This window comes from Arthrobacter sp. 9V, assembly GCF_902506065.1.
Taxonomy (GTDB): Bacteria; Actinomycetota; Actinomycetes; order Actinomycetales; family Micrococcaceae; genus Arthrobacter.
In genome coordinates this window covers 606,003-661,135 of sequence record NZ_LR732912.1, presented here as the reverse complement: position 1 = coordinate 661,135, position 55,133 = coordinate 606,003, and the positions used below count along the sequence as shown (strand labels likewise).

Sequence of the window (55,133 nt, the reverse complement as noted above, 5' to 3'; positions counted from 1 at the left end):
CTTCAAGGAAGCCGGCCCCAGCCAGACGTCCTTGCACCTGTCACTGGAATACGAACCCCACGGCGTCCTCGAGTTCCTGGGAGACAAGTTGCACATTGTTGAAAGGCAGGCTGAGTCAGACTTGAAGAAGTTCAAGGAATACATCGAAAAGCAGGCACCGGAGACTGGCGACGAGACCACGGAGCGGACCGGGGCCGGGAGCACAGGCTCCTCCACGCCTTCGGGCACAGCCGCAACCGCCGCCACCTCTGATTCGCCCCCGATCATCGACCCCGTGACTCATGCGTTCGATCAAACCAACGGGCTGGCGGACATGGATGGTGAGTCCGATGAGACCGCTGAAAGCGACACCCGCAGTGCCGCCGAACGGAACGACGACGGCGACACCGGACCAGGCTTCATCCCACCACAAAGCGGCATGCTGCCGGGACACTAATCCCTGCACTCGCGTGGCTTCCTGACCTTCTTTGCCGACTCAGGCCCTGAAAGTTAACCCCAAAGGGTTGAAATAGCCGCTTCGGAAATCCAAAGAGGGTCAGGAAGCCACGCCGCATCAGCACGGGTTACACGGAGTAATCAGCAACGTGTAATCGGTCACACTTAGCCGGATTCACTTGTCAACCGTGGTGGGCAGCATGAACCATGAATGAGGGAATTCGTTCCCGTACAAGCTGAATCAGCAATCCTCACCGACGAGGATGCGGCCCCTGCGAAGAAGCTTGGGGCTGTTAACGGCCTGAGTGAAAGTACTGACAATGACGACACATACTGACTCCATCACGCTGAAAATCTGGGACAAGTCGGCAATCGACCACACCATCGATGCCGCCATTGAATCCCTCTCACACCGCGCTGCCGCCGAAAACTGCGGAATCGCGGTAACCCTTAGCGGTCCCAAGACCTTCACGGTCAGCCTGAACCGCTAAGCAGCTCAAGCACTACTCAAGAGGACGACGCCGGGACGCCCCCGACGTCGTCTTCTTGCGTTTAAACGCCTCCCGCAGTTGTCCGCCTCCCCCGGGCTTGTACGCCTCGTAATACGAACAAGGCCAGGTTTTGCGGAGAATTTCGACATAAGTGGTCTCCGGTCCCCGTTCGTGACGCCGTTCAGAAAGTCCTGCGCAAACCTTGAGACTTCCTTGATGGTTTCCCTCCCCTGATCTTGCGTTCGCGTTGGAACTCTAAGTGAGTCAACGCTTCAACGCACGAACGGAGGGATCACAATGCTTACGGAAACCATGGCCACCACAGCTGTACCGGGCCCGGCAAACACACCGGATACGGCTTTCAGGCGCCGGCGGCGGCGATCCCACCGTGCGGCAGGCGGGGTAGTCACCGTCCTGGTTCCGGCACACAATGAGTCCGCCGGGATTACTGAGACGCTTCACTCCTTGAACAACCAGACCCATCGCCCGGACCGCATCATTGTGGTGGCAGATAACTGCACGGACAATACTGAAGAGCTTGCCTTGGCCCAAGGCGCCGAAGTCATCCGGACAGTAGGCAACAAAGACAAAAAAGCCGGAGCACTGAACTTCGCCCTCAGTGAGCTCCTGCCGGAAGCGGACCCCCAGGACCTCGTCCTGGTTCAGGACGCCGATTCGCAGCTCGCCCTCGATTTCATTGAGAACGCCACCAAGAACCTGCTGGCCGATAAGATGCTCGGTGCCGTTGGCGGTGTGTTCAGCGGCGGCCCTGGTGGCGGCTTTGTAGGCCACCTGCAGCGCAACGAATACGCCCGCTACGCACGGGATGTGAAGCGACTCCATGGCAAGTGCCTGGTAGTGACCGGCACTGCGGCCCTATTCCGGGTCAAGACACTGCGCGACGTCGTTGCCGCCCGGTTGAAGGGCACGCTCCCTCCCGGCAACGGCAAGGGCGGCGTTTACGACACCTCGGTCCTGACCGAAGACAACGAACTCTCCTTTGCCCTGTTGACCCTGGGCTACCGCATCGCCTCACCATCAAACTGCACGCTGGTCACGGAGGTCATGCCCACGTGGCGTGAACTCTGGTCCCAGCGGCTCCGGTGGAAGCGCGGCGCGGTGGAGAACTGCGTGCAATACGGATGGACCAAAGTGACCAGGCCTTATTGGGGACGCCAGTTTCTTTCCATGATCGGCGTCATCGTGACGCTGGCCTACTTCGGTTCCATCCTGTTCGCGTTGATATCCGGGATGGGCCTGAACCTTCAGCCCTTCTGGATCACCGTCACCGGCATCTTCATCCTGGAACGCATAGTTACTGTGCGTTTCCGGGGCTGGAGGTACATGCTCCTGGCCGCAACCATGTACGAAACCGTCATTGATATCTTCCTCCAGGCTGTTCACGCCAAGGCGTACCTGGATGCAGCACTTAACAGAAAGAAAGTTTGGTAACCGATTCATGTACAACAACCCAGTAGCCCCCGTGACAGGGGCAGCAGCAGCCGGAATGGGCTCCGGAACGCTCGCAATGACCGGAGCCGGGGACCTCTTCTGGTACGCACTGGCAGCTTTCGCCATGTTGGCACTCGGCCTCGCCATCAAGAGGATCGTGCCGGTCCGGGCGCAGAAGGGCTAGGAACTTTAGCTAAGCCCTGAAAGTCGGGTCAATCACCGGACCCGCAGTTGTGTCGCTACCTCCAGCACGACACAACTGCGGGTTTGGTGCATCCGGGCCGCCGGCTTACGGAATCACAGCAGTGCTGGCCGAGGACTTCGTCACCGTGGTGTAGCCGGCCTTGGTACCGGTAACCCTCACGCTCATGGTGTCAGCTTGGTCCGCACTCACCAGCTTGTATGTTCTGGCCGTTGCCCCTGCGATCGCCACACCGGACCGGTACCACTGGTACGTCAAGGTGGTCCCGGAGGTCCATGTTCCGGGGTTAGCTGTCAGGGTTGAACCCACTGCGAGTGTTCCAGTGATGGTGGGGGCTGGGGCTACCAACGTCCCTGCCACCACCGCTGCCGTGGGAGCTAATTCCTTGATAGCTGTGGCATAGCCGGCTTTGTTACCCGTCACCCGGACAGTCAAAGTGGCGCCCTGGTCCGCAGCGGCAAGGACCCTGGTGGCACCGGTTGCGCCGGCAATTGCCGTGCCATTTCGGTACCACTGATAGCCGAGGGCGGTTCCTGCGGTCCAGTTCCCCGGGACTGCGGTCAACGTTGAACCAACAGCGGCCGTCCCTGAGATGGTGGGAGTTGGTGCTGTGAGCTGACCTTGATTCGCCGGAACAAAGGAAAAGTCCCGGATGGTCACGGTTTCAGGAGCAACATGGGCAGCATCCCCGCCGCCACCACCTGTCACCCAGAGGTTGAAGTGAATTTGCTCCTTCGCCGGAAGCGGCACAGTAGAGCCTTCCAGGACAGTTCGCTTCAGGAGGGTTCCGTTGTAGCCCTCACCCGCGAACGTCTCAAAAGTCAGCTTGCCCGGTTCCCACACCATCCTGTGCGTAAGGATCGGAGCATTGGTGACGTCAAAGGTGACAGTGTTGTTTCCCTGCCCCGGCGGCAAGGTGGAGTCAAACCAATATCCATGCCCTTGGGTCACCGGCCAATTTTCACCGTAAGCAGCGCCCCCGCCCCAGGCCGAGGCTTCGCAAAGGTCAATCTCCGTATAACCCGGCTCCGCATTTGGGTCGTACGTGAACAGGCAACCCCACACCACTTCTTTCTGAAGGGCGCTGACATCCTTCTCCACAGTGGTGCTGTACGTGCCATATCCGAAACCTTCACGCGTGGACTGGAATTCCGCCCCCTTAGGGGCAGAGCCCGTGGGATTGCTGATGGACAGCTTGACGTAACCGTCCGCGTCCGGATTGCTCACATTGTTGGCGTCCCAAGTGGCGTTATACATGGGCGCCCCACCCCAAAAACGCTTCTGCCAGTTGAAACCTTTCCAGGCGAAGCTGCCCACCGGGCCGGGATCCTCAGCCATGGGCGTGGTGTCCGCCGCATGTGATGGACCAATTCCGGTGAACATTGATAAACCGACCGCTGCGATGACGGCCAACCCCATTGCTTGTCTTCCCCCACGTGGAAGGAGCCTCACTGAAAATGCCATAGCTGTTTCCTCCTGCTGATGCGCCCAGACCCGTCAACGGCTGATGCCGCGGACCGCAACGACGTTCCACCCCCGAAAAACGCCTGTCCTCGATTATCAAGTAGCCAAGGTCCCGCCGGAAGAGAAATGGACAGGCAAAATGGTCAACTCAACATCAATTGGATAACGGTGCCAACTCAACGAGTAGCCTTGGCATATCCATCCAATGAGAGCGCAACGCCTGAACCCGGGAGGGCACATCACCATTCGCAGCGCCGGCATCCTCCTTCACCGGCGAAACACGGCCGGTCAATTGGAGCTATGGATAGCCCATATGGGCGGACCCTTTTGGGCTCGCAAAGATGAACACGCATGGTCAATTCCCAAGGGAGAATTCCCTGAGGACGAAGACGCATTGGTTGCCGCTCAACGGGAATTCACTGAAGAAATAGGTACACCACCCCCGGCGGCGCACTATGAACTATTGGGTGTTTTCCGGCAGCCATCCGGTAAATTGATCACCGCGTTCACTGCAGAAGCCACAGACTTTCAGCCTCAGCAGATTGTCAGCAACACCTTTCCCATGGAGTGGCCAAAAGGCTCGGGTGCCATCAAGGAGTTCCCGGAGATCGACGACGCACGATGGTTCGAGGAAACCGCGGCCCGGACCAAGCTCGTCAAAGGGCAACTTCCCATAGTCGATGCACTGGTCCGGCACCTGGGCGAGAGATCCCTATAGAGCCGACCAGCCGCCGTCGGACGCAAGAATGGCACCGTTGATGTTGGTGCCATCATCACTGAGCAGGAAGGTAATGGATGCTGCCAATTGCGCAGCGGTTGCCGGAGTGGGAACCGTTGCCTGCATGAGCGGTCCTAGGCGTTCGGCTGCGAGCTGTGATCCCCAGTTAGCCACAATGTTGGTAATGGTGGGACCTGGAGCCACGGCGTTGAACCGCAGGCCCTTCGGACCGTACATCACGGCTGAATTCTTGGTAAGGCCAACCACGGCATGCTTTGACGCTGTATAGGCAGCACCTGCAGCCGAACCACGCAGTCCGGCCTCGGAAGCAACGTTGACCACCGAGCCGGATCCGGCGTCCAACATCAGCGGCACCACTGCACGGGTCAGGCGCATCAGGGACGTGACATTGATGCGGAAAACGCGGTCCCAGAGCTCGTCATCAACCTCGTGAATGGGCGCAAAGTTATCCATGATGCCGGCAACATTGGCCAGCGCATCCACGTGTCCGCCCGCGGCGTCCAGCACAGCGGCCACCGTCTCTTCGGTGGAAATGTCGCCAGCAACCGGAATCAGATCCAGGCCTGTGTTCTCCTCCACAAGAGCGTCCAACCGCTCCTTGCTGATGTCCGCCGCTATGACCCTGCCGCCCTCCTTCGCAATCCTCAAAGCGGTGGCTTGGCCGATGCCCGAGGCCGCGCCCGTGACGATGATGGTCTTGCCGGCAAAGCGGCCGGAGGTAGTGGCCTCCTGCCATGAAGCGTCGCTGCCCATGATGTCCTTCCAATGATTGCCCGGTTGTCCCCTCACCTTATGACACTCTGTGTCATTATGGAAGAGTGAATACTGGAGGAATGAATTCGGAAGAAGGCAAGCCTCAGCGTGTCAGCGGCCGGCCCGCAACAATCGACCCCGATGCCGTGGCCGGACTGGCCTTGGGACTCTTCGCCGAGCACGGCTACGAGAACACCTCCATGGAGGACATCGCACGGGCCGCCGGAATCGGCCGCAAGAGCCTCTACCGCTACTTCGCCAGCAAAGCCGATCTTGTATGGGGCGGAAGCGAACCTGTGGTGGAGGCATCTACACTCGCGTTCGGCTCCTTCCACCGACCCAGGCCCGACGGCGGCGTTCTGGCCGGGTTGCGCGAGGCAGCGATCGCCGGGGTTTCCGCCATCCCGGACCTGTCAGTCACCCGCGGCAGGCTCCGTCTGATCTCCGAGCACCCCGAGTTGACCAGCCGGAGCTACGAATCACTGGCACCACAGCGCCAGAGGGCCCTGGCCTTTCTTAGGGAGAGCGGCCTTTCCGACTCGGCAGCCCGCTTCCTGAGCGCCGCCTACCTCGCTGCCACTTTTGAAGCATGGATGCAGTGGGCGGCCAGCTCCGAACCAGATCCGCGGCCATACCTCCTGGCCGCACTCGAAGTGTTGAACGTTCCCGCGCTTTAGCGGCTCTTCCGGTCGATGAATTGCCGGATCCATTCCACTGTCTCGGGATGGTCCAAGTGCAGCCCGTGGCCCGCTCGAGGCACACGAACCAGCACTGAGCCACGGATGTGCTCCCTTAACTGGAGTGCATTGGGCAAAGGCGCCAGAGCATCTTCAGTGCCGTGGAGTATCAGCGTAGGGGCTTGAATTGAGCCGAGGTCATTCCAAGCGTCGTGCTCACGGCTGGCCTTGAAGTGCCGCGCCTTGGCCCACGCGGAAGCTGGCGAGTTGAAGAAGGTGTGCGTTGCTTGGGGGTTGTTCCGCGCCCATTCTGCGCCAAAGAAGAGCGGTTCAAGCCGGGCCATGTCGCCGCTGACCAAAGCCTCCAAGGCGGCACTGTCAGGCTGCGTTCCGAGTCCAGGCCGCTTCCCCCCGCTCGTGGCTGCGAGGATGAGGGTGCGGACTTTCTGCGGGGCATCGATGGCCAACCACTGGCCAATCCGCCCGCCCATCGAGTGACCGTACACGTGTGCTAAATCCACTCCGGCGGCATCAAGGACGGCAACAGCATCTTGGGCGAACAACCTCGTGGTGTAACGCTCGGCGTCACCCTTCCCACTCCGCCCAATCCCCCGGTGATCGAAGCGGATGACGCGGTAATAGCGGGACTGGAGCGCCGCCGTCGGGCCCCAGCCATCCATGGCCGTGGCCTGTCCGGCGATCAGCAGCATGGGCTCGCCTTCGCCTTGGGACGTCCATGCGAGTTCGGTGCCGTCGGCAGCCTCAGCAAAGTTCACCGTGCCACAGTATCCGGACGGTCCATAAAGCGCTGCGGCGTGGGACACAAGGCGTTATTCCGGGATGAAGATGTCCTCAATGGCACAGTCAAAGGTTTGCGAAATAAGGAAGGCCAACGGCAGGGACGGATCAAACTTTCCGCGCTCAATGGAGATGACCGTCTGCCGGGAAACCCCCAGCGCCGCCGCCAGGTCCGCCTGTGTCCAACGGCGTTCAGCACGACGCTCGGCGAGGTTGTTCTTCACGTCAACGGCACCTTCACTTCAGTGCGCGGTGGCGAATGGCCACGTATCGCAACCCGACGTCAACAGCGCTCAACGCCACAAGGCCCAGAAGGATCGGAAGCGCCTCCACATCCAACCGCCCGATCGCCAGTACCAGTGATGCCACCACAATGACCACGAGGATATCCAAAAAGGCCCCCGCCCCCGCTTGGCGCATCCACTGCAACTCCACGCTCTGCTCGCCATGCGCATCACGGGTGACGGTGTGATGGGAGACGAAGATCTTGCCGCTCAGCGACATTGCCGGATAGGCGGTGCAGAGGGCACCGATCGCTGCAGCAGGCCAGAAGTCGTTGGGATTTGATGCTCCCACCAGTCCGGCAACCGCAACCGTCAGCATGGCACCCAGCAGGATGGCCAGGACGTAGTGGTGGGCCGGCGCCCGCCTCGATGTAAAGGAAGCTTTACTCACGCTCAAAGTAAAGCACCCTTTACTTTGAGGGGCAATGCTTCATGCGTAGTTTCCACGCTGGGGCTAGCGTTAAGGGATGATCGCTGAGTACAGGTACGACGTCGAGGTACTGCACCTTTTGGTGTCACCGTCCCACGCCTACTTTGGCCGCGCACGTGAAGGTGCGGCAGACGTCCCCACCACCGATGCGGAACAGGCTGAAGTGGTGGCGGGCAAAGGCATTGTTGGCGACAGGTTCTTTGGCAAGGCCGCACACATGGATGCCGCCGTGACCTTATTCGCCGTGGAGGCCCTGGAATCCATCGCCGCCGAACTCGACGCCGGGCCCTTCGACCCGCTGCTGACCCGGCGGAACGTAGTCCTTCGGGGAGTAGAGCTGGCTCCCTTGCTGGGCAATGAGTTCGCCATTGAGTCCGGGGAAGATGAGGTGCGCCTCAAAGCAGGGCGGCCCGCACACCCTTGCGCTTGGATGGACGAAATGCTGGCTCCGGGTGCCCACAAAGCCATGCGCGGGCGTGGAGGCGTCCGGTGCCAGGTTATTGCCGGGGGCCTGCTGCACCGCGGGCCTGCAGTCCTGGTAAGTCCGGTTCCGCTCGACCCCGGCAAGGCCGGGGATGCCAACGTGCTGCGGCCATCCCGGCTGCCATGAGCTTCATCCGTAATTGATAAGGCATCTGTCTTTCGGTGGGCAGTCCGCATAGGGTAATTCCGTGAAGAGATTGAGCAACAACGTCCAGGCCTTTGCGGGGTCTGTTTTCGCTGCGGTGTTCCGGGCCATCAAAGTGGTTCGCCCCAACAGGCCCAACCACCCAAAAGGGGTTCACCTTGTAGGAACTCTTGAAAGGGACGGGCTTGCCCACCGGGCATCGGGAATCCCCTGGCTGGACACGGCCGGGACCAATCCTGTAGACGCTCGGCTCTCGCGCTCCCTCGGTTTGCCGGGCTCTTTCCCGGACATCATCGGCCTGGCAGTGCGCCTAACGGAGCAGGGCAACATGTGTGACATGCTCCTCGCGACCACCGGCGCCACAGGTTTAGGACGCTTCATTTTGCGGTTCAGGCGGGACGCGGCATCGGCAGTGTTCTCCACGATGATGCCCTATAAGTCTGAGACGGGTCCCGTGCTCATCGCGGCAAGGACAGTCGGAGGAGCGGCCAAATTGCCAGCCGAGCCACGCGCCTTTAGCTCATATCTCGGACAACAGACGTGGACACTGGAGCTGCATCATGCCAGTCCTTTGGGCCCGTGGACCAGATTCGGAACGTTAACGCTCACCCTTGCCGATACTCAAGGTAGCGAAACCGCCGAACGATTTGATCCTGTCCTCAACCCGCTTCCAACTGCTGGGACATACGACTGGACGAGGCGACTGCGGGAACCGTCCTACGCTGTGGCCCGGCGTCGGGTCTAGTGCTGTGGCTTCTGGCCCATCTTTGAATCTCCAGCAGCCCGAAATCAACCTACTGCAGTTGCAAACCGGCCCACCGGCGTCGAAAGCTGGGCCAGAAGCGCCAGCCCTCACACTTCAGCCGCGGGCGCCGCGAACTGGGCCTCGTACAGCCGGGAGTATGCCCCACCGGAGGCCAACAGTTCCGAGTGCGTCCCTTGCTCCACGATCTGCCCGGCCTCCATGACCAGGATGAGATCGGCGTCCCGAATGGTGGAGAGCCGGTGCGCAATCACAAAGCTGGTCCGGTCCGAGCGCAGAGCATTCATGGCTTTCTGGACCAACACCTCGGTCCGGGTATCCACGGAGCTGGTGGCTTCATCAAGGATCAGCACCGATGGACGGGACAGGAAGGCCCTGGCAATGGTGAGCAGCTGCTTCTCACCGGCGGATACATTGCCGCCTTCATCATCCAGCAAGGTGTCGTACCCTTCGGGCAAGGACTTCACGAACCGGTCCACATATGTTGCCTGCGCCGCCTCCATGATCTCGGCCTCGGAAGCCGTGGGTCGGCCGTAAGCAATGTTGTCCCGGATAGTGCCGCCGAACAGCCACGTGTCCTGGAGGACCATGCCCATCCGGGAACGAAGTTCCTGCCGCGAGAGCGAGGCAATGTCCACGCCGTCAAGAGTGATCCGTCCCGAATCAAGCTCATAGAACCGCATCATGAGGTTCACCAAGGTGGTCTTGCCAGCCCCGGTTGGCCCAACAATGGCGATGCTCTGACCAGGTTCGGCCACCAAACTGAGGTCCGTGATCAGCGGCTTGTCCGGCGAGTACCGGAAGGACACGTTCTCGAACACCAGTCGTCCGCGCGCAGGACCGGACCGCGAAACAGGAGCAGGCTCAACGGATTCTTCTTCCTCATCCAGCAAGTCAAAAACCCGCTCGGCCGAGGCAACGCCGGACTGCAGCATGTTGGCCATGGATCCCAGCTGCGCCAAGGGCATGGTGAACTGCCGTGAGTACTGGATGAACGCCTGAACATCGCCCAATTGCATGGATCCGGAGGCCACCTGCAAGCCACCCACCACGGCGATTCCCACATACACAAGGTTGCCAATGAAGGTCATGGCGGGCATGATCAGGCCGCTCACGAACTGCGCCCCGAAGCTCGCCTGGTACAGCTCGCCATTCTTTGCCCGGAACTTCTCCTGAACCTCATTCTGCCGCCCAAAAACCTTCACCAACGCGTGCCCGGTGTAGGTTTCCTCAATCTGGCCGTTGAGCTCGCCCGTGTTCTTCCACTGCGCCACGAACAGCTTCTGGGAGCGCTTGGCGATCAGCAGGGTGGTTCCCAGCGTCAACGGAATGGTCACCAAAGCAATCAGAGCCAGCAACGGTGAGAGCAGGAACATCATCACCAGAACACCCAGCACGGTCAGCAGGGAGGACACCACCTGGCTGATGGATTGCTGCAGGCTTTGGGAGATGTTGTCCACATCATTGGTCACCCGGCTCAGCAGCTCGCCGCGCTGGATGGAGTCGAAATAGCGCAGGGGCAGGCGGTGGATTTTCGCTTCGATCCGCTCGCGGAGGCGGTACACGGTCCGCTGCACGACGCCGTTGAGCACGTACGCCTGCATCCAACCGAATGCTGAGGCCAGGACATACAGGGCCAGCGCCCACAGCAGCACGGAGGCCAGTGCAGGGAAGTCGATTCCGATGCCGGGAGTGAGGTTCATGGCGCCCAGCATGTCGGCTTTGCTGTTCTCACCGGAGGCGCGCAGACCCGCGATCACGTCTGCTTTGGATACGCCTGCGGGCAGTTGTTTGGACACGACGCCGGCGAAGATCAGGTTGGTCCCTTCGCCCAGCAAGCGGGGTCCGATCACAGATAGGACCACGCTGGCCCCGGCAAACACCAAAACAAGCGTCAACCAGAACCGCTCCGGCCGCAGGGTTCCCAACAACCGTTTGGCCGAGCCGGAGAAGTTGGAAGCTTTTTCGGCCGGAATGTTCATCCCGGCAAAAGGACCGCCACGGCCAGGTCCCATGGCGGGACGCTGGGGACCGCGCGGGCCTGCTGATACTGCGCTCATGCTGCCTCCTCCGCTGCGAGTTGGGAGGACACGATTTCCCTGTACGTTTCTGAGGTCTCCAACAATTCCTCGTGCGTTCCGCGCCCGACGATCCTGCCGTCGTCGAGCACCAGGATCTGGTCCGCGTCCGCGATGCTGGAAACGCGCTGGGCCACGATCACCAGCGTGGCACCGTTGGTGTGGCGTTTGAGGGCCTGCCGGAGCCGGGCATCGGTGGCGGTGTCCAGGGAGGAGAAGGAGTCGTCGAAGATGTAGAGCTCCGGCTGTTTCACCAGCGCCCGGGCAATCGCGAGCCGCTGCCTCTGCCCACCGGAAACGTTGGTGCCGCCTTGGGAAATGACCGCGTCCAGGCCGCCTTCCATTTCCTCAACGAAGTCACGGGCTTGGGCCACTGAAAGCGCCTGCCACAGCTCGTCCTCAGTGGCATCGGGCTTGCCGTAGTGAAGGTTGCTGCGGACGGTCCCGGAGAAAAGATAGGGCCGCTGCGGTACCAGGCCGATGTGTCCCCAGAGCAGGTCCGGGTGCAGTTCGCGAACGTCCACGCCGTCCATTCGCACGGAACCGGAGGTGGCATCGAACAGCCTCGGCATGAGGTTCACAAGCGTAGTTTTCCCTGCACCCGTGCTGCCGATGATCGCGGTGGTCTCCCCCGCACGCGCGGTGAAAGAGAGCCCGCTCAGCACCGGCTGTTCGGCACCCGGGTAGGCGAATCCGACGTCGCGCATTTCCAGTTCGCCGCGACGGATACCGCCGTTGACAGGGTTCGACGGCGGCTGGACACTTGATGCGGTGTCCAGCACCTCGCCGATCCGGTCCGCGGAAACGGACGCGCGCGGGATCATCACGGCCATGAACGTGGCCATCATGACGGACATAAGGATCTGCATGAGGTAGCTCAGGAACGCGATCAGAGTGCCCACCTGCATGGAGCCGTCCTCGATCCTGAAGGAGCCGAACCAGATCACCGCTACGGACGACACGTTCATCACCAACATGACCGCAGGGAACATGAGCGCCATCAAACGGCCGGCCCGCAGCGCAACATCAGTGACGTCGTCGTTCGCTTTGGCGAAACGGGCTGTCTCCATGTCCTCCCGGACGAACGCCCGCACAACCCGGATACCAGTAAGTTGCTCGCGCAGGACCCTGTTGACGGCGTCGATCCGGACCTGCATCTTACGGAACAGCGGCACCATGCGGGTCACAATCAGCCCGACCGCCACCAGCAAAATCGGCACGCACACCGCGATCAGCCAGGAGAGCTGCGCGTCCTGGCGCACTGCCATGATCACACCGCCGATGCTCAGCATGGGCGCTGCCACCATGAGTGTGCAGGACATGAGCACCAACTGCTGCACTTGCTGAACGTCATTGGTGGACCGGGTGATCAGTGATGGCGCCCCGAACCTGGTGACTTCCTGCTCGGAGAACTCCCCTACCCTGCTGAAGATGGCGTAGCGGAGGTCGCGGCCCATCCCCATGGCAGCCTTCGCGCCGAAATACACGGCCACCACGGCACACGCGATCTGCAACAAGGTGATGAGCAGCATGAGTCCGCCCATGCGCATGATGTAGTCCGTGTCGCCGGCTGCCACGCCGTTGTCAATGATGTCGGCGTTCAGCGTCGGAAGGTACAGGGACGCGATGGACTGCGCCAACTGGAAGACGACGACGGCGATCAGCAGCCGCTGATGCGGCCGCAGGAAACGGACAAGTACCTTCCAAAGCATGGGGACTCCGAGCTAAAGCGTTATGAACCGAAGGCCAGTTTACGTCTGGTTGCTGTGGGCAACTAGAGAAAAGTGAGGGGTAATGTCAGGGACTCCCATGCCCGGCCGCTGCCCCATAACGTCGAAGTAGCTGTCCGCACCAAATGCATAGGAGACCAACCATGGAAAAGCGCACACTTGGCACCAGCGGCCTGGAAGTTTCAGCCATAGGCATGGGCTGCATGAGCATGACCGGCGGCTACAGCGAAAGGCCGGTCCGTGAGGAAATGATCTCCCTCATCCGTACCGGAGTGGAGCGCGGCGTGACGTTCTTCGATACCGCCGAGATCTATGGGCCTTACGCAAATGAAGAACTCGTGGGCGAAGCGTTGGCCCCCTTCAAGGACCAGGTGGTCATTGCCACCAAGTTCGGCTGGGACATTGACTCCGCAACTCGGAAGCCCAGCGGGAAGGTCACCAGCCGGCCCGAGGTCATCAAGGAAGTCGTGGAAGGATCGCTGCGCCGGCTGGGAGTCGATTCTCTGGACCTCTACTACCAGCACCGGGTTGACCCGGACGTCCCCATTGAGGACGTGGCAGGCGCGGTCAAGGACCTCGTCGATGCCGGTAAGGTGAAGCATTTCGGCATGTCCGAGGCGGCCGCGAGCACCATCCGGCGGGCCCACGCAGTCCTCCCTGTGGCTGCGGTTCAGAGCGAGTACTCGCTGTGGTGGCGCCGTCCGGAGGAAGAAGTCCTGGATGTTTGCGAAGAACTTGGGATCGGTTTTGTTCCCTTCAGCCCACTGGGCAAAGGATTCCTGACCGGCACCATCAACGCTTCCACCAGCTTCGAATCCGGCAACGACATCCGCAGCACCATCCCCCGGTTCACCCCGGAGGCCATGCAGAACAACCAGGCCGTGGTGGATCTCCTCGCCGGCATCGCCAAACGAAAAGGTGCGACGCCGGGCCAGATCGCCTTGGCATGGTTGCTGGCACAAAAGCCGTGGATCGTGCCGATTCCCGGCACCCGGAAACTGCACCGCCTCGAAGAAAACCTGGCCGCGGCCGACGTCGAACTTTCGCCTGCGGAACTGTCCGAAATCGAGGCCGCCGCGGCAAAAATCACCGTGGAGGGTGGCCGCTACAACGAGGCAGGCGAGCGGATGACCAACCTGTAGGACCGAGCGGGTGTCTGCCCCGGACACTAGGCTGGAAACGTTCGTGTTGATCCGCATCGAAGGGACTTGAGTTTTGGCTTACATCACCGTCGGAAACGAAAACAGCACTGAGATTGAGCTTTACTACGAGGATCATGGGACCGGCCAGGCAGTGGTCCTGATTCACGGCTACCCCTTGGATGGGTCCTCGTGGGAGAAGCAGACGGCCGCACTCCTGGACGCCGGTTACCGCGTGATCACCTACGATCGCCGCGGGTTCGGCAGGTCCAGCCAGCCCACCCAGGGATACGATTACGACACCTTCGCCGCTGACTTGAAGACCGTGCTGGACACGCTGGACGTGAACGACGCCGTGTTGGTGGGCTTCTCCATGGGAACCGGCGAGGTTGCGCGTTACCTCGGCACGTACGGCTCGGCCCGCGTTGCCAAGGCCGTATTCCTCGGTTCCTTGGAGCCGTTCTTGCTGAAGACCGAGGACAATCCCGACGGCGTTCCGCAGGACGTCTTCGATGGTCTCGCCCAAGCCGTCACAGCGGACCGGTACGCGTTCTTCACCGAATTCTTCAAGAATTTCTACAACACCGATACCTTCCTTGGTACCGAACGCCTCAGCAAGGAAGCCGTGGACGCCAGCTGGAACCTGGCCAGCAAGTCCGGCGCGTTCGCGTCGGTTGCCGCCCAACCCACGTGGCTTACCGACTTCCGCGCCGACATCCCCAAGATTGACGTCCCTGCCCTGATTGTTCACGGCACTGCGGACAACATCCTGCCGATCGACGCCACAGGAAGGCGCTTCAAGGATGCTCTGCCCAGCGCCGAGTACCAGGAAATCGAGGGCGCCCCGCACGGCCTGCTCTGGACGCACGCCGCTGAGATCAACCAGGCCCTGCTGGCCTTCCTCAGCAAGTAAGGCCCCGGAGTTTTTGTACAGCAGATGACCTTTAGAAGGCGTTTTAAGGGCGTTTGCTGTACAAAAACTCCCTACTTTTTGAGGCGTAGTTTCAACGCCTTCTTGCCCTTCCGCAGGTACTCCTGCTGCGCGGCATCAGCGGCGGTGCGTTCCATCGCATGGAGCACTCCATACGTGAAAGCACCGTTGCTGATGCCTGGCGCGGAGCCCAGCTTCAGCAGTTCCGCTCGGGCCATGACGTTGTCCTGGTGGTCGCCCAGAATCGACTGAACGCGGTGAGCCGCATTCTCCAGCTTCACCGCACGTTTGCCATGGATGTTCTCAACGGCCGCCGCGGCGAAGCGTAGCTTCTTGGCAGCCTTCCGCACTTCGTGGAAAGCTTTGTCGCGTTCAGGCCCGACGGCGGCACTCACCGCTGCGCCGTGCCGTTTACGGAGCCTTTTGCCGGCCTTGTTGACGAGCTTTGCCGTGGTTTCCTTCGCCGGGGCTGAACCCTTCGATGTCAGCGGTGGGTGCTCAAGGAACGCTTCCAGGTTGTCCAGCAATGTGAAGTAGCGGGGGCTGTTCAACCTGTTCCTCACACCTGACATCGCATTATTGGCCCTCAGGGTCATGCGTTCTTCCAGCTCATCCGCGAGTTGTCCCAGGACGAGCTTCCCCGGAAGTTCTTCAAGGCGCGCCTTCAGGTGTCCGTGCAGGACCTCCACGTCGCGGTACCGGCCAAGGGTCTTGGCGAGCGACTTCAGTTCCCGTTCCAGATCCTTCACAGCGTCAGGTTCGAAAAGCGCACTAAATCCGTGCAGCACTGCCCGGATCCGGCGAATTTGGGACCTCATTTGATGAACCGAATCGTCACGGGCAAGGCGTACATGGGAGTCCTGGAGAAGCATCGCGGCCACTTGTTCGTCCAGGTAATTGAGCACGGGAACCATTGCCGGGCCGTCGCCGCCGGACTCTTCGCGTTCCGTCCGGTTCGAGGCGGGCCATGCCTCGCCCAATGCGGTTGCCAGCTTGGAAGTCCGCTCGCTCGGCTTGGCTCCGGCATCTGCGAGTTGCCGCGTCAAAGTGCTCAGCAAGGACTCCGCGTCATCAGCGTCCACGGATGCAGCCAGCTCCAGCTCCCACTCCCGCCATTCCATCTCGCGTGGTTCATCAAGCATCGACTTGGCGCGGACGTGATCATCCACGAAATCGGCCACGCGCCGTCCGTCGTTGCCGTAGAGCGCGTAGCTTGTACGTTCTGTGTTGAGCGTTGCCACGGCAGCCACTGCATGACCCCTGGTATAGGCGAGCACCCGGTCCATGAGTTCTGCGGGGACGGTATCCGCGTTTCCAAGTGGAGTCTGGATCTCTGCCCTCTTACCGGCACTGTGCGGGAGCTTCAGGTGCCATCCGGCATCCGGTCCACCAGTGCGGCGGCGCAGCGTGATTCCCCGGGCGGCGAGGGCCAAGTGCCGGGTGTCAAAGTAGATCGCTTCCAGGCTATGGCTCGCGGGTTCACCCACTTTTTCGATGCCCTCCAGCTGGTCCAGGGCCGGCAGCGGAGTGGACGCATGGGCGTCGAATTTCTGTTCAACTTCCACAGTGCCGGAGGTTGCCATGGCCGCGGAACTCCTATCTTCAAAGGGTGCCGCGAGGGCCGGCCAGTTGTAGTGGCCGGCCCTCGTTGGAGCTATTCCATTTCTTCTGCCTCCAGTGTGAGTCAGTTCAGGGCCTCACACCAGAGAACCTCACCTAGAGTCCTGGTGAGCGGGGCTGCGGCGGTTCTGCCGGCCCTTCATTTGGAGCGGGCGCAGAGACGTCCGCGGCGGGTGCTGAGAGGTCCGGATCCACCGGTGGAACTCGGCTGTTGCTGCTCCACTGCCAAAAGTCTCGCCCGTGTCATCAACATCTCCCCCGGACACCGTGCCTCGCCAGGCACCGGTTTCGTGGCCCTGGGCTTCGATGAACTTCTTGAACTTGTCCAGGTCTGCGCCAACCCGCAGGCTGTCCGCACCAAGTGCTGAACCAGCCTTTTCAGCGAGGCCTTCGGGCTCCCACACAATTTCAACGTTCACCCGCGTCCGGCCTGCGTCCAGGGGCTCGAAGCTCACGGTGCCGCCGTTGCGCGGACCGTCAACGCTGGCCCAACTCACCAGGGAATCCGGGACCTGCTCGATGATTTGCGCGTTGTATTCGCGCTTCACTCCGCCCACGTTGGTTGAAAAGTGAAGGCCCGTTTCGTCGATTTGTTCCACGGCCTCCACTCCATTCATGAACTGGGGGAACGTCTCGAACTGTGTCCACTGGTTGTAGGCGACAGATACGGGGACATCTACTTCGATTGACTTATTGACCGTAGCCATAGGTTTGCTCCTTCGATCGCGTCTCGGGTGCTCATGCTGTACTGCTGGTGGCGCGCCAGCCAGCTGGCTGCTTAACCAGTGGCGCGCCTGTCTAAAGCGCGCCAGCCAAAGCTCTTAGCCGGCGTCGAAACTTTCATCGTCATCGTCGTTGGGAGACTCTTCCTGGGGAAGGTCGTTGCCGCTGCCGTCCGGCAAGCTGTCGTCGTTGCCGTCGGGCAGCGAGGATTGCTCCGCGTGGGACTGCTCTTCGGTTCCGCCGAATCGGCCGGCACCCGGCTCACCTGCGCTGTCTGAATCCTCGGGATTCAGGTGGCTGAGGTTCGGCGCGCCAGTGCCTTCGCCGAGGGCAGCCTCCTCGATGTCTTCTTCCACGCGGGGCTGTGCCTGGCCTCCGCCGGCCTCCTGCTCCGCGGTAGGAGTGCCGTAGCCTCCCACTTCCTCTTCCGGTGTGGCATTCTGCTTGTCCATGTGAACTGTCCTTTCCCTGAGCGGTGGAACGTGTTAATGGAACACTTCGAACCTATAAGGCCCCTTGGTGGCATGTCCATGCCTTTGACGATAATAGTCAGCAAACTTAGTAAAAGGCCATTCGAGGGCTTAGGATTCCAGCGTGGACTCGTAGGCCGTGAAGCCTGGACGCAGCGTAACTTCCCGCGGACCCATCACTGCGATGTCCTCCCACAACACCAGAAATGACCCCCTGTGCCGCCAACGAAGCAGCTGGGCCACCGGCCAAGGCTGCGTCAGTCCGCGCCGTTCATACCCCAGGAAAGACGCAGCGGTGCGGGGGCTTACAACCATTCCCACCACCCTTGCCTTGCTCAGGAGCTGGCCCGGTGCGGCATCCACGGCGAAGCGGACATCCGAAACTTCCCCCAGCCGCTGACCCTGGTCATCCACCACATCACTGCCCAGTAAGTCATTAAGGAGCATGACGGCCCCCCGGAATCCGCGCAATCACATGGTTCCGCAGCCACCGTTCCACCCACGAGGCATCAAGGGAGTCCGAGCGCACTCCCAACTTCACCACCGTGTCCACACTTGCCACCACACTCCAAGGAATGCGGATCAACCTGCTCGACGGCGGCCGGCCGCCAAAGATGCGTGTCCCCAGTACCGGCCCCGTCAGCAACGCCGTGATGTGTGGCGCTTCGGTGCCTTCGGGGATTGGTTCATCAGGTTCGGGGCCGCTCAGCTCAAGATCGTCCACCGTGGTGACGGGGACGCCGTCGACGTCCAATACCTGGCGGTCCAACAAGTGCAACTGGGCATCGAGCACCAGTCCCGCGGGACGCGGCGCAGGCCTGACGTTACGCGGGTGGATACGGACCGGTTTGCTCATGCTCCTGCTCCCGTCGCAATCATCAAGGGGATGGCAGCCAGCGAGGCCACCAGGATGATGACCAAGTACACCAGCCCAGCCACATTTACGGCACGGTTGTTCACGTGCTTTCCCATGTACTGGGGATCGTTCGCCACAATGAGGATGGGCAAATACGTCAGTGGCAGGGCAATGGCCGAGAAGACCACCGAGTACTCGGTCACCAGAATGGGATCCACTCCTGTTGCCAGGACAGCCACTCCGGCCAGCAAAACCACCATCATGGCCACATGGAAGCGGGAAGCAGCAGCGGGGCGGCGGAACTTGCCCCATGGCCATCCGAAAAACTGGGCCAGGGTGTAACCGCTGGAAAGCGTGGTTTCCAGCGCTGCCCCGAAGGTGGCCGCCACGATTCCCAAGAGCAGGACAGCCAACGCAAGCTGGCCTCCTGCCTGCGCCACGGGCAGCGCCACTTGCGAGAGTGTGGTCACGCTGATCCCGGCAGGCAGAAGAACGACGGCGGCGCAAGCAGCGATCGCGATGGACAGGAACCCTCCCAGCGGGAAGCCCAGGAGGACGTTGATCCGTGATTGGACCAGGTCCTTGACCTTCCAGCGTTCCTCAACGGCGCCCGAAGAGAAAAAGAACACCTCATAGGGCGTCATGGCAGCCCCGAAAAGGGCAATGGCGTAGTACCAGTATGTTCCGGCGCTCTCCTCGCCCGGAACAGCAGGAGCGAATGCCTGACCGGCCAACGCACCCCAGTCCGGCTTCAGCAGGAAAAGAGCCACAGCAAACACCACCAGGGACAAGCCCATGAGCCCCGTGACATTCTCCATAATGCTGAACTTCACCCGCCAGATCACCAGCCACACGGCCAGCAGCGCAAAAGGCACCCAGAGCATGTACGACACACCGCTGGCCAGCTGAAGAGCCAAGGCGATGCCGCCGATCTCAGCAGTGACTGTCATGAGGTTGATCAGGAAGGACGCACCCAGATTGGCCAGCCCTGCCCGTGGTCCCATTCGTTCCCTGATGACCTCAAACGTGGCCCGCCCTGAGACTGCTGCTACCCGGCCGGACATATTGGCGAAAAGGCAAATGCCTACGACGCCGATCAGCACCACCCATGCCAGGGACAACCCGAACCGTGAGCCCACCACGGCATTTGTCACTAGATCCCCGATGTCAACAAAGCCCCCGATCGCCGTCAGGATGCCAAGTGCAACACCGAGGAGCCGCTTCACTGAATGCCGGCCTTGGTCATGAGACTATCCAGCTGGTCCGTGGCAGTTCGGAGTTCTTCCTTCACGCTGGACAGCCGGGCCTGCCCATCGCTGGAGGCCACAGGCTCTCCCGCGGACGCTGTCAGGACGTCCCTGGCGTGAAGGAGCGCGCGGGAGATGGCGGAAAAGGACGCGAGCATGTCGTTGCGCAGAGTGCGTTCCTCTTGAGTGGGCGCGTCGAAGCCGTGGATTTTGTCCGTGGCGGACTCCACCTCGCCCAGCATGTCGTCCGCCGCGGTGGATGCCGCTGCCGCCGTCGTGCTGTCCGCCATCCTGAGGTCCACCGCCAGGCTGGCCGCGCGCACTGCGGAAGAAACCTCCTTGGCAGGTCCTTCCAAGGTGTCCGCTGATGGATGCGGGGAACATCCGCTGACCAACCCTGCGATCGCCGCCAGGAACGTCAGGAAAACGGCCAGGCTTCGCGCCGATTTACTCATGACGGCTGCGGAATCTCACAGCCACCTTGCGGATCCATGCCCGTGTAATTAAGCGGGCCGGCAACAATATTCAACGCGATGGTGGCTAACTGTGAACACTGCGCGGGGGGAGAAGTGAAATATCCCCGCTGACCGGCAGCAATGGCACCAATAATGAGCCACACCACCACGAACAGCCCGATGATTGAACCTATTCGCATTCATTTTCCAATCGCTAAAGACAGCTCCCAGCAATTAGAGGGCAAACCACATGCCGGGTTGCCAAGAGAGCGCGGCCGCGGACTGGATTTCTCCTGCTCGCGGCCGCGCTGGCGCCGATCAATCCGTGGGATTGGTTTCGGTAGTCAGACCACGCGAATCCGCGGTCTTCTCGTCCTTTTCCTCGGCTGGTCCTGGCGGACTGGCCGATTCGCTGGGACCGGCATCGACGGCGTCGTCCGGACTTTCCGACGATGCATCACCTACAGGCACCTGATTGCTCGAGCCGGGCATCCCAGGATCTCTGGGAATCGGGTGTCCGGGGGTGGTGGTCCCATCGCGAACCTGCGCAAAACCAGCAACTTCGCTTGGGTCTGTTGTCATACGCGCGACCGGCCTCGGCCCACTACCCAGCCAATCAGGGCCAGCACCAGCAGGATGATTCCAACCCACAGCAAGAAGCTGAGTGCCTGATTGAATCCGCCTACCAGGAGCAAGATGATCGCGATAACACCGGCGATTATTAAGAGTGTGTTCATTGAGCTACGCATCCCTTTCAATAACGGTTTGTCTATTCAGGAAGGCGTCCGCTGGTACTCCATTACTGAAGCGCCACCCATGCCAACGGGCACCGATCAGGGAATTACTTCCCTATATCGCTTACGTACCCCCACGGAATTAGTTCAAACGGACCCTGAGCCCGTAAGGGGTACGTACATAGCATCATGATAGGCGTGCACTACGCCGGAACGAAGTATTCGGACGGGAAACTTAGTAACCCTTTGTGGAGAACGCCCCCAAGGCGCGGCTGATCTCCAAAGCGGTACCCGCGGCTGCCTCGCCGTACTCCTGATACTTGGCCGGCACTATTCTGCTTGACGGTCCGGATATGGAGATTGAACCCGCCGCCACACCACCGGAGCCCAACAAAGGCACGCCGATTGACGTGATTCCGGTGCTGAGGCCTTGCTCGTTGATGGAATATCCCCGGGCTCTGGTGTCCGCGATCATCGCCCGAAGCCGCGCAGGGTCCACCACCGTCCGGGGAGTCAGGGCTTCCAGCGGTCCGGAAAGATATTCATCCACGAACGCCTCATCAGCTGCCGAAAGGTAGGCCATCCCCGTGGAAGAAGCGTGCATGGGAAGCCGCGAACCCAGGGGCAGGAACGCGCGGAGGACGTGTGGGGTGTCCAGGCGCTCAATGATCAGCATGTACCCGCGGTCCGGCACTGCCAGGTGAACGGTTTCGGTGGTGTCCAACTGCAGCGCGTTCAGTGGGCCCATGGCGGCGTCACGGATGACCGAACCGCTGCTTCCACGGCTTGCAACGGCAAAGGCATGGTTGGTCAGGACCCATTTTCCGGCCTGAGCCTCGGACTGCGCCACCCACCCCAATTCACCCAGCGTCCTGAGCATGCGCAGGACGGTTGCCTTGGGTACATCCACCTCGCGGCTTAGCTCAGACAAGCCCGCCGGCTGGTTGTCCGAGACCGCTTCCAACACACGAATTGCCGTGACCACGCTCTGCGTACTCATCCACACTCCCGCTTGACCGACTTCCCTCAGTGCCCTACATTACAGGCGACTTCCCAAATTGAACCAACGGTTCACACAGTGAACCAGCTGCTTGGAGGTCCCGCGGCTTAGGCCCCGGGTGCTCCAACCCTCCAACCGACGAAAGGTGCCCGCCATGCTCAAACCACTGCGCGGAATAACCGTGATCGATCTCAGCCGAGCACTTGCCGGCCCCTACTGCACCGCACTCCTGGCCGATATGGGTGCCAGGATCATCAAGGTGGAAAGCGTCAACGGGGGCGACACGGCCCGCCAGTGGCCCCCGTTCCAAAACGGTCACAGCCTCTACTTCGACTCCGTCAACCGCAACAAAGTGTCGGTGTGCATCGACTTCTACTCTGACGAAGGGCGCGACATCCTCTCCGATTTGATCGCCGGCGCAGAGGTCCTGGTGGAGAACTTCAAGCCCGGCACGTTGGAGAAAATGGGGTTTACTCCTGCACGACTGGACGAGTTAAACCCGGGGCTCGTGGTTGCGTCCGTGACAGGATTCGGCAACACCGGCCCCCTCAAAGACGACGCCGGCCTGGACCAGGTCATCCAGGGAATGTCCGGGCTGATGTCCGTCACCGGCCCTGGGCCAGGCTCGGCCTATCGCGTGGGGGTACCGATCGTGGACATCACCTCGGGGATGATTTGCGCATTCGGGATTGTCGCTTCACTCCTTGGAGCCCAAAACGGCGAGCGCCCGGGCCGGGTGTCCACCTCGCTTTTGGAGACCGCACTCAATCTCTCGGCGTTTCAAGGACAGAAGGCCCTGAGCCTCGGCGAAGCATCCACCCCGCAGGGCAACAACCACCCTGTAATCGCCCCGTATGGCATGTTCACCACAGCTACGGAGTCCATCAATATTGCCGTGGGAAGTGACAAGCAATGGCGGACGTTCTGCGGCCTGCTCGGTCTTCCCGGGGCCGTTGAGGATCCCCGGTTCATCACTGGAGCGGACCGATCGGCCAACAGGGACCAGCTGTCCGAGCTCATTGAAACTGCCCTTGCCGCCAAGTCCGCCGCCGATTGGGTTCCATTGATCAGCCAGGCCGGAATTCCTTGTGGCCCCATCTTTGACTACACGCAGGCCCTTGCGTCCGAACAGGTGGCCGCACTGGGCCTGGTGCAGCGGCTCGAGCGCGTGGATGGCTCCGAACTCCCGCTGCTCCGGGGGCCACTCAGCCTGGACGGTGAGGCCAGCGAAATTCTCTCTCCCCCGCCGCTGTTGGGCGAGCACACTGCGGATGTCCTGATGGAGTTTGGAATGACGCTCGACGACGTCACCCGGCTTGAGCGTGAGGGCCGCATCATGTGCGGACCGGCGAAGATCGGAGCTCAGCAATGAGCAGTGTTTCTGACGTAGTGCGCCCCCGAATTGCTCACGTTTCCCATGAGATTGCCGATGGCGTGGCCACTGTGGAGATCTCCAACGTTGCTCAGCGGAATGCCCTGACCCGTGCCATGTGCCTGGAGATCCAAGAGCTGATGCCACGCCTGGATGCTGATCCGGATGTTGCCGTGGTGGTGCTGCGAGGAGCCGGGGATACGTTCTGTGCCGGGGCTTCCATCAGCGAACTCGCTTCCGTGCTGGTGGATCCTCAGCCGGACGGTTCATCGGTGGACCACCTCAGCGCAGCTGATGCTGCTATCGCATCCCTCACCAAGCCGTCCGTGTCTTTAGTGGACGGTGCCTGCATGGGCGGCGGCTGGCAGATCGCCTCGGCTTGTGACTTCATCATCGCCAACCAGCGCGCCGTGATCGGACTGACTCCGGCCAAAATCGGGATCATCTACCCCCGCCCGGGCCTGGAACGCCTCGTCCGGCTCGTGGGAAGCGCCAATGCGAAATACATCCTCCTCACCGGACTGACATTTAGCGCAACCGAGGCCCGGGCACTGGGGCTGGTGGCCGACGTCGTGCCTTCAGAGTCTTTTGAGGAGAAGTGCGCGGCACTTGTCAGTACGCTGCGGAACAGGTCCCTGTTCTCAATGCATGCGATGAAGCGGCTGGTTGACCTGGCCGATGCCGACCCGCTAGAGCTGAACACAGAATGGGCGGACGCCTGGTCGGCCATGTCGGAGAGCCCGGATATGGGAATCGGCATCAACGCCTTCCTGAATCGCGAGCAGCCGCAGTTCGCTTGGCGGCCCTTGGACTGAACCGGGCCGGGTTGTGATCTGCGCCTCAACCGGCACAAGTGGCGTTCTCCCCGCGTTGTACATGGAACGAGTTGTACAGAAGACGAAGGGAGGGCTCATGCTCATTGTTCTGACGGGAATTGACGGCTCAGGAAAAACGACGGCGGCCCGCGCCTTGGTCGATTCCGCTCGCGCTGAAGGACGAAGTGCCCTGCTGCTCAGTAATCATGCTGCCCGCCGGAGGATGTCGCTGTTGTCCGAGAGGTTTGGATGGACAGCGGCTCCACGCGTAGTGGACTTCGTCGAAACCGGCGTTCGACTGTTCAACGTGCTGGTCAACCATGCACGGGCCCGGCAGTTTGATGGCCTGGTGGTGATGGACCGCCACCTCCACTGCCAACTGGCTCTGCGCCGGGCTACCGGGCTGGGCCGCGGCAAACTGCTTCCCTGGCTGCTGGAGAAGCTGCCCGCGGCTGACCTGCACGTGCACTTCGACACGGACCCCACCGTTGCCCACCAGCGGGTCATGGCGCGTGGCACGGACCAGGAGACGGTGGCGGATCTCCGGGCATTCCGGGAGGCGTACCGTTCACTTCCCGAGTTTGACCGGTTTGTAGTGGTGGACGCCAACGGAGAACCCGGCGACGTCCTGGCCCAACTGAACCGGGCCATCCATTCCACCAGCAACGCACCCGCTCACCTATCTCCGCCCCCACCCACTCACCCAACTAGGGGACAGATAACGTCCTATTGAGCGCTCAATGGAGCGTTTACTGTCCCCTGGTTGGGCAGCCCGTCACTCTCTGGCCGCGCGACCACTTGACTAGTTCCCCATCCCACGACCAGTAGGCTCGGCCCCATGCGTACACTTGGCAAACACTCCCGTGGAAGTCAGCAGTGATTTCAGAGGCCCGGATCAGTCGCGGCTCTCAGAAGGTCATCGCTAGTGTGGTGGGCCTGCTCTGCTTCTTCATCATTGCAACGGCCATTCCCAGCGGAGTTCTGGTGATGAGCGCAGCACTGGTTGCGGTCATTGCGCTCCTGACAGTTTGGGTACTCCGAATAAGCGTGACCATTGAGGCGACAGGCCAGAACCTGACGGTCAGATGCCGGCCCTTCTACTCCAAGACGATCCCGTTGCAGGACATCATTGATGCCTCCCCTGCGGCATCCAGTTCCATGATCGAAGGTTTCGGCGTGAGGTACTTGGGCCAGCGAACGTGGGGGTTGCTGGTCGGCGGTCCGGCCATCGTCCTGGAGACCCCCAGGCGCACGTGGCTCATCTCCACGCCGGACCCCGAGTACACAGCCGCTTCCATCCTGAACCATGCCGGCAAACCCCGGGGACAGATAACGGCCTACTGAGCCCCCAGTAGAGCGTTTACTGTCCCCCAGTTGGGTGCGCAGGGGCGTTATTCGCGGGGGCGCATCAGCGGGGGGTTCAGTACCGCCCGGGTGGGCTGGCCCGGCGTCGGGCGCGCCTCGGGGGCGAGCCTGAACAGGGCAGCCGGCCGCCCGGCGTCGCCTGTTGTCATTCGCCCTGTGTCTTCCAGGAAGCCGGGCGTTCCGGTGGCTTTTCTGTGGAAGTTCCGCGGGTCAAGGCGCGTCCCCCACACCGCCTCGTACACCGTGCGGAGTTGGGCAACCGTGAATTCCTCGCCACAGAAGGCCGCGCCCAAGGGTGAATATTCCAGCTTGGACTTTGCCCGCTCCAAGGCGTCGTCCAGGATCCGGGCGTGATCGAAAGCCAACTCAAGTGATCCGTCAAGGACGTCCTGCACCGGATACCAGGCAGCCTGCTCAGCGTCACTTCCTGCCGTCAACACCGGGAAGTCCGGCGCCAGCAGCAGATGCGCCACCGTGAGGACGTCTCCGCGGGGATCGCGCCCCTTGGGTCCATAACTTCCCAGCTGCTCCAGATGTCCCGGCAGATGTTCGACGCCGGTCTCTTCCGCAAGCTCGCGGCCCGCCGCCTCCAGCAGTTCCTCGCCCGCGAGGACAAAGCCACCCGGCAGCGCGAGTTTGCCGCGGAAGGGTTCGATGAGGCGGGTGATGAGAAGGACGTTCAGCTTGGCGTCGCGCACGGTCAGGGCGACGACGTCGACTGTCACCGGAAATCGCTGCGGCGCCGGATGGGATTCAGGCATGCCTCCATCGTAGATAGTTATCGTCATGTTGACAATAAAGGGTGAGCCGTTCTAGTGTTTGGTTATCGTCAAATTGACGACAACTAAATGAAAGAGGCGAGCATCATGGCAAACATCAAGCGCTACCCCTGGATCAGCCACTTCCTTGGCAGCCCCACCGGTTATGTAGTACACCTTCAGAAGGGCGCCGTGCGGCACCAAGGAGTGGGCCAGGCGTTCTGGTTCCGGCCGGCAAATTCCGTGCTCAGCGAGGTTCCCGTGGATGATCAGGAACTGCCCACGCTCTTCCACGCCATCACCCGCGACCACCAGGACGTCAGCGTGCAGGCCAACGTCACCTACCGCTTCATTGACCCCGTGGCCGTCTCCACCCGCCTCGACTTCGGTCTCCAGACAGCTGGGAAAGCTCCGGCAACAGGCCGCGAGCAGGTGTCCACCATCATCGGACAGTTGTGCCAGAGCCACGCGATAGACCAGATCGCCACCACCACGCTGGCCGAAGCCTTGGAACGCGGAGTGAGCCAACTCCGGCTGGTCCTCACCGAAGCCCTGCGCGCCGACGCCAGGCTGCAGTCCACCGGCATCGAAATTCTGGGCGTCCAGGTTCTGGCCGTGCGGCCCGAATCTGATGTTGAACGCGCACTGCAGACTCCGGTCCGCGAGCAACTCCAAGCCGAAGCAGACCGGGCTGTGTACGAAAGGCGGGCAGTCGCCGTCGAGCGTGAACGCACCATCTCCGAGAACGAGATGGCGAGCCAGATCGAACTGGCCGTCCGCCGCGAAAACCTGGTGGCCCAGGAAGGTGCCAACGCACGCCGCGCAGCTGAAGAGAAGGCAGCCGCGGGACTTATCGAGGCACAGGGTTCAGCTGAACGAAAGGGCATTGGCGCCGCGGCCGAAGCCAACCAGATCCGACTCGTCGGTGAAGCAGCCGCAGCCCGCGAAGCCGCCACCATGGAGGTCTACCGCGGCATGGAACAGGCCACGCTGTTGGCACTGGCCCTGAAGGACGCGGCCGGCAGCCTGCCGAACATCGGCAACCTCACCATCACCCCGGACCTGCTCAGCGGAGCACTCGCCGGACTGTTCAAGGAACCCGCCGCCACCGTTGAAGCCACCAAGTAAGGACCCGTCATGGCAACTCCGCGAATCGTCATAGTCCACCGGCGAACCGAACTCCAGGAACTACTGGACCGGCATGCCACCCGCGGCCAAGCCGAATTTTTCCTCCGCACCCGTGGCCGCAGCATCCAGGACGTGCAGGACCGGCATGACCGGCTCACTTCCGCCCTGGCAACCATCAGGGCTGCAGTACCGTCCGATTGGCGGCAGGCGGAAGTGGAACGCGCCGACTTGAGCCGCTTCCTGCTCACCGCCGAGGACATCATCGCCGTGGTGGGGCAGGACGGGCTGGTGGCGAACGTCGCCAAATACCTGAACGGGCAGCCCGTCATAGGCATCGATCCCGAGCCCGGCGCCAACCCCGGAGTGCTGGTTCGGCACACGCCGGCAGCGGCTGCCGCCCTTCTCGGCACCGCCGATACTGCCCACCTTCGCTGCCAAAACCTCACCACCGTAACGGCAACGCTCGACGACGGTCAGCAGCTTTCGGCGCTCAACGAAGTTTTCGTCGGGCACGCCTCCCACCAGTCAGCCAAGTACACCGTTACGGCCCCCAGTTTCACCCAGCCGGGCGGCCAAACTGAGCGGCAGTCGTCGTCGGGCCTTATCGTTTCCACCGGTACAGGGGCAACGGGCTGGTGCGCATCGATCGCCCTGGAACGCGGTGGACGCGCCCTTCCTGCCCCCACCGATCCGCGGCTGGCGTGGTTCGTCCGCGAAGCGTGGCCCTCCCCCGTCAGCGGAGCTTCATTGACGGAGGGCGTCCTGGAAGCCAGCGAAGTCCTGCGGGTCACCGTGGCCTCCGATCAGCTGGTGGTCTTCGGCGACGGCATGGAAGATGACCGACTGACGGCGTCGTGGGGGCAGGAAATCATCGTTCAGCTGGGGCAGAGGCCGCTGCGGTTGGTCGTGTGAGAGTGGGGCCGTGCGCCCACCACCTACTTTGAATTCGAAACCCAGCCGACACACCGCTTTCAAGCCGTGTCCTGGGTGTCGGGACTCTCAAAGTCAGTGGTAAAGGCCCGCCCTAACCCAGTCCGAGCTCAGCCTGACTACCGATTCCGTGTCAAGAATCAACCGTTGTTCCTCGCCAAACCGCGCGATAGGGTGACCGGACCGTCCACCCACATCATCGTCTGGAACAACTCTGGGAGACACCATGACACATGTGAGACGTCAATTTGCTGCGGTCACGGCAGCCTTGGCACTAACCGCGACGAGCGGCGCGATGGCCAGCCCGGCCTTCGCAGACCCCCGCGAAACAGACAAGACAGCCACAGCTACCGGTTACGGCGGTGCCGTGAGCACCGTAGATCCCGAGGCTTCCGCTGCCGCTATCGAAGTACTAAGAAAAGGTGGCAATGCTGCCGATGCCGCCGTCGCAGCAGCAGCAACCCTGGGAGTCACCGAGCCCTACAGCGCAGGCATTGGTGGCGGTGGCTACTTCGTGTTCTATGACGCGAAGACCAAACAGGTGGGAACCATCGACGGGCGGGAGACAGCTCCGGCAGCCATGCCCGCCGATGCCTTCATCAATCCGGCGGATCCTGACGGGAAGCCCTACAGGTTCACCCCCGAGCTGGTCACCAGCGGCGTGTCCGTGGGGGTACCCGGCTCACCCGCAACATGGGAGCGGGCGTTGGAGCGCTGGGGAACTTTGGACTTGGGCGAGGCGCTGAAGCCTGCCATCAAGGTGGCGAACCGAGGTTTTGTTGTGGACAAGACCTTCCGGCAGCAGACGCTGGACAACAAGCTCCGCTTCGACGCATTCACCTCCACACGGGACCTGTTCCTTCCAGGCGGTGACGCTCCCGCCGTCGGAAGTGTTTTCAAGAACCCCGATCTCGCGGCAACCTACCGGCAACTTGCCAAAGAAGGCACTGACGCTTTCTACGGCGGCCCACTCGCCGAGGAAATCGTCAAGACGGTGCAGGCTCCGCCCAAGACCGCCACAACCACGCTTCCTGTCCCGGTCGGTTTCATGACCACCCAGGACCTGGCCAATTACAAGGTGGTGGACCAGGCCCCCACCAAGGTGGACTACCGCGGCTACACGGTCTACGGCATGGCTCCTTCCAGCAGCGGCGGCACCACAGTGGGTGAGTCGCTGAACATCCTGGAAAATTATGACCTCAAGGGCATGATGCCCGTCGATTCCTTGCACCATTACATCGAGGCCAGCTCACTGGCATTCGCGGACCGCGGTGCGTACGTGGGCGATCCTGCTTTCGTGAAGGTGCCCACCAAGACGCTGCTGGACGATGTCTTTGCCAAGGAACGCTCCTGCGAAATTGATCCGACGGCGGCCACTACCAAGCCTGTAGCCCCCGGCAACATAGAGACGTACGACGGCGCGTGCCCGGCTGCCGTGGCACCCCTCGCCAATGACACGGATACAGAGAACATCTCCACCACCAACATGACGGTCGCCGACAAGTGGGGCAACGTGGTGGAATACACGCTGACGATCGAGCAGACAGGCGGTTCGGGAATGGTTGTTCCGGGCCGAGGCTTCCTGCTCAACAACGAGTTGACGGACTTCAGCACGGTCTATGACCCGAAGGATCCCAACCGGATTGAACCGAACAAGCGGCCCCGGTCCTCCATGTCGCCCACCATCATTCTGAAGGACCAGAAGCCGTTCCTGGCACTGGGTTCCCCGGGTGGTTCCACCATCATCACTACGGTGTTGCAGACCATCCTGAACCGCGTCGACTTGGGGATGACAGTCTCGGAGGCGCTTGCTGCTCCGCGCACTTCTCCTCGGAACGGTGCCACAGTCACTTCTGAGCCTGCCTTTATTGACGCTTACGGTCCTGCGCTAAAGGCGTTGGGGCATGATCTGGTTTCGGCCGGTGATGCCTTCACTTCCGCTGCCGAGATCGGGGCCGCAACCGCCATTGAGTTCAACCCGGACGGATCGTTGACGGCGGCAGCCGAGCCGGAGCGCCGTGGCGGAGGTTCGGCGATGGTGGTGAAATCGGGCAAACCTGGCAGGTAAGGCGCAGCGAACGTCTCAGGGTTGGCGGTTCTTCCTGACCTCCAGGATGAACCGCCACAGGGTCACCAGGGATGCCGCCGCGATGACGATTCCGGAAACGGTGGACCACCACATTTGATCTGAATCGGACACAAAAATGGACACGGCGTAGGCACCAAGCACCAGTGCTAAAAGGAGCCATACCAACGGACTGCGGTTCATTGCGAATTCCTTAAATTGAAGATGATGAAATGTCAGGCCAGATCCCGCTTCAGGAACACCCCGAACGCAACCGCTGTGATTACTACAAGCCAAATCGCGGCCCCCACAAAAGATCCTGACGCTGGTATGTGGACAGTCACCTGGTCAGCCCAGTCGGCTGCCAGGACAGGGAAGAGGAATGCTTCGGCATGCCCTAATGAACCGGCCAGGAGTTCTGGAAGTACCAAGCTCAGAGGCACCACGAAGAGGCTTACCAAGTGGCTGCGTATGAGGGATCCGACCGAAAAGCCCCACACGGATCCCATGATTGCCATGCCAGCGAAGGCCAGGACTGTTTGGGGAGTGAATCCCCATGCTCCGCCCAAAATTTTTCCCATCACCCCGAATAGCACGCCTACGGTTGCTCCAAGCAAGAGGGCCGTGAGTGCAGTGCTGGCTGCCCGAGCAAGGAACGCCGGTGCCCGCTGGAACAGCAGGACCCTTCGCGCGAGGCACCCCGCCCGATAATCCGAGGTGAAGGAGAAGGACCCCGTCACAGCAGCTGCCGTGAGAGTGAGGGACATTCCTGCTTGCAGGAGAACGCGGTCAATCCCCGGCGGTGTTTGAGGTTCAAGGCTTGCCATGCCTATGAGTACGCCCACGAGCCCCAGCACCAGCAGGGCGCAGATGGCTGATCCCAGCCACAGCCAGGGCCGCCTCACGTCCGAAAGAAAAGCGCGAACCACTAGAACTCCTTCCTTCTGAGAAGCCGCACTGCAACGAAACCTGCCCCGAGGATCCAGCCAAGCGATACAAGGAAGGCCGGCAACGGACCCAGAAGACCCTCAAATGGCAGGGATGCAATTCCCGCCAAAGCGCCCGAAGGTAGCCAACGCGCTATTTCGGGGGAACTTGCCATGAGGGGAACCTCAAGGGCCAGCGGGATCAGCAAGGTGAGAATGGTGGTGGCGTAGTAATGCCTGATGATCCAACCCAACGAGCAGCCCCACAAGGAACTCATGGTTGAGGCAAGCACGACGCCGGGCATCCGGGTCCAGGACTCGGCACCCAGCAGTTCATCCAGCACGCCAGGGGGCAGGGAAAACGCAATGCTGACGCCCCAAAGCACTATCCCTGTGATGACCGTGGCAAGACCAATGATTGCTGCGGCCAGATATTTGGCGATCAGAACCTGCTTCAGCCCTGACATCACCACGGTGCGCCGAAGGGTCCCGTAATAGGCCTCGCGGGTTACAAGATAGCTCCCCGCAAACGTCGCCACGGGTGCAATGCTGGCTGAAACGGCCCAGAATCTCTGGACGTTTTCGGCTGCTGATAGCCCTTCCGAGTTACCTGGCCAACCCAGGAAGTTTGCAACAAACCATGGGATCAGCGCGGTAAATGCCAGAATGCCGAGAACTGAATAACCGCTATTAAATCGCAGTAGCTCTGAGCGGAGCCCGCCAGCCAGGGAACTGACTCCTGTTCCATTCACCGGGAGCCCTCCAAAATTTTGAAATATGCGGACTCCAGGCTGCCTCCGCCGAGGGTCTTCGCCTCTTTGAGGGTGCCTCGAAACAGCGTCTTTTGCTTGAGAATCACCACTTCGTCCGCAACCTGTTCCAATTCCATGAGCTGGTGACTTGAAACGAGGGCGCTCCCTCCGGACGCAGCAAAATCCCGGAGGAATCTTCGCAGCCACTGTACGCCCTCAGGGTCCAGTCCGTTGGCGGGCTCATCCAGGACAAGCAGTTCCGGGCTGCCCACCAAAGCGGAGGCAATTCCAAGGCGTTGACGCATTCCCAGCGAGTAGTCCCGGACTCTTTTGTTTCCTTCCGATGCGAGATCCACCAATTCCAGGACGCGCTCTACATCCCCACGGTCAGCTCCGGCAGCCAGCCGGCAGATCTGCAGGTGCCTGCGTCCCGTCAATCCGGGTTCCACGTCCATGCCGTCCAGATTGACGCCGACTTTCGTGGCAGGTCTGGGCAGGGTTCGGTAGTCGCGGCCAAAAACAGTTGCGCTCCCGGAGGTTGCTTCCAGGAGGCCAGTCAGCCCTGCGAGCGCGGTGCTTTTTCCAGCGCCGTTGGGACCAATCAGGCCCACCACACGCCCGGCAGGTACGTCGAAGGTGAGGTCTTCCACAGCGAACCGGGAGCCTCTCTTCTTACTGAACGCCTCGAAGCTGGCATGGATTGTCATGAGCGCCCTCCCGTGGATGCGGTGGTTTGTCCGGGCTGGCCCGGCCATAGCGGCGAGTTCAGGGCGGTATCCCACAGCCACTTCCCCAAGCTGGTCTCCTCTTGGCTTGTCACTTCGGCCCGTCCTGAAGAAGAGAGGTTTATCCCCGATTCCAACTCGCCCGGATAGGCGGTTACCGGCAGGTTGTTTCCAGCCAAGGCAATGGGGGCGATGGTGTCCAGCGGAGCAATGGAGTTCGACGGCGGCGGGTCACCAATCGTCGCGCTGCCAAGGTTTTCGTGAATGATCATTCCCTGCGATTGCAGAGTGACGTGGTCGCCCGGAAGGAACGCCTTGCCGGAATCCTGAAGCGGGGCCACGATCCGCAATTCGCCACCTGCGTACGTGTAGCCCGCAACGGTTAAGGGTCGTACCGGAACGAGTATGAGGAATGCTGCGACGGCCACGGCTCCCAGACCCATAACCATGACCTGCCTCCACGCCGGGCTTCCATTCAGGGTTGCCATGCGGAAAAACCGGACCGCGCTCTTGGCGGCCATCACCAGCAGCAGGCAGAGGACAAGAAAGACAACAAGGTGCCCGACGTAGCCAAGCTGCAGGAAGATCGGCACGAGTCGCTGGTAGCCCACCACCATGAAGGCAATCCCTGACAAAAAGCTTGCTAGCCCGAACCATGGCAGAAGACTTTGGTTGGGAGAACCGCGCCGGGAGCCGAGAATGCGTGAGCTGACGACGTCGGCCAGTGCATCAATCGACTTCTTTCGGAGATGGGGAATGTCCACGGCGGACATCAACGCCACGTAGCCATCCAATTTGATGAAGGGAAACAAATTCAGCACGGCCACTGCGTAGCAAATGATTCCGTAGAGCACGGCGGCGTCCTTCACTGGCGACTCAGGAAGAAACACCTGGGCCGTCATGGCAATGCTTCCCAGGGCAACATGCACCAGAGGACCGGCAAGGGCGACGAGCACTCGCTGCTTTCCGGAACTCAATCTCCAACCATCCGTCACGTCGCAGAAGAAGGCAGGCGACAGGTAGAACAGCATGATGCCGATCCGCCGCGGTGTACCGCCGAAGTAGGTGAGCGCCATGCCATGGCCAAGTTCGTGCAGCAGCGTGGACACGAACATCGCCGCCACCACGTACAGATAGGCCTCCAAAGGAAGAGGAGTTGAGAGGACACGCCACATAATGGGCCCTGCCAACAGCGCACCGATCAGTCCGCCGAGCAGGAGCAGCAAGCCTGCAACGGCTCCCCCGGGCCGAAGGATCGCTGCCACTACCGGGCGGAATGTCTCCAACAGCGGTGCCGGTTTGAAAAGGGTGAATTGCACAGTGAAAGGCGGCCTGAACTGGATCCGTCGAGCCTCAGCCGGCCTGGCGCCGTCGTCGAAAATTCCCGTGTTGGCCAGCTGGCGCACAATCCCTTCCACATCCTCCGGCGTCCAGGTTGAACCCAGGAGTTGGGCGACCTCGGCAGCCTGCAGCTCGCCGTCCACTGCTTTCAAAACAAGGGCGACGTCGGACGAGACCCGCGCTTTCGGCACACCATTGATAGCGACTATCCACGGCCCGCCCTCCTGCAGCGGAACGTCGATGGAAGCAGCCGGCGCAAGCTGTACCGGCCACTCGACCTCATCCTGCGCGGCCCTCCCGGACCTGCTCATATCAGCGGGTGTGGGGTTGAAGGGCAGCCCGGCATGACGAACAGTTCCTTGGTTTCGTCCATGGTTAAAGGAACGGCCCCAGGGCAGATGGCCTTGCCGGCCACCCAACCCAGTTCTTGGATCCCCGCCGGAAGCCTGTGTGTGAGGTTGACCCAATGAGCGCGAATTTTCCGTCCTGCCAAATACTTCACCAAATCATCCACAGCAGGTGCGGGTCGGTTTCCAGGAAAGCAGGACAGCTTAAAGGATCCAACCCACCGCCGCAACTCAGCGATCGCCGGTGCAGTTGTCCAGAAGTCAGCACGGGAATCGTCGTCCGTCACTGGTAAGTCCGGTACCGTCTTTGCTGGCCCGGCAGACTGTGCCCGGGTGAGAAACAGCTCGCGGATTTGCAGCCCTTCCTGAAGTGCTCCCCTCAAAGCAATGAGGGGGTCAGCGGCAGTCTTGAGTCCCACGGCGCCAAATCTGGCCGGTTCCTTGTCCTCAGTAATGATGCAAACGGCGGTCAGCAGCGGACTGTTATCGCTGGGGATGAAGGCAAGGGTGGGCTGCACACCGGCTGCCCGGGCAGCAACAAGGAGCAAACTAAGTCCCCTGGCCTCCGGTGCCTGACGCACTGCTACGGGCATGCTTTCGGCGTCGAACCTTTGCAGTGGAATCCTGTGGCGCCATGCTGTGAGGAAGGCGTCCCGTTCCATGATCTCCGCGATGCCGGAGCACTGTGCGAAGGCTTTCGAAGGTCCGGACGCCGCACCGTTGGGCGAGGGATCGAAATGGCCGTCCCAAGGGTTCAGCGGTCCGTGCCCAGGGGCATAGTCCACAACAGGTGCAGGCACCAGCGCGGGCTGTCCAGTGAGTAGATCCGTGGCACGGTACCAAGGGACATGGCCGGTGTGGGCCGACGCGCGGCCCAGGCCCGCGCCCACAAAATCAATCTTCGTGTCCAGGATTCCTTTCCGGGCAAGCAAATGCTCAGAATCTGCCGGCACGGGAACCAACGCGAACCGTTCAACCGCTTCGCCTGCCCCTCTGGTCAGCGACGCCCTCTTGGTGACGTCAAAGGCACCTACGGCAGAAGCGAGCCGAACACCCGGTGCGCCGTTGGCCAATTGGCCCACGGTTCGCCACAGCCCCACCTCGTTGGGCACGTAGATGGACGCTTCGGAAACCAGCCCCAGGGAAGGGTGGAGTGTTCGTACGGCATCTACGCTCATTTGCCGCAAACCCATAACTCCACATCATTCAAACCAGGACTTGGCGACGCTATCCGTACCGGCCGGCGTTCAAGGATGGTTAGTCCTTCGGCCACGATCTCTTCCTCAAGGATGCTGTTGCTCAGAAAAGCGACGTCGCTCGCGTATGCGGATGATCTGTATGTCCCGTCTACACCGAAGCTGACATCAATCATGGTGACGTGACGCGCACCGTTGGCAGGGTCCCAGCCCTCCGCAGTGATAAGGAATGAATTTTCACCAAGTGCTGAAACCGTACAGCGGCCGTCGTTGCTCACGGGGGCTTGGTGGTTGTCCGCATTAAGAACCGTCAGCAGGAATTGTCCGTCCGCTGCCAAGCATTGGCGCACTCGGCGAAACAGCTCCCAGCGGCCGGCCGGATCAAGCAGTGTAATGGAACTGGCACCCAGAACTACGCAACCGTAAACGCCGTCGACGTCAAAGCGGGACATGTCCGCCTCTACCAATTCAACCTGTACATCGCGCGGGTTGAAGGTTTTGGTGGCAACCTTCTCCTTCAGCATTGCCAGCATTTCCGGTGACGAATCCACCGCGGTCAGTGGACGCCCCAAGGAAAGGAGAGGCCTGGTGATCCTTCCGGAGCCTGATGCGAGTTCCAGGATCGGTCCGGAGGTTTTCCGGGCCGCGGCAAGGATCTCAGGAAGCTCAGTGAGATCGTTGGCAGTGATCTGGTCATAGAGTCGCGATCCCGAAGCACTGTACAGATCCTCAGGCGGATCGACGTGTCCAAGGATCCGCAAAATAGCGTCGGCGGTCTCATCTGGTGCGGTGTTCATCAGCTCGTCTTCTCCGGAGTTGGGGTTGTGGTGTGGGGTCACGCGGGTGGCGGCGAACATGGCACCACCCGCGTGCACTGCTTAGGTAGCGGCGAGGCCGACGACGACTCCGGCGATGATAATGACGTCACCAACGCGGATGTACCACGGTGTATCGTCCGGGGTGTCAAGGTTCTCCAGCTCTTCGATGGTCAGCTGAAGGTTCGAGGTTGCAATCATTGGCTCCTCCTTTCTTGGGTCTCTGGATCTCTCTAGGTCACTGGATATACGCGGAGGGTTACGTGATGCTGACGGCGATCACGCCGATAGCTACTCCCTGGGTCACACCGATGAACCAGTTGTTGAAGTCCGGAGTGTCCATTGATTCGATCTCCTGGATGGAGATGTTGAGCTGATTTTGCATTCGTTTTCACCTCCCCTCGGTGAGTGTTTGCCTTGGTGGTGGTTTGCTTTGGTGGGCCGGGCGATCAGGTGATGGCCACCGCGATGCCCACCAATGCCAGTCCTGCCGTGATGCCCTTGATCCGTTCGTCCCAGTCGTCCGGAACGTCCATGGCCTCCAGCTCTTGGATGTTGAGATCCAGACCCTTGAGTGCTGTGCTGTTCATGTACTCACCTCCTCCCTCTTGCCCGCTCGTAGATCGCCCGTGGGGCCTAGCAAGACGTGGTGTCCTCTCCCCGCTGAGGTGAGAATGTGGTGAATCTGCACGGCGTCAACGCCACGAAGCATGGGGAGCGCTCCGCCCCAGTTCCGGAGGGCAGCTTCTGTGGTTCTGAACAGCGTTTTCTCGCTGATCGTCTGGAGGCCGAAGATGCCCCACCGCCGCATCAGATCGTTGATCCCAGGACCCGGTTTCGAGTCAAGGTCAGGCACTGCTTTGGTGACCACGGACCACAGTTGTTGGAGCCGCAAGCGGTCTCCCCAAGCTGCTGCACCGTGTGCGATCTCCTCCCAGATAGGGCCGATCACGGCGGCTGTTGCCGTCATTTTTCGCGTCCCCGTCACGTAAGCGAGCTCGTTCGCGAGGTACCAGTGCTTCGCCCCGTAGGGGTTACGGCCCATAAGAGCCCATCCCGTGTGCGTCTCCATGCTGAGGCGTGCAGCCGTCAGCCGGAGCTCCGGCGCATCGTAAAGCCTCAGTCGTTCTCCCAAGCGGACGATCCGCTGGATGAGGATGTGGGCGTCGTCGTCGAAAATGCTGTGGCGGCTGCCCACCATGGTCCCGGCCACCCTCAGAAGAGCTTCAAGCAGGCCCTCGAAAACCAGATACTTGGGCAGGGTGGCGAGGTGACCGGCGTCGAGCATTGCTACATCACCAGCCAGATTCGGCGAGACAATTAGACGGCGTCCGACGGCGGTGTCCAGGCAAGCTACAGCGCTGACTTCAGCGCCGGTTCCCACGGTGGACGGCATGAGAATGGTCTTGGGACGGTCCTTGGGGTTCGCAATCGGAGGCAGCACCAGCAGGCCGGAACGTTTGGCGTGACGCTCAGCAAATATGGTCAGGGCCGGGTCAGCGGTGAAGAGCGCTGCAAGCTTTACGGCATCCATCACTGAGCCGCCGCCCAGCCCCGCAACAGTCTGAAGTCCGTTCTCACGTATGAAGCTGCCAACGTTCCGGAGCGTCTCCACGGTGACCGGTTCTGCAGTCAGTTCAAGGACGGCTGATCCTTTGAGGTCATCAGCGAGGAGGTTGTCCCGGTGGACTCCGAGATCCTTATCTACTACCAAGCCCGTTCTGCCACGGGTGAGGGCGCCGACGTACTTACCTGCCGTCCCGTCGTCGGAAATGATGCAGCGGGTCCTTAGCCCGTGATCGGCAATCATTCGAACACTCCGTCGCGTTCAGCGGCGCGTAAGCCTGCCTCTATTGCGGAGAGGAGTTCTGCAAAGTTCTCCTCGGTGTAGGTGAGCGCCGGCAACAGTTGGATCCGGCCAGGCCCGGGCTGCACTATGGCGCCAGCTTGGTGGATGCTCTTCACCACAGCCAGGACGCCGTGTGATTCGAGCGGCATTCCGTTTTTGGAGTGGAGCTTCAGTCCACGCATGCAGCCCAGGCCGGTTGAGTTGCCTACGCCGGGCGTTCGTTGAAGCTCCTCGATGAGATTGCTCAGGCCCTGCGCCACCTGCTTGTTCAAAGTGTGGTGGTCCAGCCTCTTCATCTCGGCGATGGTGCTGAGAATGGCGGCACATGTTGCCGGGGTTCCCGCTTGGGTTTCCCCGTGAACGAAAATGGACTCCGTTGTGTCAAAGAGCTGCGTTACTCGTGGGGCTATCAAGAGTGCGGCGCATGCGCTGGTGCCGTTGGTCAGGCCCTTGGATGTGACAATGACATCCGGCTGTTGGGGCCACGCATCCGAAGCGAACCAGCCGTTCACCCTGCCGAAGCCTGTGGCTACCTCCTCCGCCACCAGAAGGAAACCGTGCTGGTCCCGCTGCTTGATGAGCTCCTCCACGAAAGCGTCCGGCACCAGTTCCGCCCCTGACCCCAGAACAGGTTCCATGATCACAGCCGCGATTCTGTGGCCTTCCCTTTGCATCAGCCGGGTCAGTTCCACGCCGTCGTCGTCGAATCTGATGTGGCGGATATTCCGCCGGTCCACGCCGTACAACGCCTGTCCCAGTTCATCGCCGCTGAGGGCTTGGCTTCCGTAGGTCAGCCCGTGATAGCTGCCGCTGAGCCCCACGATCAGTTTCCGCTCGGGTTGCCCCTTCAAGACGAAGTACTGACGGGCGAGTTTCATGGCCGCGTCGTTGGCCGCTCCCCCGGAGGTTGAGAAGACCACTCTTTGGAAGTTGTGTGCAGGCAGGCTCAGAAGAGCTCTGGACGCCTCAACCGCTTTCCCGTGGGAGCTGCGGAAAAGGGGAAGGTATGAGGCGGTGTGGAGTTCTTTGGCAATGGCCTCAGCTATTTGTTGGTTTCCATAGCCGAGGTTGGTGTTCCACAGGCCGCTCTTTGCGCAGATCCGTTGCTGGCCGTCCTCGAATGTGACGTGGACGCCGTCGGCTGTGACTGCCGTGTAGCTGGCTTCATTGAAGTCGTGTTGGGTAACAAGGGGAACCCAAAGTGGACGCTGAGTTCTTGGGGTTGGCAGGACCGGCACTACGGTCATCGGCTCGCACCCATGATGCTGGTGCCGAGTTGTTCAAAATGGCTGACCACGGCTCTGGTGGCACCCTCGGCCACAGCCGCTGAAACCTTGAGGGCCGGTCCCACGGCCCTGGCAGCAGCCTTGATGTCACGCATGTTGGAGACGGCCTCAATGATGACCGCGGCGTCCGACCCGATCTTGAAGAGCCGGCCTGTGCTGGTGTCCAGCAGCGTGTGCTCGCCTGCCCTTTTGAGGATAAAAGGAGCGTTTGCTGACGGAAGGCCGTCGTTGAGAGCAGCGCCGTAGAGGCTCACGCCGAATCCCACCAGGCTTGTGTTGGCCCTGTCCTCACGGGGAATGAACTTCCAAGCATCCAGAGCAGCCAGGTAGCGCCGGATCCAGGGCTTGGCCTCAAGGGAGTCTTGAACGTCCCACGGGTAATAGACGGCGGCGACGGCGGACTCCGGCCTCAAGGAAACGGCCCGAACCCTTATGTCAGGGAGCGAGTCACCTACCTGGCCGATTTTGGTTCCATAGGGCCCGGTCCTGACGGAACCATCCCACGTGATGTGAAGCCGTGCTAGTAGCAGGTTGTCCTTTGCGGGCCCGCTCAACAGCCGTCGCTCCGCCAGAACAGCGTTGACTTCGGTGAGTTGCTGGACAAAGTAGCCGGAACGGACAGCTTCTTCTGCGTCGTGGAAAAAGGCTTGCCAGTCCTCCTCGGTGGTGATCCGGACTATTGTCACGCCCACGAGGTTCACAAACGGGATGGCCACATAGTCCTGGATTTCCAGACTGAGGGTGCCGTCCACCAGGAGCTCTTCCCCAGCGGCATCGAAAGACCCCGATACAGGAACTATGCCGTCGTCGGCTTTGTCCCCGTTCAGAACCAGAATCGTAGAGCCCTCACCGGCAAGCGTCTTCGCGTAATCCGTATGCTCGGGATTCTCAACAAAAATGACGTGGCCCGGTATCCGTCCCGGTACCCCCGTGATCCATTGATCCACAGCGGCGGCAGTGCTCTGTTGCTGACTCAGCTTCAATTCCCCAACCCCAATAGTTGTCTTCTCCGGCAGCCCCGGCATTTATCCGAGGCTGCGTTCTGAGAAGGACACTATGGGCGGGTTGATACGCCACAGGGCGAAAAGACGGAACTAGGTGGTGAATTGGACCATTTTGGGGAAGATTTGGGTATACCTAGGTGGTTATTTGGGGTGGCCTAGGTGGTTGCTTATTCGAAGTCCAAGAGCTGGCAACTCCACGGATGGGGTGATAGGACATCGTGATGAGAGAGTTCCTGAGCATTTCTACCGTGTTAGCGTCGTCACATGAAAGTGACTCCTCGGACCGTTCGCAGTCTTGTCTTTTTCTTGGCAGGTTTCGTACCGTTCGCCATCTTCTGGCCCATTTACGGTGCTCTGCAGGGTTTCGGTATCGGCCTTGTCGTCGCAGCGATTGTCATCTCGGTCGACGCCGTACTTACTTCTCGCCGTAAAAGCCGACGCGATGTCCAGGTTCATCCAGCTATAAGTGACAGAACCCCCTCCTGACCAAGGCAACGTCCCGACCAACGAGTAATTTCTGTTCGGTGGTCGGGGCGTCAAAGAACCCGGCCAACTACGCCCCCTCGAACCACCCCCGCGCAGGGTTGCTAACCTCAGGCGCCTCCCGGAACACACCAGGCTGGGCAACCCAGCCAACACCATTGGCGATCACCTTCTGGATCTGCGGCTGGTGGTACACCGGGTATTCCTGGTCGCCGGGGCTGAAGTAGAAGATCCGGCCCTTGCCGCGCGAGAACGTCACGCCAGAGCGGAACACCTCTCCCCCGGTGAACGAGCTGATGAAGATCAGGTCATCGGGTTCCGGAATGTCGAAGAGTTCGCCGTACATTTCCTGTTGCGGAATCACAATCGGGCTCTCGATCCCAGCGGCGATCGGGTGCGAAGGCTTCACTGTCCACACGAGTTCGCGTTCGCCCTCGTTGCGCCACTTCAGCGAGCAGGTGGTCCCCAGGAGTCGAGTGAAGATCTTCGCGAAGTGCCCCGAGTGAAGGACCACCAAACCCATGCCGCCCAGCACGTGCCGCTGTACACGCTCCACCACTTCGTCAGCCACTTCCTCATGAGCGATGTGACCCCACCACAGCAGCACGTCAGTCTGCTCCAGGACTTCTTCAGAGAGTCCGTGCTCAGGATCAGCCAACGTGGCAGTCGAGATTTCAGAGTCAGGATAGAAACCGCGGAGCCCGGCGGCGATGGCGCCGTGAATCCCCTCCGGGTACATCTCGCCGATAGTCACCGGCTCGTTGCGGGCCTCGTGGACGGCCTCGTTCCAGACAACAATCTTCAATTTAGAATCAGACATTTAGAGCACCACTTCACGTTGTTCGAGGGCGGATTTGTAGCAAGCATCAAGGACCAGGGCGCGGCTGAGGGCAAGAGACCCGTCGTGGCTTCCCCACACCGTCTCGCCACCGCGGACGGAGGCAATGAAGTCGTCGACGACGGCCTGGTGGGCTCGCCCGGGTTCGGCCACCACCTCGAAGTCGGCGTTTTCGCCGTCCTTCTCGGTGAAGACATGGACGTCCGCTACAGGGTTCTCGGAGGCGCCCACCGAGCGCAAGTCCGCGCCGCCGTCGGTCCCGTAAACGGTGAAGTCCATCAGGTCCTTCTCGTCGCGATAGGTGGCCCAGCCGGCTTCCAGGATCAGGGTCCCGCCGCCTTCCAGCCGGATGAACGCGGAGGCGAAGTCTTCCACTTCAAACTTATGGCTGGAGTTCGAGGCTGTATAGCGGGCGTTGCCGCCGAGGCCGCGCGGGCCGAGTTCGGAGTGGGTCGATGCCGAGACGGCGAGAACCTTCGGCTCGCCTAGGAGGTGCAGCGAGTAGTCGAGTACGTGCACGCCGATGTCGGCCAGCGGACCGCCGCCGGCGAGCTCAGGGTTGGTGAACCAACTGCCGAGCATCGGGATTCCTTGGCGGCGGAGCCACGATGCCTTGGCGTAGTACGGACGCCCGAGCGTGCCGGCGTCGATCACTTCCTTGAGCGCCTGAATGTCGCCGCGGCGGCGGTGGTTGAACGCGACGTCCAGCACCCGTCCGGCCTTGCGGGCCGCGTCCACCATCTGCTGACCTTCGACGGCGTTGCGTGCCAACGGCTTTTCGCTCAGCACATGCAGTCCCCGCTCGAGCGACGCAATCGCGATGGGTGCGTGAAGGAACGTGGGCACGGCGACGCTGACGGCGTCGAGGCCTTCCAGCTCGATCATGTCTTCCCAGCGGGCGAAGGCGTGGGGAATGCTGTATTCCTCCTTCAGCTGGGCGAGAAGCTCTTCTTCCATGCCCGCGACGGCCACAATTTCGACGCCGGGAATGGTGCTGTACGCCTTGAGGTGCTGCTGGCCGGCCCAACCGATGCCCACAACTCCCACCTTGAGGGTTGCGGACGGGACCTGCTGCTGAATGCTCACGTTGTTCCTGTTCTTTCTGTGGTTACTTTGGATGGCTGAAAGCGGGGTTAGCCCTTGACGGCGCCGGCCGTCATGCCGGAAACGATGCGTTTCTGGCACACGAGCACCAGGATCACCAGCGGGACGGTGATGATCACCGACGCCGCGCTGATGGTGCCCAGGGGTTGGTCGAACTCGCTGGTGCCGCTGAAGAACGCAATTGCGACGGGAACCGGACGGGACTCCGGTGAGGTGGTCAGCGTGACGGCCAGGAGGAATTCGTTCCACACCGAGATAAACACCAGGATCGCCGTGGTCGCCAGGCCGGGGACCGCCAGCGGCAGGATCACCTTGCGGAAGGCGACAAACGGCGTGGCGCCATCCATGTACGCGGATTCCTCCAGCTCGCGCGGGATCTCCTTGAAGAACGACGTCAGCGTGTAGATCGCCAGCGGCAACGCGAACGTCAGCTTCGGGATGATGAGGCCAAGCAAGGTGTCGTACAGCCCGATTTCGCGCCAGATGGAGAACATCGGGGCTGCGATGGCGATGGCCGGGAATGTGGTGACCGAGAGGATCAGCGTCAGGATCATCGCCTTGCGGCGCATCTTCAGCCGGGCCAGCGCATACGCGGCGAAGGACGCGAACACCAGCGCCACTGTTGTAGTTACGACGGCGATGATCACCGAGTTGCGCAAGGCCAGGAGGAACTCGGGGTTCTGGAAGACCACCAGATAGTTCTCGAGGGTCGGCTGGCTCGGGAAGAGCTCGCCTTGGGAAAGGCTTGCGCCCTTCTTCAGCGAGGTGTTGACCAGCCAGTAGAACGGGATGAGCGAGAAAGCCATGACGGCCACCACGAACACCCACACCAGTGGATGCAGTTTCGATTCCCCACGCAAGCGGCGCTTCGGCGACTTGCGCGCGGTGGCGAGTTCCGGCGTCGGGCGTTCTGCAGTCAGCGTGCTCATTGTTCCTCCTTCGCGACATCGCGGATGTTGCCGCCGGCGAAGCGGACGTAGATGACCGAGACCACCATGACGGTGAGGAAGGTCAGGATGGACAGCGCCGAGCCTTCGCCCACCAGCCGGTTTTCGCGCAGTTGGGTGTAGGCGAGCATGGACATGGATTCGGTGCCGTTGGCGCCGCGGGTGAGGACGAACGGCAGGTCGAAGACGCGGAGGGCGTCCATGGTGCGGAAGATCGCCGCGAGGACGATTGCCGGGCGCAGGAGCGGCAGGGTGATGTTCACGAAGGTCTGCCATTTGCTGGCGCCGTCGAGTTCCGCGGCCTCGTACGTTTCGGCGGAGATCACTTGCAGGCCTGCCAGGATGATGAGCGCTGCGAAGGGTGTGGTCTTCCAGACGTCAGCCATGACGATTACGGCCATCGCGTAGCCGTGCTCACCGAGCCAGACGACGTCGCCGCCCGGCAGCCCTAGCGTGGAGAGGACGTTGGTGACCAGGCCCATGTTGGGCTGGAACATGGTTTGCCAGGTGATGGCGCTGACCACGGTGATGATGGCGTACGGCAGCAGAACCACGGTGCGCAGGACGGCGCGGCCCTTGAACGCGAGGTTGAGTAGGAGCGCCATGGCCGTGCCGAGGATGAGTTCCAGGCTGACGGAGATACCCGCGAAGAGGAACGTCTGGCCGAACGCAGCCCACCATTCTTCGCTTGCCAGGGCGTTGATGTAGTTTTCCAGTCCGACGAAGCGGGACAGGCCGGCGGTCCGGACGCTGTACTGGTTCAGCGAGAGCCAGATCGCGTAGCCGATGGGGACCGCCGCGACGAGCGCCATGATCACCAGCGACGGGGCGGTCATGCGGAATGCGAGCTTCCGTTCGGCACGGTCGCGGCCGCTTGCGCGGCTGGGCGGGATTGTTTTGATGGCCATAGCTAGAAGCTCGCCTTGGCGGTGGAGATTTCCTCGGCCATCTTCTCCACGGCTTCTTCGGTGGAGGCGGTGCCTGAGAGGACGGCGTAGACGTTCTTGTAGATCGCCTGCGAGATCTGCGGGTAGACCGGGGAGATCGGGCGCGGCTTGGCGCCCTTCACCGAGGCGAGGAGTTCCGTGGCGAACGGCATCTTCTGCAGCACCGCCGGATCGGAGTAGGCAGCTTCGTTGACCGGGGCCTGCGAATAATCCATGGCCACGTGCTTCTGCCAGTCCGGGGTGGTGGCGAAGTCGATGAACGCGACAGCTCCGGCCTGGTTGGTGGAGTGGGCCGAGATCGCGAGGTTCCAGCCGCCCAGCACGCCGGAGGCCTTGCCGCCTTCCCATGCCGGCAGCGGCGCGACCGCGAAGCTGGACGCCAGCGGTGTCGCGTTGAGCAGGCGGTACACGTGCGGCCAGTTGCGCTGGTATCCGAAATCGCCGGACTCGTAGGCGAGTCGGGCGGGGTCTTCGTTGTAGGTGAGGACGGCGCGGTCCGCCGAGCCGTTCCTGAGTCCGTCGCTCATGAAGTTGAGGACGTCGCGGGTTTCCTTGGAGTCGATTTTGACGTTGCCTTGATCATCGAGGACTTCGCCGCCTGCGCTATAGAGCATTTCCAGGAAGTTCACCGTGAGGCCCTCATACTGCTTGCCCTGGTAGACGAAGCTGTTGCCGGGAGCTTTGGCGGCCTCTGCGTAGAGCTGCTGCCAGGTTTCGGGCTTGGCCACCTTGTCCTTCTGGTAGTAGATCAAGCCCGCGTTGGTGAAGAACGGCGAGCCCCAGTACTTGTCCTCGTACTTTGTGGTTTCCACAGTGGAGGGAATCAGCCGGTCCTTGTTGGCCTCTACCAGCTTGGTCTGGTCCAGCAGCCAGCCTTGGGAGGCGAACTCGGAGGTCCAGATGACGTCCGTGATGAAGATGTCGCACTCAGTGGACTTGCCCTCGAGCCGCTGCACGATCTGGGTACGGGCTTCATCCGTGGTGGCGCCGATCTCCGTGTACTTGGCCGTGACCTTGCCGTTCGCTTTAGTGAACGCCTCCGCCGTGCCCTTGTAGATACCGCTCGCGTCCTTGACCCCGCAGATGTTCACGGCACCGCTGGCATTAGCGCCCGACGCCGGATCGGCAGCTGCCGCTTGTTCCGCACCTTGGGGTGCTGCTCCCCCGCCGCACGCGCTGAGGAGGAGCGCTGCCGCTGCGATTGCGGCTGATGCGAGGGCTTTTCGGTTGCGGGGCGTTGCTTGGTTCTGGCTCTGGAGCGGAGAAGCAGGTCGGTTCAAGTCCACAAGTGGCTCCTTTGGGGTCTGTGGGCGGTGGGGTTCAGTGCGCGTTTCGGCTGTCCCGCGTGCTGAGGGTGGCTTCTTTGCCGGTGGTTCTTGTGATCGATGGAATCGATTCCAATGGTGCTCAAAAGAATCGACCTTACGGCCGTGGAATCGATTCCAAAATAGTGTGACAGGGACCACTCGGGGATGTCAACCCTCCTTATTTCGTGGATTCCCTGATGACGAGTTCGTGCGGGAGGAAGCTTCTCCCCTTGCGATGTGAACCCTCGACGGTCATCCGCTCCAGGAGTTCAGCGAAGGCTACGCGGCCCATTTCGTAGGCTGGTTGCCTCACCGTGGTCAGCTCTGGGACGCACATTTCTGCTTGGGCCGAGTCATCGAAACCTGCCACGGCAATGTCGTCCGGGACCTTTAAGCCTGCATCCGTGAGTTCACGGACGCAGCCGGCTGCGACTACGTCGGTCCCGCAGAAGACTGCGTCAGGGAGGTCTTTCGTTTCCAGGAGCTTCTTCGTGAGATCACGCCCAGCGTGGAACCCGAAATTGCCTTCGCCGAGCAGGATCTGGTCTTGTTCCAAGCCCTCTTCCGTGAGTGCCTGGCGGAAACCTTCTTCGCGCAGCCGGCCGGAGCGGGCACCCCTATGGGCGAGCATGGCCAGCTTCTTGGCACCCGTGTCGATCAGGTGTTTGGTGATGTCGTAGGCTGCTTGGCGGTCATCGATGGAGACGCCGAACGCAGCCTCGGCGTCGACGATTTCACACACTTGGACGACGCTCAATTGCTCGGCGACTATGTTGACGTCCTCGTCCGGCATCGTGGGAGAGAAGATCACGAGGCCGTCTACGGAGCCGTTACGGAGCATGTCCACGAGCTGCTGTTCGCGATCCAGGTCTCCGTCGGTTGCTGCGATGAGGCTGACGTAGCCGGAGTCCGCAGCGGCGTCGCCAACACCCCGGAAGACTTCACTGATCACCAGGGAGTCCAAGTTCTTGGCCAGTGCGAGGACCCGCATTGTTCTGTCTCTCCGGAGATCCCTGGCTGAGGCAAGCGGACGATAGCTGAGCTCCCGTATCGCGGCGTTGACCTTCTCCTTGGCCGCCTCGCTAACAGCCGGACTACCGTTCAAAACGCGCGACACAGTCCCCACGGACACACCCGCCGTCCTGGCGACGTCCTGAACTGTCGGCCGAGCCATTCGATTGTCCTTCCACAGATGGCGCCTGCCGCCATACTTCTGCCATGCCCACCGGCGCTCCTCAGCTTAGCCGGAGAATGGAAACCGGCCAGGTCTGACCGGTCAGTCGCAGTTCGATCGCCAGTGCGATCACCGAAAGCGGTGTAGGGGTGCGAGCTTATTGATTGGCTCGGGGCGCGGGCCACCACAGGCATCATCACGAATGGATATGCCTCCCAAAGTCTCGTTAGAGGCGTGAACTCATCCACGTCTGTGAAATCAAGATGAGACAGTTTGCTTGGACGACGCGAACCCCGGTGCAGAGTCTTACAGATTCACCGAGGCCTCTACGTGAGGGGTCGAGTTAAGCCTCCTTTTACACGACGCCCCTGACGCCCGAGTACCAAGAAATGACTGCCGCAGTGAGGCATGCAGGCCGGCAACTATCGCTTCATACTGAAGAACCAGCTCAGCGCGCCGATAGCGTATTTTGACAAGTAACTCAAGAAAGCGGATCTAAGCTCAAGCCTCGGACTGAATGAATTTCCGGTAGATTGGTGAAAGTGGACTACTTTGATTTGGACCTAATAGCAATCGCCGAGGAACTAGCAGGCAAAATCCCCAAAACGACAAGCGTGCAGTTATTCGGAAGTAGAAAGTATCCCGGGAAAGTCCGGTCGGACCTAGACTTGTTAGCTACAGGCCCCGATAGCTTAGACTCACTTTTGCAGTTTCGCTCGACAAAGCAACACTATCAACCCCTAGACCTATGGCTTCAGCTAGGAGAAAAAGCGGTGAGCGCAGTTACCGGTTCCACGCTTCCAGTTTCGAGTTTGGTCACTATACCGCTGTATCCAAATCCCACCCTCAGCGCACTGGACGAGATTCGAGTACAGAAGTTCAGGGCAGACATTGACTACAAGATGAGCGTAGTCCCTCCTTCAAGTTTCCCTGCAAGGCAGACAGGAGCTCTCGGATTAACCGACCGATTGCCCCAAATTTTAGACCCCAGCCCCGCTTTAGCTGTTACAGCCATTGTCGATGTACTGAGAGGTGCGGTTACCGCGCTAACTCGCATGCGCGACGACGGCAATGCAAGACGCGGAAAGGGAACACAACTCGACCTGCTTACGGAGTACGACTTCCAAAATCTCGCTGAAATCACCCTAGCTCCTTTAATACCATTGCAGCGTGAAGCCTACGTTGTGAAATCAGGCGGTAAGGAACGGACGGTCGATTTTTCAATAGCACAGGGCCGGGTGGCACTGGAGCTCAAGTTTGCTAAAACAACAAGCGAACTCAACTCTGCAATCAAAGACGCCCACGGCATTCTCGACATTTATCTAGAGCATCCCGGCGTGGAGGTCGCTGTCGCCGTCTTTGGAGTCGTAGAGGGTTTCAAGGTCGATCACAATGGCATCAATTCTTGGAGCCTGACCAAGCCTAACGGCCGCCGTGCCTTCATGCAGACAATTTCCGTACCTGAGAAATTGCTGAGTCACTGAGCAAGCTCATTGGAAACCCGGCCATTAGGACCCTAACCCGCTGAAAACCTAGGGTAAAGCAGCGGGACCGAGCACAGCCTCGGTTAGTTGGCGCTCGGCAGCTTCCGCTCAATCAGCGCGGACACCGGACGGAGTGAGCTGACTTTGTGGATGGTTGAAATCTCTGGAATGGATTGCATGATGATCGTGTGAGGAATTCCTGGCCCTGCGTGGATGGCAACCCCGCCAGTAAGAGCATTCGGTGCTGGGTCAAAGCTCGCCAACGTGAAGTCTGCCGCCCACTCGGGTAAGGCGCGTGGGGTTGGATTGAAGTAGAGCGCAAGCACGGATTCAAGTCCGTACCCCGAAAAATCAACCAAGATCGCATTGTTGTGGTCAGAAGCGAAGGTCAAAGGTTCCAATTCGTTGGCGCCTCCGATGCTCTCGGCATCGATTTTTGAGCGGTCATACACAACCCCGTGAATCCCGAGTGATCTAACTCCGGGTCGATCCAGAGTGTGGATGATATCGACGGGCTTTTCCATGTTTTCCCAAGGGAGCATTCCCGGAAGGCGAGCCGCCACCGAGAAAATCTGCACAGCGTCAAGCTCATCGAGCGCCGGAAGATGGATCGTTTTCCGTCCCGCGCCGCCTGCGAAGCCCTGAGGCTGCACCGAGCTCATGCCAGACCGATGGTAATGAAGTTTGGGTCTGTTGTCGCCACCTGTCTGTATATAGCTGGCTTCGTCAGGTAGGAGATTCCCGGGGCGCATTGATAGCAATCGCGACGAAATAATGACTCCCCAATTTTGCAGATGGGGCACCACCATGATGCCGCCGTCTTTCCTGTCCACCGATATGGACAACATCTTCCGGGTCACGCGTTCGGAGAACAGTTTGATATGCACGGCAAGGCTGCGCTGTCGCGAAAGCCGCCGCAGGGGTGGGTGAGTCAGATCTCCTCCAGATGATCGTGGTGTGCGCTAGGCGAGAAGGACAGGCCGCCAAGCGGATGCAGTAAAGCTATCCCATTGCCGGCCTTCTAGCGGGACACCCCTCCTTTGCCCCGCTTGGCGCCCGGACGGGATTTCCTCGCCCTGGTTGCCTTTCCTGCAGCTAAGGGGGGGCTGGGGTGGGTCACTTCGCTCCGGGCGGCTGCTAGGCGACCTCCTATCTGTGTTCCGCTGGCGCCGGTATCGCCCAAGGACTCCGCGAACTTCTTATGGTGTTCGGCGGAGCCGTAACTGGCTTGCGCAGCGGTTTCGGTCTTCAGGCTCCCTCGCACCCTTCGTTCGCTACCCTGGCCCTTTCCCCGGCACGAAATGTCTGGCAGCACTGCGGGTGCCAAGCTTTGCTTTCGCTTTGTCCGGGCTCAAGGCTTAGGCGGCCGAGGTGTTGGGCCGCGGTCCTACCCTCCGTGCGCGGTTGGTTTTGACTTTGGAGGCGAATCCCATGCCTTAGTCCTCCCGGTTCTGCGGAATTGCCCCTTAGTTCGGCGGGCTACTGGCGGTTGGTTCGCCTCACCGGAGGGTCTGCTGGGCTACCTGCTCGGTGTACTCAGGGATGTCTGGGATGTTCCACGCGACAGGTTCTGGGATTTCCTCTTCATCGGGCACGTCTTTGATGAGGAAGACTGAGATCGCTTGGCTTCCCTGCGGAGCCAAGGTGATTTGCTTTCCTGCCAGATCTCCCGGGCTAAGTGCTTTCAGAAGATCCCGCCCACCTGTGCCGAGCACGTGGGGATGATGGAGCAGGGCCGCCCCAAGGTTGAATTTGCTGCCCTGGATCTCGAGAGTCATCGTGGGCACCTCGTGTAGGAATGCGACGCCTTTGATCAGTAGTCTCTCCAGATCATCTGGCGTTTCGCCACCCGACAACGTGGCTGTCAGCACGTTACCTACAGGCATCCATGTCGAATGCCCTTCAAGCAACAAGCGCCCTATTCGGATCTGGATCCGCTCCTCTTGGGATATCTCGGTGGGGACCGCAAACGTGGAGTTGAGCTTCTGCTGAAGGAAAGCTAGGTCACCCACGAGCTCCACCAACGCGGGATTGGCGCGACGTCGCTGAAAGGAGGTTCGCCCCCTGCCTAATTCGTGGCCCTCAAGCAGCAAATGCAGCGTATTTTCTGAATAAAAGTCCTCCCAAAGATCCAGGGCCCGAACGGCGTCGCCAACTGGTTTCCCAGCCAAATTGAACTTCATGTTTAGTTGAGCCTGGCGCCCCTGGGTCACAGGAAGTTCGGCGTCTAAAGTCGCAATCCCGTAAAACCCTGCAGTGAACGAGAAGCCTCCGTGGCCCTTGGCTTTGGCGGTTACCATGCCTTCGTGTCTGGCCACCGTGAACCCCGCGTCGTCAACGAAGAGCAACGCCAGCGGCAAGGACTGCTCACTGGCCAGACTCTGGACCACGACCTTTTCGATCGGTGAGCTGCCGTCATCACGAATCCACTCCGGGCCTTCAACAACCAGCGATTCAATCACCTCACGCGGCAGCGTTATGTCCGATCGCACACCGAACTCAAGGCCTCGTTGCAGCTGCTTTCCAAGGGCCGAGTGGTCCGCACCGAACATCAGGTTAGCTTGAACGGAAATCGGTTCCAATTCTGAGGCGTTGGGATGTTTTGCACGCAAGACCTGTGTGACGTGTCCGTCCACGACTTGGTGGTCGACGCTCCAATAAGCGCTCCGGTTCTGTGCTAGCTGGTTCAGCGCCGCGGCACGCTGAGCAAGGTCCCGCGGCCCGCTCAATGCCGCTTTCTCGCCATGAAACTGCTTCAGCGTGTCGACGAGAGGGTTGTACAATGCGGCGCCCTCAAGGTCTGGGTGCCGTGCGAGTTCGTCATCCATGCGTGCCCTGCCCCAAATCTCCACTCGGGGCCTGTTGTTGGCGGGCAGCGTTGAGACGTACTTATGTTCACCAACGGTGGGGTTCTTCGGCATGACCAATGTCCACTCTCTGGGAGAATGATTCTTGACCGCCGCATCGAACGACTTCTTTATCTGGGGTTTCCGGGACTTCCCCCAGGGCCCTGAGAAGCCCTCCGGGAAGTACTTGAGCTGGAAGACCTGATCGACCTTTCCGTCAAAGTAGACGGCGACGTCCAGTCCTCCGTCACCTCCCCTGCCGTCAATGACCACCACCTCGGACTGGGGCGGACGATGGTAAACCCTGTGCAGCAAGCTCTCAACGACCCTGTTGAAGTCTTCTTCGTTGATCTGCTTCCAATCAATTCTGCCCAGATGTAGTGGGCCCCAACCAACCATGATCCGACCCCGCATTCCGGCCTCTCTCAATAGAGTGCCACTCACATTCAATGTTATTGGCGAATCTGGCAGGCTTGGACTTAATTTCCAGCGCGGTTGAGCCCAGCATCTTGGCAAAGACCGAGGCGGAGGCCGCCGTCTTAGCCGCCATGTGCGTCAGCCACCTCGGCCGGCGGTTCTTTGAAGCATGTATACGCCAGCTATTCAAGCAAATCGACCAACAGCGGGGCCTCAGTTGTTGAGCGAAGCAGATTCAGGTGAAGCTCAGCTCTGGATGCCAACTCGACGGGCGTTGATTGTTGAACAATGGCAGCGTGAGCGATACGGTCCAGGCCTGCACCGACGAGGGGAGCCACGGTCCGGAGGGTCATGGAGAGCGTGTCCAAATGCGTGGCGCCTCCATGCATGACGAGATTGCGGTGCCGGTAGAGCCTTCGCATCGCCGACACCATATGACGTTTCACCTCTCCCAAGGTGGCTGAAGGAGAAGCCAAAAGTTTTCTCATTCGTTCTTCTGAGGCAAAATCGCTTAGCCTAGCCAATGCCAGCGAGTTTCCGGAATTTATCCACTCAGCGGCCAATTTGGCACGGTCTCTGTTCGTGGATTCCCCTAGTAGTACTGACATCTGATGGGCTAACCGGTCGGGGACAGTAGGTTTGTGCGCGTGCGAGAGCTTCGTGAGTTCAGCCCGAGGCCACGAACAGGCCGTCAAAGCAGCCATTCGATCTGCGGCCAGCACACCTCGGCCCTCTTCGCTCTCGTCGTCGCCCCTGAGCAGCAAAGTTTCCACGGCGGACCAGCCTCCCGAAACGGCCGTTGCAATAGAACCGTGGTTCATCGGCGCGGCGAGTTCAAGAGCATTATCCAAACGTGTTCTTTCTTGAACTGCGTACAGTTTCTGTTCACGGACCAGGGACAATACAAACGTTCCCCGCCCCGGTCGCTGCAGGGGGAACGGCTCGCTTCGTCCTCGAACGATTAGCACGCCAAAGTCTCTAAGATGAGTCTGTTTGCGACTGTACGTTGCTCTTGCTTTGAGCCGATCTACGATTTCCCGTCCTTCTTCTGCTGCCATGTGGGAGTCACGAGCTGTGACCGTATACTCAAAACCTCCCCCCAGGCGTCCCTCGATGTGGGTTTGGTTTTCTCGAATCCATTCATTGACGTACTTCGCGGGTCTCCAGGCAGAATCAGAGTCCCGGTTGTGTTGGTCATTCGACACAGCCGCGAAGGGAATCAGCACGTCAAATGTCCGGGGAAGATTGCTACCAAGCAGCTTTTGCGCTTCTATCGACAGATCGGCCAGCGATAGAACCTGAAGGTTTTTCACCCAATGGTGCAGGAAACGCTGGCTGAATCCAGCGTCGAGAAGATGTGCACCCACAGCCCGAGCAAACCGTTCGGGAGAAGGTGGCCTGTTCTCATCTCGGGCAGCCAATTCCCAGCGGTTGAGATAACCATCATCAAGACGCGTGATGATTTCATTGAGCATCCTGTGATGCGCGTTGCCGTGCTTCAGCGTTGACCGGAGCACCCGTTGGAGCTGTTGCCTCAGCACCTTATCCCCCGCTCCCTGGTCGGGGCCCTGCAGTCGCTCCAAGTCTCTCGCTAGCCAGCTGAGAGTGCCAGGAGACAGCGTTTTGTGCTCCACCCACTCGACGGCGTCTGACAGCTCACGTAGTCCCAGAACAAGGCCACAGTCCCATAAACGCTGATGCCAAGGTGAGTTGACATCGAAGAAGTCATCAAGGCGAGCAAGCGCCAGAGCCAGGCCGTCCGGGCGGCCGGATGCTTGAGTAGTAGTCACGATTTGATCTTCGCTCACCTACAAGCGATACTTAAATCGCTGAAAGGCCCACATTCTAAAGTGAGGGACCCGCCGATCCTGTGGTTCGAGCCGCTCCCCACTTCACTTGAGGTATTGGGACCACCAATTATGGATGGTCCCAATACTTTTTAACGAGGTTTTCAATGACTGTGACTCTCTGGCCTTCAGACCATCGGGGATCACTGGCTGCCTTGGGGGTTATAGGACAAAACGTGTATAAATCCCGGGCGTGTTACGTGCGTCCTGCCCAGCCGACGCGGTGCCAGAGGCCTTCCTCTGGGCTTAGGCCGGTGCTGTAGAGCTCTGGTCCGAGTTCTCGATCATGCAGGGTTTGGGAGAGTCCTGTCGGATCTCGCGCACGACATCGCACACCTCGTTGCCGAGCGTCGCCTCGACGTGGCTTGGATGGAACCTGGCGGTAAAAAGTGCGGAGCATCGCCCGCTCACGAAAAAGAAGCGGCAGAACTGGGCGCCGCTCTCCTTATTCCTGCATCTGAGGCCAAGACCCACGCCGTGTATGGCAGAGACCCGCAAACTCTTGCGGAGCGCTTTGGCGTGAGTTTAGAGATGTCCACCTGGCGTATGGGGGTCTCAGGTGGATCGAAGATTCGTGAGCGCTGGTTGGCCAAGCAAGGCAGAACAAGAGCTTCATAGTCCCGTGGTTTTATGGCCGATAACAACGCATACGTCGTGTAGAGCCCGGCGTACTTCATCAGACGAACAAAGGCCGCAGCCCTAGCCAGGGCTGCGGGTGGAGTTTCTTGGTCAGACGCGTCGTCTCTGACGCTGAGCGGACGCGGCGGGAGGGCTGCAGATGCATCTGGCACGATGGCAAACCTACGCACCACCCAGGCACACAGGAATTAAGGCCAGTCAGGGCTTTCCCTCCTCATCCTCGGCTCAAATCCAGCGAAGGTAACTGCACGACTGAGACGAAGACCCCGCCACGCCATGCGGCGCAAACCTCAAGTGCACCACTCCTGGTATCCCAGACCCCCACCT

The 55,133-nt window shown here is 60.8% G+C and carries 60 protein-coding genes (1 of these 60 only partly in view); 19 read left to right on the top strand and 41 right to left on the bottom strand.

Annotated features, from left to right (window positions below):
• The 4 genes from BACI9J_RS03170 to BACI9J_RS03155 form a co-directional block, all read left to right on the top strand.
• Positions 1–436: the 3' portion of an SRPBCC family protein gene (locus BACI9J_RS03170; protein ID WP_159733141.1), read on the top strand. It extends 260 nt beyond the left edge of the window; 436 of the gene's 696 nt are visible here — the last part of the coding sequence; the start codon falls outside the window, past its left edge; it ends in the stop codon at positions 434–436.
• Between the two features lie 319 nt (positions 437–755).
• Entirely contained in the window at positions 756–926 is a 171-nt protein-coding gene (locus tag BACI9J_RS03165; RefSeq protein WP_178994140.1) for a hypothetical protein, read from the top strand.
• A 297-nt stretch (positions 927–1,223) separates the two neighbouring features.
• Positions 1,224–2,378, top strand: coding sequence for a glycosyltransferase (locus tag BACI9J_RS03160; RefSeq protein ID WP_159733140.1), 1,155 nt, complete (start codon positions 1,224–1,226; stop codon positions 2,376–2,378).
• Between the two features lie 7 nt (positions 2,379–2,385).
• Positions 2,386–2,562, top strand: coding sequence for a hypothetical protein (locus BACI9J_RS03155; protein WP_201296490.1), 177 nt, complete (start codon positions 2,386–2,388; stop codon positions 2,560–2,562).
• Positions 2,563–2,667: 105 nt separating this feature from the next.
• On the opposite strand, the gene BACI9J_RS03150 is transcribed toward BACI9J_RS03155, so the two are convergent.
• The gene (locus tag BACI9J_RS03150) at positions 2,668–3,918 is read right to left on the bottom strand and encodes a hypothetical protein (RefSeq protein WP_236558333.1); all 1,251 of its coding nucleotides are present in this window, start codon (positions 3,916–3,918) and stop codon (positions 2,668–2,670) included.
• A gap of 364 nt (positions 3,919–4,282) precedes the next feature.
• On the opposite strand from BACI9J_RS03150, the gene BACI9J_RS03145 reads away from it, so the two are divergent.
• On the top strand, positions 4,283–4,762 hold the full coding sequence (locus BACI9J_RS03145) for an NUDIX domain-containing protein (RefSeq protein WP_159736332.1): 480 nt from the start codon (positions 4,283–4,285) through the stop codon (positions 4,760–4,762).
• On the opposite strand, the gene BACI9J_RS03140 is transcribed toward BACI9J_RS03145, so the two are convergent.
• Positions 4,757–5,536, bottom strand: coding sequence for an SDR family NAD(P)-dependent oxidoreductase (locus BACI9J_RS03140; protein ID WP_159736331.1), 780 nt, complete (start codon positions 5,534–5,536; stop codon positions 4,757–4,759). The genes BACI9J_RS03145 and BACI9J_RS03140 overlap by 6 nt on opposite strands.
• Positions 5,537–5,616: 80 nt before the next feature.
• Here BACI9J_RS03140 and BACI9J_RS03135 point away from each other — a divergent pair, with 80 nt between their 5' ends.
• Positions 5,617–6,213 carry a TetR family transcriptional regulator gene (locus BACI9J_RS03135; protein WP_159733139.1) on the top strand — a complete coding sequence of 199 codons (597 nt, stop codon included), beginning with the start codon at positions 5,617–5,619 and terminating at the stop codon, positions 6,211–6,213.
• Here the strand turns inward: BACI9J_RS03135 and BACI9J_RS03130 are convergent.
• From BACI9J_RS03130 to BACI9J_RS03120, 3 genes are read right to left on the bottom strand one after another with little or no spacing between them, the layout of a single operon-like run.
• A complete protein-coding gene (locus BACI9J_RS03130) occupies positions 6,210–6,989 on the bottom strand; it encodes an alpha/beta fold hydrolase (RefSeq protein ID WP_159733138.1) in 780 nt (259 codons plus the stop codon). The genes BACI9J_RS03135 and BACI9J_RS03130 overlap by 4 nt on opposite strands.
• Before the next feature lie 54 nt (positions 6,990–7,043).
• The gene (locus BACI9J_RS03125) at positions 7,044–7,235 is read right to left on the bottom strand and encodes a helix-turn-helix transcriptional regulator (protein WP_159733137.1); all 192 of its coding nucleotides are present in this window, start codon (positions 7,233–7,235) and stop codon (positions 7,044–7,046) included.
• Between the two features lie 13 nt (positions 7,236–7,248).
• Complete coding sequence (locus tag BACI9J_RS03120) at positions 7,249–7,686, bottom strand: hypothetical protein (protein WP_159733136.1); 438 nt, start codon at positions 7,684–7,686, stop codon at positions 7,249–7,251.
• A gap of 76 nt (positions 7,687–7,762) precedes the next feature.
• Here BACI9J_RS03120 and BACI9J_RS03115 point away from each other — a divergent pair, with 76 nt between their 5' ends.
• Positions 7,763–8,335 (top strand): MOSC domain-containing protein, encoded by a 573-nt coding sequence (locus BACI9J_RS03115; RefSeq protein ID WP_159733135.1) that lies wholly within the window; start codon positions 7,763–7,765, stop codon positions 8,333–8,335.
• 61 nt (positions 8,336–8,396) lie between these two features.
• Positions 8,397–9,098, top strand: coding sequence for a hypothetical protein (locus BACI9J_RS03110; protein ID WP_159733134.1), 702 nt, complete (start codon positions 8,397–8,399; stop codon positions 9,096–9,098).
• Between the two features lie 107 nt (positions 9,099–9,205).
• Here BACI9J_RS03110 and BACI9J_RS03105 read toward each other — a convergent pair whose 3' ends face one another.
• Together BACI9J_RS03105 and BACI9J_RS03100 are read right to left on the bottom strand one after the other, a co-directional pair.
• Positions 9,206–11,176, bottom strand: coding sequence for an ABC transporter ATP-binding protein (locus BACI9J_RS03105; RefSeq protein WP_159733133.1), 1,971 nt, complete (start codon positions 11,174–11,176; stop codon positions 9,206–9,208).
• Positions 11,173–12,906, bottom strand: a complete 1,734-nt coding sequence (locus BACI9J_RS03100; protein ID WP_159733132.1) for an ABC transporter ATP-binding protein — start codon at positions 12,904–12,906, stop codon at positions 11,173–11,175. The genes BACI9J_RS03105 and BACI9J_RS03100 overlap by 4 nt, the downstream gene beginning before the upstream one ends.
• 161 nt (positions 12,907–13,067) lie before the next feature.
• Here BACI9J_RS03100 and BACI9J_RS03095 point away from each other — a divergent pair, with 161 nt between their 5' ends.
• Together BACI9J_RS03095 and BACI9J_RS03090 are read left to right on the top strand one after the other, a co-directional pair.
• Positions 13,068–14,066, top strand: a complete 999-nt coding sequence (locus BACI9J_RS03095; RefSeq protein ID WP_159733131.1) for an aldo/keto reductase — start codon at positions 13,068–13,070, stop codon at positions 14,064–14,066.
• A 73-nt stretch (positions 14,067–14,139) separates the two neighbouring features.
• Complete coding sequence (locus tag BACI9J_RS03090) at positions 14,140–14,976, top strand: alpha/beta fold hydrolase (RefSeq protein ID WP_159733130.1); 837 nt, start codon at positions 14,140–14,142, stop codon at positions 14,974–14,976.
• A 71-nt stretch (positions 14,977–15,047) separates the two neighbouring features.
• Here the strand turns inward: BACI9J_RS03090 and BACI9J_RS03085 are convergent, their stop codons facing one another.
• The 11 genes from BACI9J_RS03085 to BACI9J_RS03035 all read right to left on the bottom strand — a co-directional run bounded on the left by BACI9J_RS03085 (position 15,048) and on the right by BACI9J_RS03035 (position 22,099).
• A complete protein-coding gene (locus BACI9J_RS03085) occupies positions 15,048–16,577 on the bottom strand; it encodes a CYTH and CHAD domain-containing protein (RefSeq protein ID WP_159733129.1) in 1,530 nt (509 codons plus the stop codon).
• 129 nt (positions 16,578–16,706) lie between these two features.
• Positions 16,707–17,321: an SRPBCC family protein gene (locus BACI9J_RS03080; protein ID WP_236558331.1), complete on the bottom strand. Its 615-nt coding sequence runs from the start codon at positions 17,319–17,321 to the stop codon at positions 16,707–16,709.
• Positions 17,322–17,435: 114 nt separating this feature from the next.
• Positions 17,436–17,789 carry a hypothetical protein gene (locus tag BACI9J_RS03075; RefSeq protein WP_201296489.1) on the bottom strand — a complete coding sequence of 118 codons (354 nt, stop codon included), beginning with the start codon at positions 17,787–17,789 and terminating at the stop codon, positions 17,436–17,438.
• A gap of 129 nt (positions 17,790–17,918) precedes the next feature.
• Positions 17,919–18,254: a PRC-barrel domain-containing protein gene (locus tag BACI9J_RS03070; protein ID WP_159733128.1), complete on the bottom strand. Its 336-nt coding sequence runs from the start codon at positions 18,252–18,254 to the stop codon at positions 17,919–17,921.
• Complete coding sequence (locus tag BACI9J_RS03065; protein WP_159733127.1) at positions 18,244–18,663, bottom strand: hypothetical protein; 420 nt, start codon at positions 18,661–18,663, stop codon at positions 18,244–18,246. Before BACI9J_RS03065 ends, BACI9J_RS03070 begins: the two co-directional genes overlap by 11 nt.
• Positions 18,660–19,889, bottom strand: coding sequence for an Nramp family divalent metal transporter (locus BACI9J_RS03060; protein WP_159733126.1), 1,230 nt, complete (start codon positions 19,887–19,889; stop codon positions 18,660–18,662). The genes BACI9J_RS03065 and BACI9J_RS03060 overlap by 4 nt, the downstream gene beginning before the upstream one ends.
• Entirely contained in the window at positions 19,886–20,365 is a 480-nt protein-coding gene (locus BACI9J_RS03055; RefSeq protein WP_159733125.1) for a hypothetical protein, read from the bottom strand. The genes BACI9J_RS03060 and BACI9J_RS03055 overlap by 4 nt, the downstream gene beginning before the upstream one ends.
• The gene (locus BACI9J_RS03050) at positions 20,362–20,565 is read right to left on the bottom strand and encodes a hypothetical protein (protein WP_159733124.1); all 204 of its coding nucleotides are present in this window, start codon (positions 20,563–20,565) and stop codon (positions 20,362–20,364) included. The genes BACI9J_RS03055 and BACI9J_RS03050 overlap by 4 nt, the downstream gene beginning before the upstream one ends.
• A gap of 118 nt (positions 20,566–20,683) precedes the next feature.
• On the bottom strand, positions 20,684–20,947 hold the full coding sequence (locus BACI9J_RS03045) for a hypothetical protein (RefSeq protein WP_159733123.1): 264 nt from the start codon (positions 20,945–20,947) through the stop codon (positions 20,684–20,686).
• Positions 20,944–21,102 carry a hypothetical protein gene (locus tag BACI9J_RS03040; RefSeq protein WP_018778776.1) on the bottom strand — a complete coding sequence of 53 codons (159 nt, stop codon included), beginning with the start codon at positions 21,100–21,102 and terminating at the stop codon, positions 20,944–20,946. Before BACI9J_RS03040 ends, BACI9J_RS03045 begins: the two co-directional genes overlap by 4 nt.
• Positions 21,103–21,334: 232 nt before the next feature.
• Positions 21,335–22,099, bottom strand: coding sequence for an IclR family transcriptional regulator (locus tag BACI9J_RS03035; protein ID WP_159733122.1), 765 nt, complete (start codon positions 22,097–22,099; stop codon positions 21,335–21,337).
• Positions 22,100–22,253: 154 nt separating this feature from the next.
• Between BACI9J_RS03035 and BACI9J_RS03030 the strand changes: the two genes are divergently transcribed.
• The 4 genes from BACI9J_RS03030 to BACI9J_RS03015 all read left to right on the top strand — a co-directional run bounded on the left by BACI9J_RS03030 (position 22,254) and on the right by BACI9J_RS03015 (position 25,630).
• Complete coding sequence (locus BACI9J_RS03030) at positions 22,254–23,471, top strand: CaiB/BaiF CoA transferase family protein (protein WP_159733121.1); 1,218 nt, start codon at positions 22,254–22,256, stop codon at positions 23,469–23,471.
• Positions 23,468–24,286 carry an enoyl-CoA hydratase/isomerase family protein gene (locus BACI9J_RS03025; RefSeq protein ID WP_159733120.1) on the top strand — a complete coding sequence of 273 codons (819 nt, stop codon included), beginning with the start codon at positions 23,468–23,470 and terminating at the stop codon, positions 24,284–24,286. Before BACI9J_RS03030 ends, BACI9J_RS03025 begins: the two co-directional genes overlap by 4 nt.
• A 97-nt stretch (positions 24,287–24,383) precedes the next feature.
• Positions 24,384–25,019 (top strand): dTMP kinase, encoded by a 636-nt coding sequence (locus tag BACI9J_RS03020; protein ID WP_159733119.1) that lies wholly within the window; start codon positions 24,384–24,386, stop codon positions 25,017–25,019.
• A gap of 143 nt (positions 25,020–25,162) precedes the next feature.
• On the top strand, positions 25,163–25,630 hold the full coding sequence (locus BACI9J_RS03015) for a hypothetical protein (protein ID WP_159733118.1): 468 nt from the start codon (positions 25,163–25,165) through the stop codon (positions 25,628–25,630).
• Between the two features lie 47 nt (positions 25,631–25,677).
• Here BACI9J_RS03015 and BACI9J_RS03010 read toward each other — a convergent pair whose 3' ends face one another.
• Positions 25,678–26,412: an NUDIX hydrolase gene (locus BACI9J_RS03010; protein ID WP_236558329.1), complete on the bottom strand. Its 735-nt coding sequence runs from the start codon at positions 26,410–26,412 to the stop codon at positions 25,678–25,680.
• A 105-nt stretch (positions 26,413–26,517) separates the two neighbouring features.
• Between BACI9J_RS03010 and BACI9J_RS03005 the strand changes: the two genes are divergently transcribed.
• The 3 genes from BACI9J_RS03005 (at position 26,518) to ggt (ending at position 30,535) form a co-directional block, all read left to right on the top strand.
• Complete coding sequence (locus tag BACI9J_RS03005) at positions 26,518–27,537, top strand: SPFH domain-containing protein (protein ID WP_159733116.1); 1,020 nt, start codon at positions 26,518–26,520, stop codon at positions 27,535–27,537.
• A 9-nt stretch (positions 27,538–27,546) separates the two neighbouring features.
• On the top strand, positions 27,547–28,449 hold the full coding sequence (locus BACI9J_RS03000; RefSeq protein WP_159733115.1) for an NAD(+)/NADH kinase: 903 nt from the start codon (positions 27,547–27,549) through the stop codon (positions 28,447–28,449).
• 244 nt (positions 28,450–28,693) lie between these two features.
• Positions 28,694–30,535, top strand: coding sequence for a gamma-glutamyltransferase (gene ggt / locus BACI9J_RS02995; protein WP_159733114.1), 1,842 nt, complete (start codon positions 28,694–28,696; stop codon positions 30,533–30,535).
• 15 nt (positions 30,536–30,550) lie between these two features.
• Here ggt and BACI9J_RS02990 read toward each other — a convergent pair whose 3' ends face one another.
• The 19 genes from BACI9J_RS02990 to BACI9J_RS02905 all read right to left on the bottom strand — a co-directional run bounded on the left by BACI9J_RS02990 (position 30,551) and on the right by BACI9J_RS02905 (position 47,573).
• Positions 30,551–30,736, bottom strand: coding sequence for a hypothetical protein (locus tag BACI9J_RS02990; protein WP_159733113.1), 186 nt, complete (start codon positions 30,734–30,736; stop codon positions 30,551–30,553).
• A gap of 32 nt (positions 30,737–30,768) precedes the next feature.
• The gene (locus BACI9J_RS02985; RefSeq protein ID WP_236558327.1) at positions 30,769–31,461 is read right to left on the bottom strand and encodes a hypothetical protein; all 693 of its coding nucleotides are present in this window, start codon (positions 31,459–31,461) and stop codon (positions 30,769–30,771) included.
• Positions 31,461–31,997, bottom strand: coding sequence for a hypothetical protein (locus tag BACI9J_RS02980; protein WP_236558326.1), 537 nt, complete (start codon positions 31,995–31,997; stop codon positions 31,461–31,463). Before BACI9J_RS02980 ends, BACI9J_RS02985 begins: the two co-directional genes overlap by 1 nt.
• Before the next feature lie 209 nt (positions 31,998–32,206).
• Positions 32,207–32,917, bottom strand: coding sequence for an ABC transporter ATP-binding protein (locus tag BACI9J_RS02975; RefSeq protein ID WP_159733112.1), 711 nt, complete (start codon positions 32,915–32,917; stop codon positions 32,207–32,209).
• Complete coding sequence (gene mpaP, locus BACI9J_RS02970) at positions 32,914–34,587, bottom strand: daptide biosynthesis intramembrane metalloprotease (RefSeq protein ID WP_159733111.1); 1,674 nt, start codon at positions 34,585–34,587, stop codon at positions 32,914–32,916. Before mpaP ends, BACI9J_RS02975 begins: the two co-directional genes overlap by 4 nt.
• Complete coding sequence (locus tag BACI9J_RS02965) at positions 34,584–35,801, bottom strand: YcaO-like family protein (RefSeq protein ID WP_159733110.1); 1,218 nt, start codon at positions 35,799–35,801, stop codon at positions 34,584–34,586. Before BACI9J_RS02965 ends, mpaP begins: the two co-directional genes overlap by 4 nt.
• Positions 35,798–36,616, bottom strand: coding sequence for a daptide-type RiPP biosynthesis methyltransferase (gene mpaM / locus BACI9J_RS02960; protein ID WP_159733109.1), 819 nt, complete (start codon positions 36,614–36,616; stop codon positions 35,798–35,800). Before mpaM ends, BACI9J_RS02965 begins: the two co-directional genes overlap by 4 nt.
• Positions 36,617–36,697: 81 nt before the next feature.
• Positions 36,698–36,835, bottom strand: coding sequence for a daptide-type RiPP (locus tag BACI9J_RS02955; protein WP_159705956.1), 138 nt, complete (start codon positions 36,833–36,835; stop codon positions 36,698–36,700).
• Between the two features lie 58 nt (positions 36,836–36,893).
• Positions 36,894–37,019: a daptide-type RiPP gene (locus tag BACI9J_RS24600; RefSeq protein WP_268891908.1), complete on the bottom strand. Its 126-nt coding sequence runs from the start codon at positions 37,017–37,019 to the stop codon at positions 36,894–36,896.
• 64 nt (positions 37,020–37,083) lie between these two features.
• Positions 37,084–37,224: a daptide-type RiPP gene (locus BACI9J_RS02950; protein WP_159733108.1), complete on the bottom strand. Its 141-nt coding sequence runs from the start codon at positions 37,222–37,224 to the stop codon at positions 37,084–37,086.
• Positions 37,221–38,444 (bottom strand): daptide-type RiPP biosynthesis dehydogenase, encoded by a 1,224-nt coding sequence (mpaC, locus tag BACI9J_RS02945; RefSeq protein WP_159733107.1) that lies wholly within the window; start codon positions 38,442–38,444, stop codon positions 37,221–37,223. The genes BACI9J_RS02950 and mpaC overlap by 4 nt, the downstream gene beginning before the upstream one ends.
• Positions 38,441–39,730, bottom strand: a complete 1,290-nt coding sequence (gene mpaD / locus BACI9J_RS02940; protein WP_159733106.1) for a daptide-type RiPP biosynthesis aminotransferase — start codon at positions 39,728–39,730, stop codon at positions 38,441–38,443. Before mpaD ends, mpaC begins: the two co-directional genes overlap by 4 nt.
• Positions 39,727–40,794 carry a daptide biosynthesis RiPP recognition protein gene (mpaB, locus tag BACI9J_RS02935; protein ID WP_236558324.1) on the bottom strand — a complete coding sequence of 356 codons (1,068 nt, stop codon included), beginning with the start codon at positions 40,792–40,794 and terminating at the stop codon, positions 39,727–39,729. The genes mpaD and mpaB overlap by 4 nt, the downstream gene beginning before the upstream one ends.
• A gap of 532 nt (positions 40,795–41,326) precedes the next feature.
• Positions 41,327–42,076, bottom strand: coding sequence for a ThuA domain-containing protein (locus BACI9J_RS02930; protein WP_159733105.1), 750 nt, complete (start codon positions 42,074–42,076; stop codon positions 41,327–41,329).
• A complete protein-coding gene (locus BACI9J_RS02925) occupies positions 42,077–43,180 on the bottom strand; it encodes a Gfo/Idh/MocA family protein (RefSeq protein ID WP_159733104.1) in 1,104 nt (367 codons plus the stop codon).
• A gap of 47 nt (positions 43,181–43,227) precedes the next feature.
• Positions 43,228–44,127, bottom strand: coding sequence for a carbohydrate ABC transporter permease (locus tag BACI9J_RS02920; RefSeq protein ID WP_159733103.1), 900 nt, complete (start codon positions 44,125–44,127; stop codon positions 43,228–43,230).
• Positions 44,124–45,053, bottom strand: coding sequence for a carbohydrate ABC transporter permease (locus BACI9J_RS02915; protein ID WP_159733102.1), 930 nt, complete (start codon positions 45,051–45,053; stop codon positions 44,124–44,126). Before BACI9J_RS02915 ends, BACI9J_RS02920 begins: the two co-directional genes overlap by 4 nt.
• A 2-nt stretch (positions 45,054–45,055) precedes the next feature.
• The gene (locus BACI9J_RS02910) at positions 45,056–46,378 is read right to left on the bottom strand and encodes an ABC transporter substrate-binding protein (RefSeq protein WP_159733101.1); all 1,323 of its coding nucleotides are present in this window, start codon (positions 46,376–46,378) and stop codon (positions 45,056–45,058) included.
• A gap of 199 nt (positions 46,379–46,577) precedes the next feature.
• Entirely contained in the window at positions 46,578–47,573 is a 996-nt protein-coding gene (locus BACI9J_RS02905) for a LacI family DNA-binding transcriptional regulator (protein WP_159733100.1), read from the bottom strand.
• Positions 47,574–48,346: 773 nt separating this feature from the next.
• Here BACI9J_RS02905 and BACI9J_RS02900 point away from each other — a divergent pair.
• The gene (locus BACI9J_RS02900) at positions 48,347–49,057 is read left to right on the top strand and encodes a hypothetical protein (protein ID WP_159733099.1); all 711 of its coding nucleotides are present in this window, start codon (positions 48,347–48,349) and stop codon (positions 49,055–49,057) included.
• An 83-nt stretch (positions 49,058–49,140) separates the two neighbouring features.
• Here BACI9J_RS02900 and BACI9J_RS02895 read toward each other — a convergent pair whose 3' ends face one another.
• The 3 genes from BACI9J_RS02895 to BACI9J_RS02885 form a co-directional block, all read right to left on the bottom strand.
• A complete protein-coding gene (locus BACI9J_RS02895) occupies positions 49,141–49,944 on the bottom strand; it encodes a hypothetical protein (protein WP_159733098.1) in 804 nt (267 codons plus the stop codon).
• 612 nt (positions 49,945–50,556) lie between these two features.
• The gene (locus tag BACI9J_RS02890) at positions 50,557–52,176 is read right to left on the bottom strand and encodes a hypothetical protein (RefSeq protein WP_236558322.1); all 1,620 of its coding nucleotides are present in this window, start codon (positions 52,174–52,176) and stop codon (positions 50,557–50,559) included.
• A gap of 326 nt (positions 52,177–52,502) precedes the next feature.
• Positions 52,503–54,128: an integrase gene (locus BACI9J_RS02885; protein WP_159733096.1), complete on the bottom strand. Its 1,626-nt coding sequence runs from the start codon at positions 54,126–54,128 to the stop codon at positions 52,503–52,505.
• 219 nt (positions 54,129–54,347) lie between these two features.
• Here BACI9J_RS02885 and BACI9J_RS24730 point away from each other — a divergent pair, with 219 nt between their 5' ends.
• Positions 54,348–54,785, top strand: coding sequence for an ImmA/IrrE family metallo-endopeptidase (locus BACI9J_RS24730; RefSeq protein ID WP_159736327.1), 438 nt, complete (start codon positions 54,348–54,350; stop codon positions 54,783–54,785).
• Positions 54,786–55,133 lie beyond the last annotated feature (348 nt).

What these genes read in the sequence shown, in the direction of transcription:
- BACI9J_RS03065 (WP_159733127.1), bottom strand. Translation starts at nt 18,663, where the DNA reads ATGAGCAAACCGGTCCGTATCCACCCGCGTAACGTCAGGCCTGCGCCG.
- BACI9J_RS02975 (WP_159733112.1), bottom strand. Translation starts at nt 32,917, where the DNA reads ATGACAATCCATGCCAGCTTCGAGGCGTTCAGTAAGAAGAGAGGCTCC.
- BACI9J_RS02930 (WP_159733105.1), bottom strand. Translation starts at nt 42,076, where the DNA reads ATGTCTGATTCTAAATTGAAGATTGTTGTCTGGAACGAGGCCGTCCAC.
- mpaP (WP_159733111.1), bottom strand. Translation starts at nt 34,587, where the DNA reads ATGAGCAGGTCCGGGAGGGCCGCGCAGGATGAGGTCGAGTGGCCGGTA.
- BACI9J_RS03085 (WP_159733129.1), bottom strand. Translation starts at nt 16,577, where the DNA reads ATGGCAACCTCCGGCACTGTGGAAGTTGAACAGAAATTCGACGCCCAT.
- mpaC (WP_159733107.1), bottom strand. Translation starts at nt 38,444, where the DNA reads ATGATTGCCGATCACGGGCTAAGGACCCGCTGCATCATTTCCGACGAC.
- BACI9J_RS03045 (WP_159733123.1), bottom strand. Translation starts at nt 20,947, where the DNA reads ATGACAACAGACCCAAGCGAAGTTGCTGGTTTTGCGCAGGTTCGCGAT.
- BACI9J_RS03155 (WP_201296490.1), top strand. Translation starts at nt 2,386, where the DNA reads ATGTACAACAACCCAGTAGCCCCCGTGACAGGGGCAGCAGCAGCCGGA.
- BACI9J_RS03070 (WP_159733128.1), bottom strand. Translation starts at nt 18,254, where the DNA reads ATGCTCCTTAATGACTTACTGGGCAGTGATGTGGTGGATGACCAGGGT.
- BACI9J_RS03140 (WP_159736331.1), bottom strand. Translation starts at nt 5,536, where the DNA reads ATGGGCAGCGACGCTTCATGGCAGGAGGCCACTACCTCCGGCCGCTTT.
- ggt (WP_159733114.1), top strand. Translation starts at nt 28,694, where the DNA reads ATGACACATGTGAGACGTCAATTTGCTGCGGTCACGGCAGCCTTGGCA.
- BACI9J_RS02990 (WP_159733113.1), bottom strand. Translation starts at nt 30,736, where the DNA reads ATGAACCGCAGTCCGTTGGTATGGCTCCTTTTAGCACTGGTGCTTGGT.
- BACI9J_RS03035 (WP_159733122.1), bottom strand. Translation starts at nt 22,099, where the DNA reads ATGAGTACGCAGAGCGTGGTCACGGCAATTCGTGTGTTGGAAGCGGTC.
- BACI9J_RS03010 (WP_236558329.1), bottom strand. Translation starts at nt 26,412, where the DNA reads ATGCCTGAATCCCATCCGGCGCCGCAGCGATTTCCGGTGACAGTCGAC.
- BACI9J_RS03150 (WP_236558333.1), bottom strand. Translation starts at nt 3,918, where the DNA reads ATGGCTGAGGATCCCGGCCCGGTGGGCAGCTTCGCCTGGAAAGGTTTC.
- BACI9J_RS02920 (WP_159733103.1), bottom strand. Translation starts at nt 44,127, where the DNA reads ATGAGCACGCTGACTGCAGAACGCCCGACGCCGGAACTCGCCACCGCG.
- BACI9J_RS03100 (WP_159733132.1), bottom strand. Translation starts at nt 12,906, where the DNA reads ATGCTTTGGAAGGTACTTGTCCGTTTCCTGCGGCCGCATCAGCGGCTG.
- BACI9J_RS03020 (WP_159733119.1), top strand. Translation starts at nt 24,384, where the DNA reads ATGCTCATTGTTCTGACGGGAATTGACGGCTCAGGAAAAACGACGGCG.
- BACI9J_RS02965 (WP_159733110.1), bottom strand. Translation starts at nt 35,801, where the DNA reads ATGAGCGTAGATGCCGTACGAACACTCCACCCTTCCCTGGGGCTGGTT.
- BACI9J_RS03005 (WP_159733116.1), top strand. Translation starts at nt 26,518, where the DNA reads ATGGCAAACATCAAGCGCTACCCCTGGATCAGCCACTTCCTTGGCAGC.
- BACI9J_RS03030 (WP_159733121.1), top strand. Translation starts at nt 22,254, where the DNA reads ATGCTCAAACCACTGCGCGGAATAACCGTGATCGATCTCAGCCGAGCA.
- BACI9J_RS03040 (WP_018778776.1), bottom strand. Translation starts at nt 21,102, where the DNA reads ATGAACACACTCTTAATAATCGCCGGTGTTATCGCGATCATCTTGCTC.
- BACI9J_RS03165 (WP_178994140.1), top strand. Translation starts at nt 756, where the DNA reads ATGACGACACATACTGACTCCATCACGCTGAAAATCTGGGACAAGTCG.
- BACI9J_RS24600 (WP_268891908.1), bottom strand. Translation starts at nt 37,019, where the DNA reads ATGCAAAATCAGCTCAACATCTCCATCCAGGAGATCGAATCAATGGAC.
- mpaM (WP_159733109.1), bottom strand. Translation starts at nt 36,616, where the DNA reads ATGAACACCGCACCAGATGAGACCGCCGACGCTATTTTGCGGATCCTT.
- BACI9J_RS03025 (WP_159733120.1), top strand. Translation starts at nt 23,468, where the DNA reads ATGAGCAGTGTTTCTGACGTAGTGCGCCCCCGAATTGCTCACGTTTCC.
- BACI9J_RS03075 (WP_201296489.1), bottom strand. Translation starts at nt 17,789, where the DNA reads ATGGACAAGCAGAATGCCACACCGGAAGAGGAAGTGGGAGGCTACGGC.
- mpaB (WP_236558324.1), bottom strand. Translation starts at nt 40,794, where the DNA reads ATGCCGGGGCTGCCGGAGAAGACAACTATTGGGGTTGGGGAATTGAAG.
- BACI9J_RS03095 (WP_159733131.1), top strand. Translation starts at nt 13,068, where the DNA reads ATGGAAAAGCGCACACTTGGCACCAGCGGCCTGGAAGTTTCAGCCATA.
- BACI9J_RS03055 (WP_159733125.1), bottom strand. Translation starts at nt 20,365, where the DNA reads ATGAGTAAATCGGCGCGAAGCCTGGCCGTTTTCCTGACGTTCCTGGCG.
- BACI9J_RS02905 (WP_159733100.1), bottom strand. Translation starts at nt 47,573, where the DNA reads ATGGCTCGGCCGACAGTTCAGGACGTCGCCAGGACGGCGGGTGTGTCC.
- BACI9J_RS03000 (WP_159733115.1), top strand. Translation starts at nt 27,547, where the DNA reads ATGGCAACTCCGCGAATCGTCATAGTCCACCGGCGAACCGAACTCCAG.
- mpaD (WP_159733106.1), bottom strand. Translation starts at nt 39,730, where the DNA reads ATGACCGTAGTGCCGGTCCTGCCAACCCCAAGAACTCAGCGTCCACTT.
- BACI9J_RS03135 (WP_159733139.1), top strand. Translation starts at nt 5,617, where the DNA reads ATGAATTCGGAAGAAGGCAAGCCTCAGCGTGTCAGCGGCCGGCCCGCA.
- BACI9J_RS02915 (WP_159733102.1), bottom strand. Translation starts at nt 45,053, where the DNA reads ATGGCCATCAAAACAATCCCGCCCAGCCGCGCAAGCGGCCGCGACCGT.
- BACI9J_RS03080 (WP_236558331.1), bottom strand. Translation starts at nt 17,321, where the DNA reads ATGGCTACGGTCAATAAGTCAATCGAAGTAGATGTCCCCGTATCTGTC.
- BACI9J_RS03160 (WP_159733140.1), top strand. Translation starts at nt 1,224, where the DNA reads ATGCTTACGGAAACCATGGCCACCACAGCTGTACCGGGCCCGGCAAAC.
- BACI9J_RS02955 (WP_159705956.1), bottom strand. Translation starts at nt 36,835, where the DNA reads ATGATTGCAACCTCGAACCTTCAGCTGACCATCGAAGAGCTGGAGAAC.
- BACI9J_RS03050 (WP_159733124.1), bottom strand. Translation starts at nt 20,565, where the DNA reads ATGCGAATAGGTTCAATCATCGGGCTGTTCGTGGTGGTGTGGCTCATT.
- BACI9J_RS03115 (WP_159733135.1), top strand. Translation starts at nt 7,763, where the DNA reads ATGATCGCTGAGTACAGGTACGACGTCGAGGTACTGCACCTTTTGGTG.
- BACI9J_RS03105 (WP_159733133.1), bottom strand. Translation starts at nt 11,176, where the DNA reads ATGAGCGCAGTATCAGCAGGCCCGCGCGGTCCCCAGCGTCCCGCCATG.
- BACI9J_RS02950 (WP_159733108.1), bottom strand. Translation starts at nt 37,224, where the DNA reads ATGAACAGCACAGCACTCAAGGGTCTGGATCTCAACATCCAAGAGCTG.